Origin of the sequence: Arthrobacter sp. BB-1 (genome assembly GCF_006151685.1) — a bacterium.
Taxonomy (GTDB): Bacteria; Actinomycetota; Actinomycetes; order Actinomycetales; family Micrococcaceae; genus Arthrobacter.
Genome location: NZ_VDEV01000036.1, coordinates 1 through 42606 on the forward strand (window position 1 = coordinate 1; position 42606 = coordinate 42606).

Sequence of the window (42606 nt, forward strand, 5' to 3'; positions counted from 1 at the left end):
GACCGGGCCCCTTCTCTGCGGCGCACGTCCTTGGGCGCCGCCGCTGTAAGCGCTACTTCAGCTTGAAGTTGGCGCTGATGGAGGAGCCGTCCTTTGCTGTCATTGTGAGCTGGTAGCAGCTCCCGGGGCTCGTGGGCGTCTTCCAGTTGTAAATGAACTGACCGGCGAGGGCGTCATACCGGAGGTAGGTGCTGCCCGTGGCCGTCACTTCGATGTCATCGACATGCAGGAGCGAGCACTGGATCGGGGACGCCTTGAGGCTGTCCACGGCACTGACATCCGTCAACTCCCGGTCGCCCGCGAAGATCTCGAACTTGGCCGGTACCGTGCTGCCGCCCTTCACCGTGTTCAGGACACCGTTCATGTCGATCGGCTGGTAGAAGCCCTTCACAGTCCAGCGCTTGACCTCATAGGAGTGGGTGATGGTGGTGGTGTTGCCGGCGAGGTCCGTAGCCGTTGCCGTGAGGTTGTACGTCCCCACTCCCGTGCCGTAACCGGTCACCTCGCACGCTCCACGCACGCCGGACAGTTTGTCCGTAGCTGTGCAGGTCGGCTGCGCCGGCGTCGATCCGTAGTAGCCGTCCGCGATGACAGAATCAAAGGTCACCGTTGGCGCAGTCTTGTCGATCTTGAGCACAGTAGAGGCTTCACCAGCAGCGCGGACGTTACCGGCAAGGTCCTTGAACTCGGGGCTTAGGACAGTCACCGTTTCCCCTTCGCCCGACGACGTCACGCTCTTCGTCGAGTCAGCAGGTCCCGAGACGAGGTCGTCGGCCCCGAAGGTGACCGCAACGTCCGTGTTGTACCAGCCGTCGCCGTTGGCTGCGGGGCTCGTGCCCACGTAGCCGACCGTCGGTGCTGTTTTATCAACCTTGAAGGACTGCGATGTGGCGCCGGCGGGCGTGATGTTGCCGGCGTTGTCTACGAATGCCGGGCTCAGTACCTTAACATCCGCCGCCTCCCCGCTGGAGTACACCGTCTGCGAGGACGTCAGGAGTCCTGACGTCGCATCCGTTGCCGTAAAGCGGGCCCCGACGTCGGTCACGTACCAGTTATTCTCGCCCAAGGTGCCCGAGGCCACTCCGTCGTAGCCAACAGACGGTGCCGTCTTGTCGATCTTGAAGGACTGGGAAGCGGCGCCGGCAGGTGTAGTGTTGCCGGCGTTGTCCGTAAAGGCAGGACTTTCGACCATCACGGCTTCGCCTTCCCCCGACGAGGTAACCGTCTGCGTTGAGCTGAGCGGGCCGGAGGTGAGATCCGTTGCCTTAAAGCTGGCCCGGACATCGGAGACGTACCACCCGCCAAAGCCGAGGGTACCGGCCTCTGTGTCGTAGCTGACGCTCGGCGCCGTCTTGTCGATCTTGAACGACCGGGAAATGGTTCCGTCGGGCACGGTATTGCCCGCGTTGTCGGTGAACGCAGGGCTCAAGACCCTTACGTCGGCACCCTCGCCGCTGGAGGACACCTCCTGGGAAGAAGTGGCCAGCCCCGACGTCTCATCCGTTGCCAGGAAGCGGGCCAAGACATCGGAGGTGTACCAGTTGTCGTTGCCGGCCGTTCCTGTCGCGTCGGCGTAGCTCACCGTCGGCGCCGTGCCATCTTTTTTGACTGGTACGGTGACCGTGCCAGTCGAGCCGCCGCTGCTGCTTGCGGAACATGAGTAGTCAGCAGGCAGCTGGTCCAGCGCCACGGTCACGTCGACGCAGCCGACCTTATCCAGGGTGCTGGAGGAGTCGCCCTCGGTGACAATCCACTTCAGCGTGACGGCTTTCCGGTACCAGCCGTTCAAGCCGTCCGGCTGTGCCGCATCCAGCGTGTAGCTGATGCTGGGCGCAGTGCCGTCAACGATGTTGTATGTGACGGAACTCTCGGCTTTGAGCCCGCCCTTGTCCGTGTAGCTGCAGGACGCTGTCTGAGAACCAATGCCGGTGGCGGCGTCCTTACCTGAAAGTGCCCCGAGCGTGGCCCCGAAGGAACTGTTCCCGTCCTCGGCGTCGGTCACATCACAGGTCGCTGCGGGCACGGTGCCCTTGGTGTAGGAGGCGCCGTTCTCCACGCCACTGACGCTGAGTCGGGGCGCGGTGTTGGACGGCGCAGGGGCTGTGACGTTCACAACAAATGCAGCCATGTCGACGCCAAAGGTGCCCGACGTGTTGTTGGCAGCAACAGAAGCAGTCACGCTGGCCGATCCTGCTTTGAGCGGAACCACTGTCAGCTGGACTCCTGGAGCCCCGCAACTAGTCAGGACAACACTGGCGGGGCTGACGGTGGCAACAAGAGGGTCGCTAGAGGCAAGGGCCACGGTTACGGACGCATCTTTCTTGACGTTGCATCCTGGCTCACCGTCCCCGCCCCTGGGCTGTATCTGCAAGCTCGTGGTGCCGTTGACGCCGACGTTCAGGGGCATGATCTCCGCGATGGCGTCGACGCTGTTGTCCACCGTGTTGTAGACGTCGTCTGCGTAAGCCACGCCGCCTCCTGCCAGCACCAGTCCCGCAGCCGCAACCACCGCGGCGGCCCGGGTACCCGACCGCCTCCGCAGGCTCCTATCCCCAGCCCTAGTTGTCCCACTTGGCGAATTCATCATGTGCGTCTCCCTAAGACCATGTGCCCACCGCGGGCGCAACGTACTTCAACGTACGGGCTGATGCTGGATCAGCACACGCGTAATCGCACACCTGTCTTTGCTCCTTAAGTACTCGTTTTCCGAAGCGTCTATTGACCGGCACTACTTGGTTTCTCACTCCCGGATGGATCCGAATGTGACCGCCCCGGTCCTCGCGTGAACCGTCGTTACGCCCTGTATCCCAGCGTTTCAGCGTCTTTGATTCCCCTCCTCGGGCTGCCGGATAGTTGCTGCAACGAGCACACTCCGATGCATCCGCTACCCACCTCCAAGGAGGAAAAATGGCCATTACCAAGGCGAAACCAGCTGCTGCCGTGGCCCTCACCATCACCGCGCTGCTGGGGCTGGCAGCATGCGCCGATCCGGGCGCGACGGCGGCGACAGCACCGACGTCGAAATCCACCACCACCGCAGCAGGCAAGACCTTTAACCTGTCCCCGCAGCAGGACCGCTTCAAGGTTTCCGTGGACGCCGCTGCCGCTGCGCTGGTCCCCGAGGCCATCAAGGCGGACGGCAAGCTGACCGTGGTGACCACCGGCAACACGGCTCCGCTCAGCCTGTTCGCCACGGACAACAAGACGCTGATCGGCAACGAGGTGGACATCGCCTACGCCGTGGGCGAGACCCTTGGGCTTGAAGTCGAGGTCCTTCCGGTGGCGTGGGCGGACTGGCCGCTGGGGATCGAGTCGGCCAAGTACGAGGCCGTACTCTCGAACGTCACCGTCACCGAGGCGCGCAAGGAAAAGTTCGACTTCGCCACCTACCGGAACGACCTGCTGGGCTTCTATGCGAAGAGCGATTCGGACATTGGCGAAATCCGGGAAGCCAAGGATGTTGCCGGCAAGCGCGTCATCGTCGGCTCCGGCACCAACCAGGAAGCCATCCTGGTGCGCTGGGACGAGGAGAACAAGAAGAACGGCCTGAAGCCGGTCGAGTTCCAGTATTACGACGACGACTCGGCCTCCACGCTGGCCCTTCAGTCCGGCCGCGCGGACCTTACGTTCGGACCCAACGCGGGTGCCGCCTACAAGGCAGCCCAGGACGGCAAGAGCAAGCAGGTAGGCACCCTCAACGGCGGCTGGCCGCTGACGGCCGAGATCGCCTTCACCACCAAGAAGGACAACGGCCTCGCGGCGGCTGCCCAGGCAGCACTGAACGAGCTGATTCAGAACGGCACGTACGTCAAAATCCTGGACCGCTGGGGCCTGGCTTCGGAGGCCATCCAGAAGTCCGAACTGAACCCGGCAGGCCTGCCCAAGAAGTAAGGGACCTGCCGACGAATGAATCCCCGCCCTGCTCACCGCAGGGCGGGGATTCTTCGTTCAGTCCCCCGTGATGCCGGCTGCCGGGGCTCTCACCAGGCAGGCAGTGCCGGCACCGGGCCGTCCGCCTCGATATGTTCGACATCTCCTCGCGCCAGCCACTGGAGAAGCCCTTCGCGGTCGGATACAACCCGGAGGCCGCCGTCGCCGATGGTCCATTCGTCCCGCTCTTCAGTCACGAGCGTCATTCCCGGAGCACCCTGGGCGCGCAATGAACGCACCGCTGCTTCCAGGGCGTCCAACAGCGAGTCCGGATCAGCTTCCTCGATGGTCCAGGCAGTGTCCAGGTCGTGGTGGCGCACCACAACCTCGGCGATGCGGAGGGCCACGATGGACGTCGCCGGCAGCGGGCTGCCGTTCAAGCGAATCTCCGGGGCAGCGAGCGCGCCGGCCAGCCGCTGTGCCTGCTCGGCGAAGTGGTCGGCGGAGGCCCGCAGCTCCGCCAGCAGCTCCTCCCGGGGCAACGCGGCCAGGGCGGCGATGGCCTCGGTGCGGGCTTCGGGCGAGGCGTCCAGCCGGCGTTCCTCACCCGTGACGGCCCAGTCAATGAGCTGCACCAGCGCAGGGGCATTCGCAGCCACGTGTGCAATCACATGGGCCCTGGACCAGCCCCTGCACAGCGACGGGGCAGCCATCTCATGGCCCGACAGGGACGTGGCAGTGGCAAGGAACATGTCTGTTTCGCGGCCCAAGCGGGACAGGTCTGAATGGAGGCGTGCAGGTGTGATCATGCCGCCAGCCTAACGGGGACGCCGATCGGTGTCATCTATATTTACTATTCGGCAATATTCTTCTATTGATAATAAATTTTGACAAAAATACCCCCCGGCGGAACCCCGGGCATTTACCTCATATGTCATGGATCACATTCCTGTCAGGCTGAAAGGAACCCGGAAACGGCCGCTGGCCCAGAGTCGTGCCAGCGCATGCAATCACCCCGAGAGGACCCGGACATGACACAACCACATGCGGTTATCGCTGAAAATCCACAAAAGGAGGCCCGCACCGCCAACTGGGTGGCCTTCATCATCTGCACCGCCCTGCTCTTTGACGGTTACGACCTGGTCATTTACGGCACCGTTCTGCCGGGCCTGCTGGCGGACCCTGGCCAGATTGGGAAGTTCGACATGGCCACCGCCGGCCTCTTGGGCTCCTGGGCCCTCATCGGCGTGCTGGTGGGCTCGCTGATCTGCGGCGCGGTGGGCGATTTCTTCGGCCGTCGCCGGCTGATGCTCCTGGGGATCGCCTGGTTCTCTGTGGGCATGTTCGTTACCGCCCTCACCACCACGGTTCCGGCCTTCGGCGCCATGCGCTTCATTACCGGCCTCGGCCTGGGCGTGGTCATCGCCAGCGCCGGTGCCACCATGGCCGAGTTCGCTCCGGCCGGCCGCCGCCAGTTCTACAACGCCATCGTCTACTCCGGCGTCCCCGCCGGCGGCGTGGTTGCTTCCATCATGGGCATCCTGTTCCACGACAGCCTCGGCTGGCGCGGCCTGTTCATCATCGGCGCGCTGCCGCTGGTAATCCTGCTGCCCATCGCCTGGCGCAAGCTCCCGGAGTCCCCGCGCTGGCTGCTGTCGCGTGGCCGCGAAGAGGAAGCACTGGCCGCCGCACAGCGCACCGGCGTTCCGCTTCTCGAAGAGCGCGTCATTCTGGACGCCGGCGCAGCGCCACAGAAGTCGGGCTTCGCCGCGGTATTCTCCAGGCAGTTCGCACTGGCCTCGGTCCTGCTGGGCCTCATGTCCTTCTGCGGCCTCCTCCTCACGTACGGGCTCAACACCTGGTTGCCCAAGATCATGGAGGGCTACGGTTACGGCCGCACCTACTCCCTGTTCTTCCCCCTGGCCCTGAACCTCGGCGCAGTGGCCGGCGGCCTGGTCGCCTCCCGGCTGGCGGACAAGAGCGGACCGCAGCGCGTCATCGCTTCCACCTTCGCGCTGGCCACAGCGTCCCTGGTCCTGATGACCTTCAACTTCCCGTTGCCCATGCTCTTCACCTTCATCGCCGTGGCCGGCGTGGGAACGCTGGGCACGCAGGTACTGATCTATGGATTCCAGTCCAATTACTTCACCACCAACGCCCGCGCGGCCGGCGTGGCCTGGTGTGCCAGCGTGGGCCGCCTGGGCGGTGTGCTGGGTCCGATCATCGGGGGCTGGCTGGCGGCAGCAGGCATCGGCGGTTCCACTGCCTTCTACATCTACGGCGGTGTTGCGCTCCTGGGTGCCTTGGTCACGGTCCTGGTCCCTCATCAGCGCAAGCTGGAAGCGGCCGAGCACCAGGTCGAGGAAATCGCCGGGCACCGCACCGAAGCTTCCGCGGGGCAGCCCCAGTAGCGGGGCTGCGTCAGCACGCAGCCCGTACCCGGCGGCTCGCTCCGAATGTCATTGAGTCAAAAGAATGCACTAGTAGACCCATTTAGGGTTATTCTTTGAATCAATAGACGTCTAGGGCAGGCCCTTGGCATGGCGCACGGGAAGGCACCCAGTGGACATTCGGCAACTGAACTATTTCATTGCAGTCGCGGAAGAACGGCACTTCGGCAGGGCCGCCAAACGCCTCCACATGGCACAGCCGCCCCTCTCCCAGCAGATCCGCCAGCTTGAGGAACAGCTGGGTGTCCGCCTGCTCAACCGGACCACACGGCGCGTGGACCTCACCGCCGCCGGCGAGCTCCTGCTGGACCGCGGGCGGCAGATCGTCAACGATATGGAAACCTTGAAGGCTGATGTGTACCAGGTGGGCAAGGGCGCGACGGGAGTGCTCCGGGTTGGCTTCTCGGGATCGGCCACGTATGGCGTGATGCCGCAGATCGCGCGGCTGGCAAAACAGATGCTCCCGGGCCTGTCACTGGCATTGAACGGGGAGATGCTCACCCCGTCCATGGAAGCGGGACTGCGGGACGGCACGCTGGACGCCGCACTCCTCCGCCCGCCCGTAGCCTCGCAGGAGGTCGACTACCGCGTGGTGGCCCGGGAGCCGCTCGTCGTCGCGGTTCCCTCGTTCAGCGCGTTGGCCGAGGACAAGCCGGTGGCGATGCACGAACTTCAGGACCAGGACTTCATCACCTACGCGCCCGAATCCGTCCTTTACCGCATCACCTCGGACCTGTGCCGGCAGGCCGGGTTCCAGCCGCGCATCACCCAGGTGGTGGGCGAAACCTCCACCATGCTCGCCTTCGTTGCCGCGGGGGGCGGGGTGGCAGTGATGCCGTCCCGCGTCCGTGCTTTCCAGCTCGACGGCGTCGCGTACCGGGAGATCGAGAACGCACCTCCCATAGAACTCGCCGTGGCTTGGCTCCGCGGCCGCAGTTCGGCCCTGCTGCACAACTTCCTGGATGTCGTCGTGGCAGCCACCGCGCCAGGGCACGACCCGCTCCCCACCCAAGAAAGGCTTTCCGCGTCATGAAAATCGCAGCCATTGAGGCGATTCCCTACTCGATCCCGTACCGTCATCCGCTGCATTTCGCGTCCGGATCCGTCCACGAGGCGGACCACGTGCTGGTCCGCCTCACCACTGACGACGGCGTGGTGGGCATCGCGGACACCCCGCCCCGCCCCTACACCTATGGTGAGACGCAAAAGTCCATCGTCGCGGTGGTGCAGGACGTGTTCGCGCCGCAACTGATCGGCGTCGACATTTTTGACCGTGAAAAGGTGCAGGAGATTCTTTACCGCACCATCCACAACCAGACCGCCAAGGGCGCCGTGGACATCGCCCTGTGGGACGTCATTGGCAAAACCTTGGACCAGCCGGTGACGAAATTGCTGGGCGGCTACACGGACTCGGTGCGGGTCTCCCACATGCTTGGCTTCAAGCCTGCGGAAGAGCTGCTTGCCCTGGCGCTGGAGTTCCGCGAAACCTACGGTATCAGCACGTTCAAGCTCAAGACGGGCCGCCGGCCCCTCCACCTGGATATCGAAGCAGCCCGTGTGCTCCGTGAGGGCCTGGGCGAGGAAGCTGAAATTTACATGGACGCCAACCGGGGCTGGTCCGCCAACGAGGCCGCCCAGGTACTGCGCCGCACCGCCGACCTGGGCCTGCAGTTCCTGGAAGAACCGGACGACGCCCGGGAAATCCTGGGCCGCCGCCGGCTGGTGGCAAACTCCCCCATCCCCATCGCCGCGGACGAATCTGCCCCCAACCTGGGTGAGGCCGCCAAGGAAATCCTCAACGGCGGGGCCAACCTGCTTGCGGTCAAGACGGCGCGCTCCGGCTTTACCGAAGCCGCAAAGATTGTGGGGATGGCCGAAGGCATGGGCATCGACGTCTACATCGGCAACCAGATTGACACCCAGGTGGGCACCGTGGCCTCCGTCGTCTTCGGAGCCGCGTTCGCCCACACCGCCAGGCGTGCCGCGGAGCTGTCCAATTACCTGGACATGACGGACGACCTCCTGGCCGAACCCCTGCAGATCATCGAGGGGCGCATCCGCGTCCCCGAAGGCCCCGGCGTCGGGACCGCAGTGAACGAGGAAAAGCTCGAACGCTACCGCAGCGACCGCTAAGCCATCCCTTCCACGAAAGGAAAACCCGTGAAGTACCTTGTCCACATGGACGTAAACATCCCCGCAGACCTGCCCGCCGCAGAGGTGGCGGAAACCAGGGCCAAGGAGAAGGCCTACTCACAGGAACTGCAGCGCTCCGGCAAATGGCCGGAAATTTGGCGCGTGGTGGGTGAGTACGCCAACTACTCGATCTTCGACGTGGACTCCAACGACGAACTCCATGAGATCCTGCAGAACCTGCCGCTGTTCCCGTATATGGAGATCTCAGTAGTGCCGCTGGCCAAGCACCCTTCCGACGTTAAATAGAAGCCGCGTCCCGGGTCAGTCCTTGGCCCGGAACGCCGCGGCAAGCTCACTGCGGGAGCGAATCCCCATCTTCCGGAACAGCCGGGTGAGGTGGTACTGCACCGTCTTCTCCGCGAGGAACAGGGCACGCGCAGCCTCTTTATTGGTGGCGCCTCCGGCCACGAGCTCGGCCACCGCCTGCTCCTGCGCCGTCAGCTGGATGTGATGGTCGCGGGCGGCAGTCAGCACCGTGTCGGCAGGGTCGGGAAGATTTCCGACGTCGAGGCCGGTTGCCTTGAGCTCCCTGTCGCAGCGCTCCACATAGGTGGCCGCGCCCAGTGAGTCGTAGAGGTCCCGCGCCGCGCGCAGCACCGAGGACGCCAGCCGCCGCTTGCCGGCGCGGCGCATGCTCTGCCCGAAGGCGAAACTGATCCGGGCCCGCAGGTACGGCCGGTTAAGTCCCCGGAGGTGGCCCAGGGCCGCCTCGAAATGCTCCCGCGCCGCGTCAGGATCCCCCTGTGCCGCCAGCAGCCGACCCCGCGCCCACGCCATCCGCGCCATGTCGGACGGAACTTCGCGCTCACGCCGCAGCCCCTCAAAGGACGTCAGGAACTGGTCCGCGGTGTCCAGCTGGTCCGTCATCACCAGGGCGTTGATGTAGGTGTCCTGCCAGGGCCAGAAGGACACCCGGTCCTCGGTCCACGGATCCAGCTCGGTCAGCGGCTGCAGCACGGCAAGGGCGCCCTCATAGTCGGCCCGCGCCTCATGGAAGCGGGCACGCGCCAGGCTGGCCGGCACCTGCATGGCGCGGTACGTTCCCGGCTGGACCGCGGCCTGTGAGACGTAGTAGCGCGCACGGTCCCAGTCACCGCGCATGGACCAGAGCTCGGCGGCGGTCCAGTACAGCAGCGGCCGGATCAGCGGCATTCGGGACGTTTCCAGGCGGACGCTGGAGCGGGCGATGGTGGCCGCCGCGGCATCCCAGTTCCCCAGCACCAGGTGCGTGCGGGCCAGCCACGCTTCGGCCCAGAGGGAGATCCGCAGGGATCCGCCACGGTACTCGGTGGGGGCCGCGGACTCGAAGTTCACCAGCGCCGATTCCACGTTGTCCAGGCGCAGTGCCAACCACCCGGCCCCCATCTGCACCCGCTGCTTCTGCGCATTCTCGGCCGCGTGGCCGAAAGCCCGCTGGTAGGACGCCTCCGCCTCGCCCAGCCGGCCGCGGGCATACAGGCCCAGGCCGTAAATGGCTTCCGATTCGACGTGCGCCGGCGTCCCGGGTTCGGTCAGCGACATGGCGCGTTCAGCCCAGCCGGTGATCATCGGGCCGTCCCAGGACGCCACCCCGTGCAGCACGAACCGCTGCGCCACCTGGGCAGCAGCCTTGGGGTCGCGCTCTGGGTTGCTGGTGCGCCAGGCCATTTCCAGCTGGCTTTGGGCGCTGTCGTTCTGGCCGGACACCGTGGAGAGGTAGCCCAGCACCGAAGAGCGCAGCGGAGAGGGCGGCAGCGCGTCCACGGCGGCGGACCAGGTTTGGGCCTCGGCAATATTCCCGGCCCCCACCAGCGCGTCCACGGCGCGCAGGAGCCGGTCGTTGCGGGCCCGGATGTCCAGGGACAGCCGCGACGCGGAAAACAGGGCCGTCGCAACGTCCTGCCATGCCCCCACCGCGGCCTGGCGGCCCGCGAAATCCTCAAGTTCCTCGACGAGGGCCTGGTCCCCTGCCGGCGTCGCTGAGACCCGGTGCCCGAGTTTTTCGCCCTCCGGCTGCACGGCCTCCGCGGCCAGCCGGTGCAGCGCGATCCGGCGGCTGGGAACGATCTGCTCATAGATCGCCTCCGCCGTTCCGGGTTCGACGAACACGACGGCGGAGCGCGCCTGGTCCACGGACAGCCGCAGGAGGCCGGCGCGGTGGCCTTCGTCCAGGGCATCGAGGACGGACTCCACGCCGCTGACGGCTGCAACTTCATGCAGTCCGGCGCTGCGGCCCAGCACGGACGCAGCTTCGGCCACGGCAACGAGGGCGGGAGACGCGGAGTCCAGGACGCTGTGTACGCGTGCACGCAGCAGGGAGGTGGGCGGCAGCGAGGGGAACCAGCTCAGCCAGGTCTCGGCGGGCAGTTCGCGCAGCAGCTCCATCACGGGCTGCGGCAGGCCCCCGGTGTGCCGGACCAGTCCGTGGGCCGCAGTGACGCTGAGGTCGATGCCGTGTAGGCGCCGGGCCACTTCCTGGACCTGTTGCGGGGTCAGCGGCTCCATGGAAATGCGGACCACCTGGTGCCCGGTGAGGTAGTCCAGGACGCTGGCGGGGATGCGCTGCGCGTCGGCGGGGTTCAGGGTGAGCAGGAACAGGATCTTCTTGCCGTGCAGCCGGCGCATGACGAACGTGAGGATGCGCAGGCTTTCCACATCGAGTTTGTGGACGTCGTCGACGGCGACCACCACGCTTCCGTGCGACTGCAGCCCTTCGAGGTGGGTGCTGAGGGTGGACGCGTAGTTGACCACCTGGTCCGTACTCAGGGAGGCGAGGGGACCCGCAGGAAGGTGCGGGCCGCCGTCGTACGCTTTCGCCGAACGCAGCGGCGAGGTGAGCATCAGCTGCGAATAGCCCGCGAGCGCAAACTGCGCTTCCCACTCGTCGCCCATGGCGGAAAGGACGCGGACGCCGCGGGCCCCCGTGCGGCAGTATTCCAGGAAGGACTCCATCACCGCGGTTTTTCCGGAGCCGGCGGGCCCGGTGAGGACCACGGCAGCCACCTTGCCCTTACGGACTGTGCGGAGGATTTCCGCGAGCTGCGCGAACACCCCATCGCGGCCTACCAGGGCAGAATCCGCTCCGATATCGCCCTGGACGGACCCCGCAGTCATGGCCGCAAGTCTACCGGAGCGTCCTGCCCGCCCGTTCCGGCGGGGGTCCACGCGCTAGCCCAGGTCCCCGCCGGCCACCGGAAGGACGCTTCCGGTGAGATAAGACGCTTCGTCGGAGGCGAGGAACACGATGGGCGCGGCCTGCTCGTCCAAGGTCCCGTAGCGCTTCATGAAGGACGACTCCACGGTCTGGTCGACGATCATCTGGTACCAGGCCTTCTCGGTGGCGGACTCGGCTTCCGGGCCGCGCTTGACCTTCCGTGGCGGCGCCTCCGTGCCGCCGGGCGCAGTGGCGACCACGCGGATGCCGCGGCCGGCCACCTCCATGGCAAGGGCCTGGGTCAGGGCATTGACGCCGCCTTTCGCCGCGGCGTAGGGAACGCGGTGCATGCCGCGGGTGGCCACCGAGGACACGTTGACGATGGTCCCCGATTCCTGTTCGAGCATCGCAGGCAGGACCGCCCGGCAGCTCCAGAGCGTGGGAAAGAGCGAGCGGCGGATCTCCTTCTCGATCTTGTCCTCGTCGTATTCCTCGTAGGGGCGGGCCCAGATGGTACCGCCCACGTTGTTGACCAGGACATCCACCCGTCCATGGGCTGCGAGCGCCGCCTTGACGGCCTGGGTTGCGCCGGCGAACGTCTCGAGGTCTGCGGTGACGGACGTAGCCGAACCGCCGGAACCGGAGGCCTTGGCGGCCTCGCCGATGCCGCGGGCCACGTCGTGCACCAGGTCCGCGCGGTCCACCAGTACCACAGCGCCGCCCTCGGCGCCGATGCGTTCAGCCACCTTTTGGCCGATGCCCTGGGCTGCGCCGGTGACGACGGCGACCTTGCCGCCGAACCTGCCCGGGGTCACGAATTGTCCGGCGTACGGTTCAACCATCAGAGGGCGGCCTTGGCGTCAATGGCACCGGCCATGGTTTCCTTCGCGTCGTGGGCGTGCGCCGTAATGACGGCGCGGAGGCGTTCCTTGTCGCCCCGCTCGAACGCGTCCACGATGTCCACGTGGTCCTGGGTGACGCGGGCGAAGATCGGCGTGCCTGTTTCCAGGGCCGCAGCCATCTGGGCGTGCACGTCCAGGCGGCGGTAGGACTCCAGCAGCATAGGGTTGTCACAGACCATGAAGAGGTACTCGTGGAATTCCTCGTTGGTACGGGCAAACTCCTCGGGGTCGGTGATGCTTCCGCCGTCCACCGAGGCACTGGTGGCTTCGGCGAGGCGGCGGAACTGGCGCAGCTGCTCTTCGCTGAGCCGGCCCAGCAGCAGTTCGCTGACGGCCAGTTCCAGGCCCATGCGGGCGTCCAGCTGGGCGAAGCTGTCCTCCTTGCGGAAATCCAGCCGGCCGGTTTCCAGTGAAGAGACTGCCTCGCCGCGGGTCATGGTGTCGCCTTCGGCCTGGATCTTTTCGGCCGGAGCCGGGGCGCCCGTTTCGGCGTCGCCGCCGGTGGCCTCCTTTGGTGCGAACCGTTCGAAGTAGAAGTTGGCGGGCTGGATGCCTTCGGTGTCCAGCCACTTGGAAACAGCGTTGACCATGGGCGGCGGGCCGCACAGGTAGATGTCCACGTCGCCGTCGTTGAGGTGCTTCGGTTCGATGATCTGGGTGACGTAGCCGGTGTGCGGGGCGGAAGTGCCCGGTTCGGACGCGATGTAGTCCCAGGTGAAGCCGGGGAGCTTCGCTTCGTAGGCGCGGAGCCAGTCCAGGCCTACGATGTCCGCCTCGCGGGTGAGCCCGTAAATAAGGTGTACCGCGGTGGACGGCGGGTTTTCGGCGAGCTTTTCCAGGATGGACAGGAGCGGGGCCAGTCCGGTGCCGCCGGCCAGGAGCAGCAGTGGCCGCTTGGGCTCGCGCAGGAAGAAGGACCCGTAGGGGCCCGTGAATTCGATGGCGTCGCCAACCGCGGCCCGGTCGCGCAGGTACTCGGACATGGCACCCTGGGGAGTCACGCGGACCATGAAGGACGCATCCTCCACCTCGGGGCCGCTGCTGAAGGAGTAGGAGCGTTCAGCGTCGGTGCCCGGGACCTTCAGGTTGACGTACTGTCCGGGCAGGAAGGCCAGCGCATCCCGGTTGTCCACCTGCAGGGTGAAGGACACCGTGGTCTCCGTGTGCCGGTTGAGTTCCTTGATTGTGGAGCTGAAGGTAGCGGCCGCCGTCTTGGCCGACTCGGACGTGGCCGGGATCTGGATGGCCAGGTCGGACTCCGGGACGGCCTGGCACGTGAGCATGTAGCCCTTTTCAAGCTCCTCTTCGGTCATGGCGTCGTCGATGAAGTCGCCCGGGTCGAAGGAGCCGGAATCGCAGAACGCCTTGCAGGTGCCGCACGCACCGTCGCGGCAGTCCGACGGGATGTTGATCCGCGCCTTGTAGGCCGCATCCATGACGGTCTCATAGTCGCCGACCTTGATGACTTTGGTAACGCCGTCTTCGAAGCTGAGGGCTACTTTGTGGCCCATGGGGTCCTCCTGACTGGGCGGGCGCGTCGTCGCGTCCCGGGAAAAAGTTTGGGGCGTGCCCGGCGGGCACGGAGTGGGACCTGCCCTGCGGCGCCCGGGAAGTCCGGGCGCCGGCGCGGGGAAGGTCAGATCATGTAAACGTCCACCACGTGGTGGATGTAGTCGTTCTTCAGGACCACCTTCTTCTTCAGGATCACCGGCTGCGGGCCGGACAGGTCGATCGTGTAGAAGCTGGTGCCGAAATAGGTGTCCGTTGTGTTGTAGCGGAAGTACAGGGTGAACCAGTTGAAGCGCACCTCAACCTTGCCGCCGTCATTCGACAGCACCTCGATGTCTGTGATGTTGTGGCCGGTGCGCGGCTCGGGGAGGGAGGTGGCCGACGACCGGTCGGTCTTGATCCGGAAGACCCGGTCTTCGATGCCGCCGCGGTTGTCGTAATAGATGAGGGAGATTTCGTTCTGGGGGTCCTGCGTCAGCTGGTCGTCGACGTCCCACGCTGGCATCCAGAATTCGGAGTCAGGGTGGTAGCACTCGAGCCACTCGTCGAACTGGCGGTCGTCCAGCAGGCGGGCTTCCCGGTAAAGGAAGGCCCGGACGGTTTCGAGGGTTGCGATCTCCTCCGCGGTCTTCAGGGCCGGGGCGGTTTGGGTCAGGTTGGTCATGGGTTCTGCGCTCTCTGTGGTTCCGGCGGGCTCTCTCAGGCGGTGACGGAAACGGATTCCAAGGCGGAACGCTCCTCTTCCTCCGCCAGGGCCCGGTCCATGACTTCCTTCCAGTACCCGTGCTGGATGGGGTAGAGCCCTTCGTCTTCGGTGCGCACGCCGGAGGCGATCACCCGGGTCATGCCCAGGGCCTGTGCCTGCTCGTCCGGACCGGTGATCTCATGGGTGGAACCGCGCGTCATATCGTTCCAGGGTGCGCTGGTGGCCCAGTAGGTCTTGTTGCAGGACCGGAACTCTTCCAGGTCGTCCGGCGTGGCCATGCCGGTGGCGTTGAAGAAGTCCTCGTACTGCCGGATGCGCTTGGAGCGGTTCTCCTGGGACTCGCCCTTGGGGGCTATGCAGTAGATCGTCACCTCGGTCTGGTCCGCGGAGATTGGCCGGAAGTGGCGGATCTGCGAGGAGAACTGGTCCATGATGTACACGTTCGGGTAAAGGCAAAGGTTGCGCGAGATATTGATCATGAAGTTCGCCATCTCCTCGCCGTACTTCTGCACCAGCTCGTCGCGGCGGTCCCACAGCGGACGGTCCTCGGGGTTGGTCCATTCCTGCCACAGCAGCAGGTGCCCGTGGTCGTAGGAGTAGAAGCCGCCCTTGACCTTGCCCCACTTGCCGGCGTCCATGGCCTTGGTCTTGTTGGCGGAGTCGCCGGCGGTGCGCCGCGCAGTGGTGGCAGCGTAGTTCCAGTGCACGGCCGTGACGTGGTAGCCGTCTGCGCCGTTCTCGGCCTGCACTTTCCAGTTGCCGTCGTAGGTGTAGGTGGAGGATCCCCGCAGAACCTCCAGGCCCTCGGGGGACTGGTCCACAATGGAATCGATCACTTTGGTGGCGTCGCCGAGATGCTGCTCAAGGGGGAGCACGTCCGCCTTCAGCGAGCCAAAAAGGAATCCACGGTAGGACTCAAAGCGGGCAACCTTGGTGAGGTCGTGCGACCCTTCTTTGTTGAACGTTTCCGGGTAACCCGCATTGCGGGAATCCTTGACCTTCAGCAGCTCCCCGGAGTTCTTGAAGGTCCAGCCGTGGAACGGGCAGGTGAAGGTGGTGCGGTTGTCCGTCTTGCGGCGGCACAGCATGGCGCCCCGGTGCGAACAGGCGTTGACGATGCAGTTGAGCTTCTCGTCCTTGTCCCGGGTGATCATCACCGGAGTACGTCCAATGTAGGTGGTGAAGTAGTCCCCCACGTTGGGGATCTGGGACTCGTGGGCGAGGTACACCCAATTGCCTTCGAAGATGTGCTTCATCTCGAGTTCGAAGATTTCCTGGTCGGTGAAGATCTCGCGCTTGGCCCGGATGATGCCGTTCTCGCGGTCATCGATCACGGCGTCGGCAAGGACCTCGCGGGCATGGGTCAGGTTCTCGGTCATGGCGTGCTCCTCCATTGGAGATTGCTGGACGGATGGTCGGGAGGTCCGGGCCGGGCAGCGGTGCCAGCTGGGACGTTAGAGCAATTCTTCCCGCTCGTGACTGCGCTCACATCAGGCAAACACCTAGGGTCGACCAAGGGTGTCTTTATGTACCGATAATGACAGAAAATAGGCATTATCGATATTTGTAGCGTCCTTATCTTCGGACCTACGATGAGACTGACATCACGCGATGCCGCAAGGCCGCAGGATCCCTGCGCCAGCGTCCCGCGGCGGGTGCAGGAAACCTTCCTGGCCCCAATTCAAAGACGAAGGTGGAGACCGCCATGACTGAGACCCAAGTGGATACCCGGAACGAGAACGAAGGCACCGCCGTTGAAGCCGGCTCGAAGGCCACCGAACGCTTCGCCGCCTCCGGCAAGCTCTCGGAGCTGCACGTGCCCAAGGAGCGCGTGAGCCTCCTGGCCGGTGCGCTGATCAAGGCCGCCAACGACATCGTGGTTGAGCACCAGGTCACCTACGAGGAGTACAACACCCTGAAGGCCTGGCTCATCAAGGTAGGAACCGACGGCGAGTGGCCCCTGTTCCTCGACGTGTGGCTTGAGCACACGGTGGAGGACGTCAACTCCCAGGAGCGCCCCGGCACCAAGGGCACCATCGAGGGACCCTACTACGTGCCCGGTTCGCCCGAGCTTCCCACACCGGCCACCGTCGAGATGCGCGACGGCGAAGAGGGCACCCCGCTGCGCTTCACCGGCCAGTTCACGGACACCAACGGCAACGCGCTCCAGGGCGCCCAGGTGGAGATCTGGCACGCGGACGCCGCCGGCTTCTACTCGCAGTACGCACCGGGCCTGCCCGAGTGGCTCTTCCGCGCCACGGTCAAGGCTGACGACGAGGGCCGCTTCGAGATCAACACCATGCGCCCCGCGCCGTACCAGATCCCCACGGACGGTGCCTGTGGACAGCTCATCGAGGCTGCAGGATGGCACGCTTGGCGTCCTGCCCACATCCACATCAAGGTCTCGGCTCCCGGCTACCAGCCCGTCACCCAGCAACTCTACTTCCCGGGCGACCCGCACAACGCCGACGACATCGCATCGGCCGTCAAGCCGGAACTCATGCTGGACCCCCGGCCCCGCACGGACGGCGGCGCCGGCGAGGAAGTTGTCTACAACTACATCCTCGCCAAGGAAGGCCAGACCAAGTAGGAATTCCTGCTGACAGCCGGCGCCGGGTGTTGCCCGGCACCGGAGGCGCCCCGGGATGCACGCGCTCCCGGGGCGCCTGTATTTTGGGCACCCGCTTTTCGTGACCGTTTGCCTTTCATGACCGTTTGCCGCCCTCTGCCGATGCCGCCAGGAGCCAGGATGACCCCTCGTCAAGACCCGATCGACACCGAGGCCGCCACTGCCGCGCTACCCGCCCCGCAGCCCCTGCTGGAACGCCCCGGAACCAGGCCCGCCGGACCGCGCCGGTTTCTGCGCGACGTAGCCCCGCCCTATCTGTCGAACGGCGCCATCGGGCTGGTGTTCACCGCGTCCGGACCCATCGCCGTCACCCTGGCCGTGGGCGCAGCCGGCGGGCTGACCCAGGAACAGCTCGCGTCCTGGGTTTTTGGCATCCTGTTTTCCGGAGGCGCTGCCACGCTGGCCATGTCGCTGCTGTACCGGCAGCCGCTGGGTTTTGCCTGGTCCATTCCAGGCACCGTGCTGCTGGGGCCCTCGCTGCAGCACCTGTCCTTCCCGGAAGTGGTGGGCACGTTCTTCACAGCAGGCCTGCTTATCCTGGCGCTGGGAGCCACTGGTGTGATCCGGCGGATCATGGCCATGATTCCCATGCCGATCGTCATGGCAATGGTTGCAGCTGTATTCCTCCGGTTCGGCACCGACATCGTCTCCTCAACCCAGGCCAATCCGGCGGTTGCCGCCCCGATGGTGGGCGCGTTCCTGCTCCTCACCGCCGTGCCCGCGCTGGGAAAGTTCCTTCCGCCGGTCCTCGGCACCCTGTTGGCCGGCTGCCTGGCCGTAGCGGCGAGCGGGCAGTTCGTTGCCGGCATGCCCGGGCCGTTGCTGGCCGGCCCCGTCTTCACCCCGCCGGAGTTCACCTGGGCTTCACAGCTGGAGTTGGTGGTGCCGCTGGCGCTGACGGTGCTGTTCGTCCAGAACGGCCAGGGCATCGCCGTGCTCCGCACCGCGGGGCACCGGCCGCCCGTGAATGTTTTTGCGATGGCGTCCGGGGCGTTCTCCATGCTGAACGCCTGCTTCGGCGCCGTTTCCGCTTGCGTGACGGGGCCCACGAATGCCCTGTTGACGTCGTCGGGCGTTAAGGAACGCCAGTACACCGCAGCGGTGACCTATGGCTGCCTGGCGCTGGCCTGCGCTGCGCTGGCACCCACCCTGACGCGGCTGATGCTGTCCACGCCCAGGGAATTCGTCCTGGTCCTGGGCGGAATCGCCATGCTGCGTGCGCTGCAGCAGGCGTTCGTGACCGCCTTCTCCACCACTTTCACGATGGGCGCGCTGGTGACCTTCGTGGTCACCATCTCCGGCCTGGACCTGTTCAACATCCACGCAGCCTTCTGGGGCCTCGTCATTGGCTACGCAGTGTCGCGGCTGCTGGAGCCGGCCCACCACGCGAGGCTATGAAGCGATAGGGGCAGTGACGTGCCGCCGGGCCGCCAAAGTGCACTCCCCCGGGTTTGGCAATAGTCTGGCCAGATGGGGACAAATACCGTGAACAATGGCGAACAGGTCGACAGGCAGTCCCGCATTCTCGAAGCAGCGCTCGATCTGCTGTCCCGCCACGGTATCTCAGGGGTGAGCATGCGCGCAGTGGCGCGCGAGGCCGGCGTCGCGCTGGGCCTGGTGAACTACTACTACGACGACAAGACGAGCCTGATCCGCGCCGCCCTGCGCCGGGTGGACGAGCACGATCTCCTGCTGGTTGCTCCGGATCCGTCGTCGACCCCGGATGAGCAGTTGCGCAAAGCCCTGCGGCGGGTGGCGGGCGCCGACCTGCTGACCACACGGTACCTGTCCCTGCGCCTGCACCTCTGGGCCCTCGCCCAGGCCGACGAGGACTATGCGCAGATCAATGCTGCCGCCTTTGACCGGTATATCGACGGGCTAGCGGCGCTAGTCTCCAACGCCCAGCCGGACCTGTCCTGGGAGGAATGCCGGGCCCGGGGCTCCGACATCGTGGTCATCCAGAACGGCATGTGGCTGACCTCGCTGCTGGGTGTGGACAAGGCTGCCATAGAGCGAAGCATCACGCGGACTGAAGAGATCGCGTTCGCCCCGGCCGAGTCGCGGAGCAGCGGTGACGCCGCCAGCCCTGGCACCGTTCGGGAGCACTAAAACCGCGGCATTCCCTCCGGTACGGCCACCTGAGTAACATTGAACGACTGTTCAATTTTCTATTGAACAGTCGTTCAACTTCCGTTACTGTCCTCCGTATGACATACGCCACACCGTCTACCGACGTGACAGCATCCACCCTCTTCATCAACGGCTCGTGGGAGCCGGCCGCGTCAGGCGCAGTGCGCCACATCCACAATCCGGCCGACGGCGAACTGGCCGCCACGGTCTCCGAGGCCGGCAGGGAGGACGCGGAGCGAGCCATTGCAGCAGCGCGGGCGGCCTTCGATTCCGGCATCTGGTCAAGCGTCCCGGCGCCCGAGCGCGGCGCCTTCCTGCTGAAGGTCGCGGCGGAACTGCGCGAACGGCGGGAAAAGTTCGCCCGCGCCGAATCGCTGGACACCGGGAAGCGGATCGCCGAAAGCCGCATCGACATGGACGATATTGCCGCCTGCTTCGAATACTTCGGCAGGCTTGCCGGGCAGCAGGCGGGCCGCGTGGTGGACGCCGGGGACCCCGCCGTCGTAAGCAGGATCGTCTACGAACCCGTGGGTGTCTGCGGCCTCATCACGCCCTGGAACTACCCGCTGCTTCAGGCCGCGTGGAAGATCGCCCCGGCCCTCGCTGCCGGCTGCACCTTCGTCCTCAAGCCCTCCGAGCTCACCCCGTCCACCAGCATCCTGGCCATGCAGCTGCTGCAGGATCTCGGCCTGCCGGACGGCGTCGCCAACCTCGTGACCGGCCCCGGCGCGCAGGCTGGCGCACCGCTCTCGGAACATCCCGCCGTCGACCTCGTTTCCTTCACCGGCGGCTTGGAAACCGGCAAGCGCATCGCGGCGGCCGCGGCCGGCACCGTCAAGAAGGTGGCGCTGGAGCTGGGCGGCAAGAACCCCAACGTGGTGTTCGCGGACGCGGACTTTGATGCCGCCGTCGACAACGCCCTGAACGGCGCCTTTGTCCACTCCGGCCAGGTCTGCTCGGCCGGGGCGCGGCTGGTGGTGGAGGAATCCATCGCCGAACGCTTCGTGGACGAGCTGGTCCGCCGCGCGCAGGGAATCCGCCTGGGCGGCCCCTTTGACGAGGCCGCCGAAACCGGTCCGCTGATTTCCGCGGCCCACCGCGAGAAGGTCAACGCCTACGTCCAGCGCGGTATCGAGGAAGGCGCGCGGCTGCGGTGCGGTGGTTCGGCACCTGCTGGGGAGAAGTACGACGCCGGCTTCTACTACCAGCCGACCGTCCTGGACCGCGTTGAGAGGGGCATGTCCGTGGTCACCGACGAGGCCTTCGGCCCCGTAGTGACCGTCGAAACCTTCCGCACCGAGGACGAGGCCGTGGCCACCGCCAACGACACGATCTACGGGCTTGCCGGCGCCGTCTGGAGCCAGGACGCCGGCAAGGCGCAGCGCGTGGCATCCCGGCTGCGGCACGGCACGGTCTGGATCAACGACTACCACCCATACCTCCCCCAGGCCGAGTGGGGCGGCTTTGGCCAGTCCGGCGTCGGCCGCGAGCTCGGCCCCACAGGGCTGGCCGAGTACCAGGAGGCCAAGCACATCTACCAGAACACCAGCCCCCAGGTGACCGGCTGGTTCGCTGACCACGGCAAGGAGAACTAGATGCACTTCGACAACATCGAGGACCTCAGCGAGCGCGGGTTCGACTACATCGTGATCGGCGGCGGATCCGCCGGGGCTGCAGTGGCGGCGCGCCTGAGCGAGGACCCGGACGTGACCGTGGCCCTGGTGGAGGCCGGCCCGGATGACCGGAACATCCCCGAAATCCTGCAGCTGGACCGCTGGATGGAACTGCTGGAGTCCGGCTACGACTGGGACTACCCGGTGGAACCGCAGGAAAACGGCAACTCCTTCATGCGCCACGCCCGCGCCAAAGTGATGGGCGGGTGCTCCAGCCACAACTCCTGCATCGCCTTTTGGGCTCCGCGCGAGGACCTGGACGAGTGGGAGGCCAAGTACGGGGCCTCCGGCTGGAACGCCGACGCCGCCTGGCCCCTCTACAAGCGGCTGGAAACCAACGAGGACGCCGGCCCCGACGCGCCCCACCACGGGGACTCGGGCCCCGTGCACCTGATGAACGTGCCCCCGGCGGATCCTGCCGGCGTCGCCCTTTTGGATGCCTGCGAACAGGCCGGAATCCCGCGCGCGAAATTCAACACCGGGGCCACCGTGGTCAACGGCGCCAACTTCTTCCAGATCAACCGTCGCGCGGACGGCACCCGGTCCTCCAGTTCCGTCTCCTACATCCACCCCATCATCGAACGGGACAACTTCACCCTGCTGACCGGCCTCCGCGCCCGCCAGCTGGTGTTCGATGCGGACAAGCGCTGCACCGGCGTGGACGTGGTGGACTCGGCGTTCGGCCGGACCCACCGGCTCTCCGCGCGGCAGGAGGTCATCCTGTCCACCGGCGCCATCGACTCGCCCAAGCTCCTGATGCTCTCCGGCATCGGCCCGGCCGCGCACCTCGCCCAGCACGGCATCGAGGTCCTGGTGGACTCCCCCGGCGTGGGCGAAAACCTGCAGGACCACCCGGAAGGCGTGGTGCAGTTCGAAGCGAAGCAGCCCATGGTGCAGACGTCCACCCAGTGGTGGGAGATCGGCATCTTCACGCCCACCGAGGACGGCCTGGACCGCCCGGACCTGATGATGCACTACGGCTCCGTCCCGTTCGATATGAACACCCTGCGGCACGGCTACCCCACCACGGAGAACGGCTTCAGCCTCACCCCGAACGTCACGCACGCCCGTTCCCGCGGCACCGTCCGCCTGCGCAGCCGCGACTTCCGCGACAAGCCCATGGTGGACCCGCGCTACTTCACGGACCCGGACGGCCATGACATGCGGGTGATGGTGGCCGGCATCCGCAAGGCCCGCGAAATCGCCGGTCAGCCCGCCATGGCTGAATGGACCGGGCGTGAACTGTCGCCCGGCGCCGAGGCGCAGACCGACGAGGAACTGCGGGACTACATCCGCAAGACCCACAACACCGTCTACCACCCGGTGGGCACCGTCCGGATGGGCGCGTACGACGACGATATGTCGCCGCTTGACCCCGAACTGCGGGTCAAAGGCGTTACCGGCCTCCGGGTCGCCGATGCGTCCGTCATGCCGGAGCATGTCACCGTCAATCCCAACATCACCGTCATGATGATCGGCGAACGCTGCGCCGACTTGGTCCGGGCGGACGTGGTCCGCGGCGGCCGCACCGGCCACACCGGCGAATCCATGACCCTGGAAGAAATGGAGCTCACCGCGTCCCTCGCCTGAGCGGCGGGGTCCCGGCGGCAGGGCATCGACCTTCCATGCGCCACGGCCGGCCGGTCATCACTATCGTGCTTTTCTGATTTAGGAGTCCACATGGCGGAACCCAGCAAGAGTATTGATTCAAGCGGCATGGACGAGTTTGGTTACACGCAGACCCTGGACCGGAGCATCGGCAAGTTTGCCAGCTTCGCGGCGGGCGTCAGCTACATCTCCATCCTCACCGGTGTTTTTCAACTGTTCTACTTTGGTTTTTCCATGGCCGGCCCTGCATACGCGTGGTCCTGGCCCCTCGTTTTCGCCGGCCAGCTGATGGTGGCGTTGTGTTTTGCTGAACTGGCGGGCCGCTACCCGGTGGCCGGATCGGTCTACAACTGGGCCAAGCGGCTCTCGTCCGGGACGTGGTCCTGGCTGGCGGGGTGGCTGCTGCTCATCTCGTCCATCGTGGCGCTTGGCGCCGTGGCCCTGGCGCTGCAGCTCACCCTGCCGCAGCTCTGGTCCGGATTCCAGTTCATCGGCGACGGGACGGGCACGTACGACTTCGCCCTGAACGGCGTGCTGCTGGCGAGCATCATGATCGGCATTTCCACCATGATCAACGCCTTCGGCGTGAAGCTGATGACCAGGATCAACAGCATCGGCGTCTTTGTGGAGCTGATCGCTGCCGTGCTGCTGATCCTCGCCCTCGGCTGGCACGTGGTGCGGGGGCCTGAGGTCTTCTTTGACACCGCCGGCTTCGGGGAAGGCCACGATTTGGGCTTCTTCGGTGTTTTCCTGATCGGTGCCATGGCCTCCGGCTACGTGATGTACGGCTTCGACACCGCCAGCTCCCTGGGCGAGGAAACCAAGGACCCCAAACGCACGGCACCCAAGGCCATCCTGCGCGCCATCACGGCATCCTTCGTGCTGGGCGGGCTGATCCTGCTCTTTGGCATCCTCGCCGCTCCAGACCTGGCCGACCCCAAGCTCGGGGCGGCCGACGGCGGGCTGCAGTACCTGGTGCTCTCCGTCCTCGGAGGCCCCTTCGGAAAGGCCTTCCTCGCCTGCATCGTGGTGGCCGTGGTGGTCTGCACCCTGGCAGTACACGCTGCCGCCATCCGCATGATGTTCGCCATGGCGCGGGACAACAACCTGCCGTTCAGCCGGCAGCTCGGCAAGGTGTGCCCGGTCCGCAGGACCCCCACCGCGGCGGCCATCGTGATCGGCGTCATGGCCGTCATCCCGCTGCTGGTCAACGTGATGCAGCCGGCAATCTTCACCATCATGTCCAGCATCAGCATCGTCCTGATTTACCTGTCCTACCTCCTGGTCACCGTTCCGCTGCTGCGCAACCGGCTACTGAAGAAGTGGCCGGTCGCCAACGACGGCTCCGAGCCGGGCTTCAGGCTGGGCAAGTGGGGGCTCCCCGTGAACATCCTCGCGGTCCTGTGGGGCGCCGCCATGACCCTGAACCTGGTGTGGCCGCGCCAGGAGATCTACAACTCGGTGCCGCCGTTCGAGTGGTACCTGCAGTGGGGCGGGGTGATCTTCGTGGCTGCTGTTTCCGGCGGCGGGGCCCTGCTGTACCGGCTGAAGATCCGGCACCAGACCGGCGTCCTGGCCGAGCACGCGGCCGCGGTTGCGGCGCATCCGTCGTCGGGCCCGGCGCTTCCGGCCGTTCCGGCTGAAGATCCGCTGCTGGCGGCAAAGGTTCCCTCGGCACCTTAAGTCCCCCGCTCCAGCTCCCGCAACAAAAGAACGGCCGACGGCGGCACTCACCTGAGTGCCGGCGTCGGCCCTTCTGCGTAACCAGGCAGGTCCCTTTACTGTGAGGACGGCTGGTGGTCGTCCGCCGGAGTCCAGCCCAGGGCGGGGCCAAGTTTGCCTGCAATGTCCTTGAGGATCTGGACGTAGTCCTCGTGGTCGAAGCTGAAGGGCAGTGCGAACGCCACTTCATCCACCTCCTGGAATCCTGCGTGTGCGTACAGCTGCTCCGCGATCTCCTCGCTGCTGCCGATGAGGTCGCGGGCGAACATCATGCCACGCGGCCCCTGTGGCGCCGTGGTGCGCGGCGTGCGTTCCTCGACGTAGCGCTGGTACTTCTCCCGCTGGCCTGCTGACGCCGAATCGGTGGGGATCACCACCAGGCCCTGCGAAACCCGCGCCGGAGCATGCGAGTGTACTGATGTGGCGGCGGCTTCACGGAAAGCACGAATCTGTGCCTGCTGGACACGGGCGAAGTCCGGTTCCTGGTCCTTGCCAGGGAAGATCACGCTGCTGGACAGCAGATTGAACCCGTTGGCCCCGGCCCAGACCGCTGATTTCGTACTGCCGGCGCCGTACCAAAGGCGCCCACGCAACCCGGCGGAATGTGGCTCCACGCGATTCGAGAACTCCTCCACCACCCCTTGCTTGCCGGAAAATTCGCGTACACGCTCCCCTGCAACCAGGCGGGCAAACCGTTCCACCCGGCCGTAACTGAAGTCCTCCAACTCCGCGGAATCCGGATACAGCTCATGCTTCACGGTGTCGTAGTGCATCGGCTCGCCCACACTGACGCCAGGATTGATGCGCCCTCCGGCAAGCAGGTCCACGGTTGCCAGGTCCTCAGCCAATCGCAGGGGTTTTCCCACCCGAGCGGGGTCACGGCCGTACCAAGCTCGATGCGCGAGGTGCGCTGGCTGGCGGCGGCCATCACTGCAACGGGTGAGGAAATTCCAAACTGCAGATGCCGGTGGCGCAGCCAGGCGCTGTCGAATCCCAGCCGCTCGCCCAATTCGATAATGCGCAAGGTGGATTCGTGACCGGCTGCGGGGTCCGTCGGATCGAACAGCCCGATAGTGAGGAATCCAAGCTTGCGCAAAGGGCGTGTGGGGAGGGGCATCGGCTTCCTTGTGGATCGGGACGCGGGTTATCTCAGAGTACGCGCTGGGAACCTGGCTGTTCTCCTACAGCCGCTGCTCCCACACCGTCAGTTGCAGCGTGACGATCCCCCGCGAAGCAGCCCCAACGGAAAGGTCGACGACGGCACTCGCGTCGCCGCCGTCGTCGGCCTTTCCAGCCGTAGCAGCCTCGTACATCAGGTCCTTACCGCCTCGGCAGTCTCATCAGCAGAACGCACCGGCGTCTCCAGCCCAAGGTTCTCACGCAACGTGCTGCCCGCATATCCGGTGGGGTACACGCCGCGTTCGTGCAGCTCAGGCACCAGGTGGTTCACGATGTCGTCCAGGCCGGTGGGGATCAGCCACGGCGAAATGTTGAACCCGTCCACCGCACCCACCCGCGCGTACTCCGCCAAGTGGTCCGCCACCGCGGTGTAGGACCCGGTGAACGTTGCGTCCACCCGTGCCGTGCGGGACGTGACGAACTGCCGGATGGAGAGGCCCTTGTCCTTGGCCTCCGCCCGCCACTGGTCCGCAAGCTGCCGCGCCTTGGCACCGTGGAAACCACTGCCACGGGTCTCGGAGGTCTCCTCCACCACCGGATCGATCTCCGGCAGCGGCCCGTCCGGATCGTACCCGGACAGCTCCCGGCCCCAGAACTGCTCCAGGTACGCAATCGCCTGCTGCGGCCCGATCTGCAGGCTGCGGACCCACGCCTTCTTCTCCAGGGCTTCCGCAGTGGTGGGCGCGAGGATGAACTCACTGGCCGGCATGATCTGCACGGCATTGGCGCCGCGGCCCGCGGCCAGCGAGCGCTCCACCAGGTCCTTGCGGAACTCCACGGCGTCGTCGAACTTCGGGTGGGCCGAGAAGATGACGTCCGCCTGGCGGGCGGCAAAGTTGCGTCCTTCCGGGGAGTCGCCGGCCTGGAACAGCACGGGCCGGTACTGGGCGCTGCGCGGCAGCCGCGGCGTCACGTCCACGGTGTAGTGCTGGCCCTCGTGCAGCACACGGCGGGCGGGCCCCTCCGCGGTTTCCCACGAGTCCCAGATCCGCTTGGCGGTTTCCACGAACGCCTCGGCGTGCTTGTACCGGTCGGCATGCTCCAGGTAACCGCCGCGGCGGAAGTTGGCGCCGGTCCAGGCGTTGTCCGTGGTCACGATGTTCCACGCCGCACGGCCGCCGGAGATCAGGTCCAGCGAGGCGAGCCGGTGCGCCAGGTCCGCGGGGTCGTTGTACGTGGTGTTCTGGGTGGCCACCAGCCCGATGTGCCTGGTCACCGACGCCAGCGCCGCCAGCATGGTCTGCGCATCCGGCCGGCCCACCACGTCCAGCGCATGCGGGCGGCCCAGGTGTTCCCGCAGACGGAGCCCTTCGCCCAGGAAGAAGGCGGCGAACAGCCCGCGCTCGGCAGTCTGCGCGATCCGGCGGAACGACTCAAAGTCGGTCTGCGAGCCGGATTCCGGCGCCTTCCAGATGGTGCCCGAGTTGACGCCCTGGAAGAAGACACCAAACTGGATCTTGCCCGACGGCGTGAAAACGTTGTTTTTAGCACGGGTGTGCTGTGTCATGGTTTTCCCCTTAGTTTCCGGCGGTGGCAGATGCGTAGCGGCTTGCCGGGCGCTCCAGGCCAAGCAGGTCGCGGAAGGTGCCGTCCTGCACAGGCGGCCGGAGCGCGCCGCGGCGTCGAAGCTCCGGCAGCACCAGCCGCCCCAGTTCCTCCACGTCAATAAAGAGCGACGCCGGGTGGAGGCGCACGCCGTCTGCCTCCTTAAGGAGGCCCTCCAGGAAGTCCGCGAGACCGGCTGCAGAACCGGCGTACTCCGCCCGCCCTCCGTCGACCCCGGCACGGTCCAACCCGGCCGAACGCTCGGCCGCAGCCTGCCCGCGGGAGTCCAGGACGACGTCGAGCTCGGCAATCACTGCCACGGAACCACCAAGCCGGGCTCGCACATCGCGCACCTCCGGGGCGAGCAGCTGAGCCGTCGGGGCAGAGACCAGCACCGCATCCACAGCGTCCGCCCCAACCAGCCCCTCCCCCACCAGGGACGCCGCGGCAAGCACAGGCAGCTGGCCCTGCAGCGGCCTCGGAATGATGGACGGGCCCTTCACGGTATACCCAGGCCCGGCAAGACCGGCGGGTGCCTCAAGGCCGGCCGTCGTATCAAAATCGATGTAGTGCAGTTTGTCCACGTCGATGTACCGGCCCGTGGCCACATCGCGGATCACGGCGTCGTCCTCCCACGAGTCCCACAGCCGGCGGGAAACCTCGATGGACGCGGCGGCTTCCTGCGCCAAAGCAGGACCGGAAACGGAAGAACGTCCGACGGCGGCAGCCGCCTCGGGCGATTCCGCCGCGGTGGCGATCCACCCCGCCCGCCCACCGGAGACATAGTCCAGGCTGCCCAGCTGGGTGGAGACGTGGAACGGCTCGGTGTAGACGGTGTCCACTTCCGGCACCAAGGCGATGCTGCGTGTCACAGGCCCGGCGAAGGCAGCGCGCTGCAGCGCATTTGCTCGGCCCGGAACCGGTGCGTCGGTGAACGTGGCGGCGTGGAACCCCGCCGACTCGGCGGCAAGCACCGCCCGGGTGATGTCCGCGCCGAGCCAGCCGGCGTCGTCGAGCTCGAGGGCAAGGAAGCCCGAGGAGATACTCACTGCTGGTCCTGACGTTCGTAGGGAATCTTTTCGCCAGCTTCGATGGCCACGGGCAGCCTGTTTTCGGCCGGCGGAAGGGGGCAGGTGGCGAGGTCCGTGTAGGCGCATGGCAGGTTCACGGCCCGGTTGAAGTCCAGCTCCACGGACCCGTCTTCAGCCGGCACCACGGTCAGCGAGCGGTTGGCCGCATAGGTGGTTTTGCCCGAGGTCTGGTCCGTGAACAGCACGGACAGCGAGCCCGGGGCGTGGCCGTTGAACGCGGTCAGCGCGAGTTCCTGGCCGGCCAGCTTGAAGCGGATCTCACCCGGTGCCTCGTACACGTGCTGGATGCCTTCGACGGCGGCACCCACCGTAGTAGGCCGCGGCGCCTCGAACGGCACGTACGTACCGCGGACGGCGTAGGCTGCGTCCGGCGAATACGCGGGCGTGCCCTGGTATTCGCGCAACAAGCTGTTCTCCGGGTTCCGCGGCCGCACAATGTACTCGCCGCCGCGTTTGGCCAGCTCAATGACAGAATCGCCGGACACCAGGGTGATGCCGCCGCGCTCCTCGATGGGACCGAATTCCAGCGCTGCCCCGGCGGCGGTGTTCAGCTCCTGCCCGTCCCGTTGGAGACTTTCGCCCGGCTCCAAAACGACGCGGACGACGTCAGCCTCCGCCCTCCAGGCGCCCGGGGCACCTTCCAGCCGGGCGGCCTCGCTGCCCAGCCAGTGCAGGTGGGTCACCGCCAGGAAACCGTGAGGGTGCGCCCGCTGCTGCTCGTGCGCCGCGCGCCATTGCTGCCAATCGGCGTCGAAGGATTCAAGGGCGGTTTCAGTGGACGTGCTCATTTCGCAGCTCCAAACGTTTCCTGGGTGATGGTCTTGGATTCCGGCAGCGCTTCCTCGGACAAGCCCCAGCGCTCCAGCACTTTGGCGTAGGAACCGTCGTCGATCGCGGAGTTCAGTGCTTCGGTGATCACGGGAGCCAGGCCGTTGCCCCGCAGCGACGTGGCGGCCACCAGTGTTTCGGACGGCCAGCCGGCGTTGACCTTGCCCACCACTTTCAGGTCGTCGCGGGTGTTTTCGCGGTACACGGTGGACGGGTAGGGCGCGATGTTCAGGTCGGTCCGGCCGGAGGACAGGGCCAGGATGGTGTCGGCGTCGGAGGAGTAGTACTGGAGGGTGGCCGGCGCCGTGCCCTTCGCTTCGAGCTCCTTGTTCCATGCGAGCAGGATCTTTTCCTGGTTGGTGCCGGACCCCACGGACACCTTCAGGCCGGAGATGTCGTCTGCCCCCTTGATGTCATAGGTGGCTGACTTCCTGGCCTCGAATCCCATGAACGCCGCCCGGTAGCTGGCGAAGTCGAACAGCTTCACCCGGTCCTTGTTGACGCCCACGTTGGAGAACACGGCTTCGAAGTCGCCGGACTGGGTCTTCAGCGGCCAGTTCTCCCACGAGGTCACCTGCACGTCCAGCTCCAGGCCCAGTTTGTCCGCCACCAGCTGCGCGATGTCCAGCTCGGAACCAATGGGCGTCTTGTCATCCGTGGCGTGGAAGGACAGCGGGATGGACCCCGCCGTGGTGGCCACGGTCAGCTTGCCGTCCCTGCCGATCAGCTCGGGAACCTTGGCGGCGAGCGCCGCATCCTTCTCGGCCCGGATGCGCTGCTGGTCCGGCGAGGCGTTGTAGACGACGCCGTTGCGTGCCGCCGTCGTCTCCGCCCCTCCGGTGGAGGTGCCCGCGGCGGTTGCGCCGGGATCAGCGCAGCCTGCGAGTGCGGCCGTAGTAAAGAATGCAGTGCCGAGGAGTACGACGGCGGGCAGCACCGCGAGCGGGCGGCGGCGTGGGCGGCGTGGGCGGCGGGTAAGGCCGGTGGGAAGTGCCATGGGGAATCCTTTAGATGTTGAAGGCCGGTTCGAGCACCTTGGAGAAGAAGCTCCGGGTGCGAGGTTCCTGCGGGTTGGTGAAAATCTGTTCCGGGCTGCCCTGTTCCACAATCTGCCCCTGGTCCATAAACACCACGGTGTCCGCCACGTCGCGGGCGAAGCCCATCTCGTGGGTGACGATGATCAGCGTGGTGCCGGATTTCGCGAGTTCGCGGATGACGTCCAGCACTTCGTTGACCAGCTCGGGGTCCAGGGCCGAGGTGGGCTCGTCGAACAGCAGGATCTTGGGGTCCAGGGCCAGTGCGCGGGCGATGGCAACCCGCTGCTGCTGGCCGCCGGAGAGCTGGCGCGGGTAGGCGCCGGCACGGTCCTTCAGGCCCACCCGGTCCAGCAGTTCCAGGCCGCGGCGCCGGGCTTCCTCCCTGGACTTTCCCTGGGCGACGACGGGCGCTTCGGCCACGTTTTCCAGAGCGGTCAGGTGCGGGAACAGGTTGAAGCTCTGGAACACCATGCCGATTTCGGTGCGCTGCCTGAGGATCTCCTTCTCGCGCAGCTCGTGCAGCCGCTGGCCCCGGACCTCATAGCCCACCAGGCTGCCGTCAATGGAAATGAAGCCCCCGTCCACCTTTTCCAGGTGGTTGATGGTGCGCAGCATGGTGGACTTCCCGGAACCGGAGGGTCCCACGATGACGGCCACCCCGCCCGGCTCGACCGTGAGGCTCACCCCCTTGAGGACCTCCGTGGCGCCGAAGGACTTGCGGACCCTGGTGATCTCCACCAGGCCGCGGGTGGTTGGCACGGTGTCCGGGGCGATGGCAGTTGCAGTGGTGGTGCTCATCGGGCGTTCCTTCCGGTGCTGGCCACAGCGTGGGTGGCGAAGAATTTGCGGGCCTTCTGCAGGGGCGTCAGCGGCAGGTTCCGCACCGCGCCCTTGGCGTAGTGCCGTTCGATGTAGTACTGGAAGACGCTGAGCACGGACGTGATGGCCACGTACCAGAGGGTGGCCACCAGCAGCAGCGGCAGGACCTGCTGGGTGCGGTTGTAGATGACCTGCACCGTGTAGAACAGCTCGGAGTAGGCAAGGACGTACACAATGGACGTGCCCTTCACCAGGCCGATGATCTCGTTGAAAGCCGTGGGCAGGATGGCCCGCATGGCCTGCGGCAGGACAATCCGGGTGGAGCGGCGCCAGGCCGGGATCCCCAGCGCGGCCGCGGCTTCAAGCTGGCCCTGGTCCACAGAGAGGATGCCGCCGCGGATGATCTCCGCGGAGTAGGCGGCCTGGTTCAAGGTCAGGCCCAGCACTGCTGCCGCAAACTGGCTGATCAGTGTGGTGGTCTGCACCTCGAAGAACCGGACGTCCGTGAACGGGACACCTAAGCTGATTTTTTCGTACAGGTAGCCCAGGTTGTACCAAAGCAGCAGCTGGACCAGCAGCGGTGTGGACCGGAAAATCCAGGAGAACGTCCAGGACACCGAGACCAGCAACGGGGAGGCGGACAGCCGCATCAGAGCCAGGATGAAGCCCAGCACAAAGCCCAGGATTCCCGAGATCGCGGTCAGCTTCAGGGTTTCCAGCAACCCGGTGATGACGGACTGGGCGGTGAACCACTGCGCCACCACGCCCCACTCCCACCGCGGGTTGGTGGCCAGGGACCACGCCACCGCAAGCACGCCCAGGGCCACCACACCGGTGCCCACCCAGCGCCAGGGATGCTTCGCGGCCACCACCCTGTAGGCGGAGTAATCCGCGGCCACCCGGGCCGGCACCCCTTCGGGAGGCAGGCTGGCGCTGGCAGCCTGCTGTGCTGACGTTGTTGACTGCGCCGCCGTAGCTGCTGCTGAACCCACGCGCCACCTCGCTTCTCTCTTAATCGGATTGTTGAGGCCGGAGCTTGTTGCCCCGGCTGCTGGCTGCAAATCTAGGACCGGCCGGAACGGGCCAGCAAGGCGGCAAGTTGCATACGTTCACCGGAGTTCGCACGGCGTCATGAGTCGGGTTTTTTGCGTCCCTTGACGGGATATGACGCGGAGTTAACGCCCGTGACCAGGCGCTCGACCGCCGTCGAAACCGCTGCCTAGCATGAGGCTCTCAACCAAGCCCCCGCCGTCAGGAGCGCCCATGCCAGCGAACATCCCGGCCGTCGTATTCGTCGGCGGCGGACCCCGCACGGCCGGTGTGCTTGAGCGGCTCGCCGCGAACCGTCCGGAACTCTTCAGCGGGCCGCTGGAACTCCACGTCGTCGAGCCGCACGTTCCCGGTTCCGGCCGCATCTGGCGCTACGACCAGCATCCCGGCCTCCTGCTCAACTCCATGGCGGCGGACATCACCATGTTTACCGACGCCTCGGTGGCCTGCGAGGGCCCGGCCCGCCCGGGTCCCAACCTGGCCGGATGGGCCGCCGGCGTGCTGGACGGGTCCATCACGGACGTGCCGGACTTCCCGCACACCCTGCGGGAGCAGCTGCGCTCGCTCACCGGCTCCACGTTCCCCACCCGCCAGCTGCAGAGCCAGTACCTGGAGTGGTTCTACCGTCGCGCGGCGAAGTCCCTTGGCCGCAGCATCACCGTCCACCGGACCGTGGCCGTGGACGTCTCCGCGCTTGATGCCGGTGGCCATGCTGTGGCGTTGGCCAACGGCCGGACCCTGCACGCGGACATCCTGGTCACGGCCCTGGGCCACACCGACTCCCGTCCGGATGCCGCCTCCGAAGCCTGGGCCAACTTCGCCGCACGTCACGGCGGCTACCACGCGGCACCCGGCTACACCACCGACGTCGACTACTCACCCATCGCCCCCGGGCAGGACGTCATCGTGGCGGGCATGGGGCTGGCCTTCGTTGACCTCCTGGTCCTCCTGATGGAGGGACGCGGCGGACGGTTCGAGGAGGCGTCCGACGGCGGGCTGCGCTACCTTCCCTCGGGCCGGGAACCACGGCTGTGGGCGGGGTCGCGGCGGGGAGTGCCGTACCACTCCAAGATCTCCTCAACACTCCGGGGCGAGGCTCCCGGACCCTTGCGGTTCCTGACCTCCGCCGCAGTGGAGGCGCTGCTGGAGCGGCACGGGGAACTGGATTTCCGGCGGGACCTGTGGCCGCTGATCGCCAAGGAAGCCGGGTACGGCTACTACCGGGAGATCCTGACCGGCCGCCCTGCGCTGGCCGCCATGGGCTGGGATGAATTTGCCGCCCGGTACGCTGCCTTGGACTGGTACAGCGCAGCCCGTGAAGAACTCGTGGCCGCTGCCGTACCCGACGCCGGCCTGCACCTTGACCTGGAGCGACTGGACCGGCCCTTCGCCGGCCGCAGCTTTGCGGGCCACCAGGACGCGCAGGACGCGGTGGCCCGGTACATCGAGCACGACCTTGCCCTGCGGGACAGCCCGGACCACCCCGAAACGCTGGCACTCTTCCTCGCCCTGCTGCACGTGTACATGGAGGTGGGCCGGGTTGTCCCCCAGGAACGGCTCAACGCCCGGTCCCAGCAGACGGTCCACGGCTGGTGGCATGGCTTCTTCAGCTTCGCGGACTCCGGGCCGCCGCCGCATAGGCTCCGGCAGATGCTGGCACTGCACCGGGCCAGGCTGCTGAACTTCCTGGGGCCGGGCCTTGAGATCTCCACCGATGAGGCCGCCGGCACGTTCCTGGCCAGTTCCCCGCAGTCCCCGGTTACTGTGACAGCGAAGGCTTTCATCGAAGCGCGGCTCCCTGCCACGTCCGTGGCGCGCTCGCTCAACCCGTTTCTCGAGTCCCTGCACCGGAACGGCCTGGGCACGGAGCAGCGGCAGCTCACGGCGGACGGCATCCACACCACCGGGAAGCTGCTGGTCACGTCACGGAACCAATTGGTGGACGCGCAAGGACAGCCCCGCACCTCGGTCTTCGGCATAGGTCCGGGGACGTCCGGCTGGGGTGCCGGCGCCTTCGCCCGGCCAGGCACCAATGCCGCACCCTTCCGCGAGAACGATGCCTTGGCCCGGATCATCCTGTCCGTTGCGCATGGACTCGCCGCGGAAGCCTCCGCCACACCGTCCACAGAACCTGCCGCCGTCGGAAAGAACTGAACCGTGACTGCTGAACCTGAACTCAGGCAACTGTCCGTGGCCACCGAACCCATCGGGGCAAGGCCCTCGGACCATGGACCCCGGCCGCTTGATCCGGCCTCGCTGACGGTCCTGAACCTCCCCATGCACGATCCGCGGGTCCGGCCGCTGCTGGATGAACTCGCCGTCGAGTACGACACCCGCTACGGCGACCTCTTTGGCCGGAAAGCTGCGGCCGATGAACTGAACCGCTACCCGGCGGACGAATTCGAGGGACCAGGCGGTGCCCTGCTGCTGGTCCAGGAGCAGGGGGAAGCCGTGGCCGGCGGCGCCTTCCGCCGCTATGACGCCAGGACTGCGGAACTGAAGCGGATCTGGACACACTCGGGGCATCGCCGTCGCGGTTTGGGGAGGCTGGTGCTGGCGGAACTGGAAGCCCTCGCCGCTGCGCGCGGGTACGCGCGGCTATACCTCACCACCGGCCCCCGGCAGCCTGAGGCCAAGCACCTTTACCTCAGTGCCGGCTACTGGCCGCAGTTCGACCTGGCCGCCGATCCTGGGACGCTGAAGTTCCTGGCATTCACGAAGGACCTGCCTCAAATTGCGCCCGCGTCCGCGCCGAACTGACGGCGGACCCGGCGCGGGGTTGCGGCCGCCGCTAAGCTAGCGCCATGGCCAACAAAACCACAGCAGAGAAGCTTGCCACCCTCCAGAAGGGCTACACACTGGAAGGGGCCACCATCGAGCTGGGAGCCGCGATTGTGGACGGCGAGGTCCACAAGGACGCGCCGGTGCGCTTGCCGCTTTCCATGATGAACCGGCACGGCCTGGTGGCGGGCGCCACCGGCACGGGCAAGACCGTCACGCTGCACATGATGGCCGAGCAGCTCTCCACCGCCGGCGTGCCGGTCTTCCTGGCCGATATCAAGGGCGACCTCTCCGGGCTGGCCACCGCCGCCGTCGGAAGTGAAAAGCTCACCGCCCGCACGGAGGGCATCGGGCAGCCGTGGCAGGGGAAGACGTTCCCGGTGGAGTTCCTGGCGCTGGGCGGCGACGGCAACGGCGTCCCCGTGCGGGCCACGGTGTCCTCCTTTGGGCCCATCCTGCTCTCCCGGATCATGGAGCTGAACGACACGCAGGAATCGAGCCTGCAGCTGGTCTTCTATTTCGCGGACAAGAACGGCCTGGAGCTTATCGACCTGAAGGACCTCCGGGCGGTGATCCAGTTCCTGACCTCGGCCGAGGGCAAGGACCAGCTGGAGGAGCTCGGCGGGCTGTCCAAGGCGACCGCCGGGGTGATCCTGCGCGAGCTTGTGAGCCTTGAGGCGCAGGGACTGGAAAGGTTCTTTGGCGAACCCGAGTTTGATACCGCGGAGCTGCTGCGGACTTCCCCGGACGGCCGCGGTGTGATCACCTGCCTGGAGCTGCCCACGCTGCAGACCAAGCCCATGCTGTTCTCCACCTTCCTGATGTGGCTGCTGGCGGATCTCTTCGAGGACCTCCCCGAAGCGGGGGACCTGGACAAACCCAAGCTGGTGTTCTTCCTGGACGAAGCGCACCTCCTGTTCAACGACGCATCCAAGGCATTCCTGGAGGCCATCACCACCACTGTCCGGCTTATCCGGTCCAAGGGCGTGGGAATCTTCTTTGTCACCCAGACCCCCAAGGACGTTCCCGCGGATGTCCTTGGCCAGCTCGCCAACCGCGTGCAGCATGCCCTCCGCGCGTTCACCCCGGAGGACGCCAAGGCTTTGAAGGCCACGGTGTCCACGTTCCCGCTCAGCGACTACGACCTCGAGGAAACACTGACGTCCGCCGGCATCGGTGAGGCCGTGATCACTGTCATGAATGAGAAGGGCGCCCCCACTCCCGTGGCGCTGACCCGCCTGCGGGCCCCGGAGTCGGTGATGGGTCCGAGCGACGAGGCCCTGGTCCGCAGCACCGTGGCGGCTTCAGCCCTGCTGGCCAAGTACGGAACGGCGGTGGACAACCTGTCGGCCTTCGAAAAGCTTTCCGGGAAGGCTGCCGCTCCCACAGGGCCGGCTGCCCAGGGCGGAGTGGCGGCACCGGGCACCACTGTTCAGGGCGGCGGGGTTCAGGGCGGCGGGGTTCAGGGCGGCGGGGGCGGCAGCCTGGACGTTGACGCCGAGGCGCGCCGGATCGAGGAAGAAATCCTCGGCCGGCCCAGCAGCCGTCCGGCAGCTTCCGGGGACGGCGGACGCCGCACCCGCGCCGAAGAGCCGCGGGAACCACGGCCCGAGACGCGCGACTCGATGATGGGGGACCTGGGCGGCGCGCTGGGCGGGGCCCTGGGGGGCGGCCTGAAGAGCATGGCCAGGTCCATCGGCACGCAGCTCGGGCGGGAGCTGCTGCGCGGGGTGTTCGGCACGTCGTCCCGGCGCCGCCGCCGCTGACAAGGTACCGCTTCCGCCGGCTCGACTGCCGCCGTCCGCCGCATGACAGGTAACGTATTGTCAGTGCAGATGAGTCAAGCGTTGGTGAGGATCGCAGCCGGATGGCTGCTGGGACTCATGCTTGCCGTCGCCGGAGCCGTGGTTGCGGTGAACCTGGTGAACAACACTGTGGCCAGCCCGCAGCAGCCTGTCCGTGAGTATCTGGAGGCGCTGCAGGGCGGTGATGGCGGCAGGGCACTGGGGCTCCTCGGTGCCACGGTGCCGCCCAGCAACGCTGCCATGCTGGACGGCCCGGCACTGCAGACCGCTGCCTCGCGCATCGCCAACGTGGACATCGGCGACGCCCAGGAACGCCCGGACAACCAGGTCATGGTGCCGATGGAATACACCATTGACGGCAGCCGGCTCCGCACCGAATTCCTGCTGCGGAAAACCGGAACCGAGTGGATCTTCTTCAACACGTGGGGCTTTGTCCCGTCAAGGCTCCCCACCATTGACGTCACCGTGGTAAATGCCAGCGAAGCCACCGTCAACGGCGTGCCCGTTAACATGCCGAACGGCCGGAACTCCTTTGCGGTGTTCTATCCCGGCGAGTACGAGGCAGCCGTGAACGGCCAGTACTTTTCGGCGTCGCCCACCCGTGCCACCGTGACCGCGCGCGACGCCCCCGTAGCGCCGCTCAACCTCCTCACCCAGGCCACGGACAACCTGAAGAAGGACGTCTCGGCGAAGGTGAAGGAATTCCTGGACAGCTGTGCCGCCGTCGCGGCCAAGGAGCAGAAGCTCCAGCCCGACTGCCCGTTCTACTACGCCAGCAACAACAGGGTTCAGGACGGCAGCATCAAGTGGACCGTGACAGAGTACCCCAATGTGTCCATCGAGCCGTTCGACGGACGCTGGGTGGTGGCTCCGCTGGACGGCAAGGCCAAAGTTGAAGCCCTCCAGCAGAACCTGTTCACCGGCGCCTGGTACCCCCTCAGCGAGGAAGTGGACTTCAGCTTCACCACCCGGCTGGACGTCACGGGAGACACGGTCAAGGTCACGCCGGTGCTGAGCTTCTAGCCCCCGCGCCGGCCGGTGCACCGGCTGCCTGCGTCACGCAGGGCCCCACGCCAAAAGGCTGCCGCCCGTGACGCGTCAGCCATGGGCGGCAGCCTTTCAGCAAAATTACGACGGCGGCGGGTCAGTCCATCCCGCGGAGGTCCAGGACCAGCTCGGTGTCGCCGTCACCCTGTAGCACCACGGGAATGCCCCAGTCCTGCTGGTAGAGGTGGCAGGCGGCGTGGTCGGGGATCTCGCCGTCCTCAGTCTCCGGGCCGTCACAGGCAGCAGCCCGGGCAGTGATGTGCAGGACCCCCTCGGCTACATCCGGCGAAAGCTCCAGCGTCCGCTGCAGCCCAACGGAGGTTCCGCCGCCGGCCGCCAGGAGCTCCGGCGGGGTGGAGGAGATCTTCAGCTGTGTGGGATCGCCCCAGCGGTCATCGAGCTTCTGCCCGGTGGGGGCTGTGAAGCGGACAGTCAGCTCGAGGGGGCCGAGGGCGACCGGGCTCTTGGGCCGGTGGGTCTGGACCGCTCCCTCGTCCACCTGCTGGGCTTCCTTGGGGATGGGAACGAACACCACCTGGTGCTTGTTGGCCTCCACCACCACCAGCAGCGGCTCGGAACCGGCCGAGTGCGTGTGGTCCACGATCACGTCGGACGGCTCCAGGAGGCCTCGCGCGAGGGTTGACACCGTGCCGGAGGCGGGATCGTAGCGGCGGACGGCACCGTTGTAGGTGTCCGCGATCGCCACGGATCCGTCCGGCAGGACCGTAACCCCCAGCGGGTGCTGCAGCCGGGCTTCCGCAGCCGGGCCGTCGCGGAAGCCGAAGTCGAACAGTCCCTTGCCGATGGCGGACTCCACGGCGACGCGGCCGTCGTCGTCAATCACCAGCTTGCGGAGGGCGGACGTCTCGGAGTCGGCCACCCAGATATTCCCGTCCGCGTCCTCGGCCAGACCGGAGGGCTGGGCGAACCAGGCCTCGTGCGGGGCACCGTCCAGCAGGCCCTCCAGTCCGTTGCCGGCCACGATGGCCACAGAGCCGGTGAGCGGATCGAAGCTGAAGATCTGGTGCGTCCCGGCCATGGCGATCACCACGGCGCTGAGCTTGCGCGACCAGACAACGTCCCACGGCGAGCTCAGGGCAACATCAAGCGGGTGCCCGCCGAGCTGGCCTGTGAAGCCCGCAGCGTCCTCGTCCACGCGCGCGGGCCCCGCCTCCAGCAGCCGCTGGACACCGCTGCCTGCCAGGGTGGATGCCTTGCCGTCCGCGAGGGACAGCCCGCGGAGCCGGTGGTTGACGGAGTCGGCAATAACGACGTCGTAACCTGCCTTGGCTGCCACGTCTTCCGGAAGCAGGACCAGGCCTTGGGGTTCGTTGAATTGGGCCACGGCAGCGTCCCCGGCAGCCGGACCGTCGGAGTGGCCACGGGTGCCGGAGCCGAAGGTGCCCAGGACGGTGTGGAAGTCGGTGCCCAGCTCCACCAGCCGGTGGTGGCCGGTATCGGTGACCAGCCACGAGCCCTTGCTTGCTGCGGAACCGGCGGCCGCGGCACCCGCCGCAGTACCGCCGTCGGGCATTCCCTCTGAAGCCGAACCGCGGCCCGGCGGAAGGAAAAGCGCCTTGCCGGGGAAGCGCAGGGTGCCGGACGTCGGCTCCGGCGCCACGTACGGGCCGGAACCGCGGTGCAGGGTCCCCTTGGCCTCGTGCTGGGCGATGAGCTCGGGAATCAGCACCGCGAGGCCGTCCGCGTGGCCTTCGCCGGAGAGGTGCGCCACGATGTAGCCCTCGGGATCGATGACCACAAGCGTGGGCCAGGCGCGGGCGGTGTAGGCCTTCCAGGTCTCCAGCTCGGGATCGTCCAGGACCGGGTGGTGGATCTCGTAGCGTTCCACGGCGGCGGCCAGCGCCACCGGATCGGCCTCGTGCTCGAACTTGGGCGAGTGGACGCCCACAGTCACCAGGACGTCGGAGTACTGCTCCTCGAGCGGGCGCAGCTCGTCCAGGACGTGCAGGCAGTTGATGCAGCAGAAGGTCCAGAAGTCCAGCAACACGATCTTGCCGCGGAGGGCTTCAAGGTCCAGTGACTTGCCGCCGGTGTTCAACCAGTTACGGCCCACCAGTTCGGAGGCTCGGACCCGGAGGTGGGTGCGTACGGTTTCGCTCATCAGCGTCCTTCCAGCTTGTTTCGTTCAGCCAGCTTGGCATCGCGTTCAGCCAACTTGGCAAACATATCGTTGTAAGCGGTGAGATCGGCGTCGTTATTCCTGTCCGCCGCCCGGTCCACCCGTTTGGTCTCCCGCTGGTCGGACCGGGACCACATGATGGCGACGCCGATCGCCACCAGCAGCGTGGGCACCTCGCCGATGCCCCAGGCCACTGCGCCGCCCTTCTGCTGGTCGGCCAGCGCGGAGTCACCCCACGCCCGGCCCAGGTTCCCGAAGTAGTCCGCGGCCAGGAGGTTGTCCCCGCCCATGATGGCCACACCGAAGAAGGCGTGGAAGCCCATGGTGGCCAGGAGCAGGAGGAGCCGCATGGGGTACGGTGCCCTGAGCGGCAGCGGGTCGGTGCCGATCATGCTCAGGATAAAGATGTATCCGGTCAGCAGGAAGTGCACAATCATCAGCTCGTGGCCCACGTGCTCGCGCATGGCGAAGCCGAACAGGTCAGAGTAGTAGAACAGCACAATCGAGCCGGCAAAGTTGGCGGCGGCGAAGATCGGGTGGGTGACCAGCTGCGAGAACTTCGAGTGGACGAACACCAGCAGCCACTCACGCGCCCCGCGGGAACCGTCCCTGCGGGGAGTCAATGCTTTGAGGGCCAGCGTCACCGGCGCGCCCAGCACTAGGAAGATCGGCGCCACCATGGTCAGCGCCATGTGGTCCACCATGTGCGCCGAGAACAGTACGCGCCCATAGACCGACGGCGGCCCTGACGTGATGTAGGTGAGCACCAGCAGGCCAATGACCCAGTTCACGGCCCGGAACCACTGCCACTTGTCGCCGCGCCGGTGGATCTTGGCAACGCCGAGGAAGTAGGACACGAGGCCGAACAGCGCCACGGCGATCCAGAGCCAGTCCAGGCGCCACTCGGTCAGCCAGCGCTCGGGCGTCAGTTCCGGGGGAAGCTCGTACCCGGTGAGGATGAAGGCGGGCGTGGCATCGGGCGCGAAGGTGGTGGGCTCCGGCGGGGCGGACCTGCCGAGCGCGACGGCCACACCGGACGTTGCTCCCATCACCAGGAACTCCGCAAGGACCAGCTGCCAGAGGACCCGCCGGGAAGACATGGTGGAGCCCTTTCGGCTCAGCTGCGGGATCACCCACTGCCGGTGCATGAACCCGATCCCGCCCAGGACCAGGGTGGCCATCGCTTTGGCCAGGATGAGCTGGCCGTAAGGGGACCCGAAGAGGTCGGCCCAGTTGGTCACCCGGATGCTGGCGTTGATGATGCCGGACGCGAGCACCAGCACGAAAGCAAAACCGGCCAGCGAGGAGAACCGGCGCAGCGTCGGTTCAGTGATGTCGGTGGCGGTTGCGGCTTTGGGGCCGGTGAGGATGCCGGACAGCAGGGCCAGCATGATGATGCCGCCCACCCAGGTGCTGACCCCCACCAGGTGCAGGCCCAGCGAGTTGATGGCGCCTTCATGGTCCGACGAGCTTGAGGAGTGGCCGATCAGGGCGGTGGGTACCAGGCCCACCAGCGCGAGGACCAGCGTCAGGGCCAGGCCGCCGAGTGCCCTCACCCCAAACAGGGCAGTTGTCACGACCGCGGCGATGATGGTGACAGCCAGCCAGGCCCGGCCCGTCTCGATGTCCGTCATGAAGTAGACCAGCGCCTGGGTGAACTGCGCGTCGCCGGAAAGGCCCTGTCCGGCAACATCGGAGTAGGTGAGTACCAGGACCGCGATGGCGGACAACGTCCACGCTGCACCAGCGGCGGAGGCTACGGCCAGGGCACGGCTGAAGGCTGGGTGTTCGGGCACCTCGGTGCCCTCTTTGCCCCGGCTGCGGGGCCCCGCGTTCCTGGGCAGGATGCCGACGGCGAAGACCAGGCCGCCAATGACTGTGGCCAGCGATACGTTGTGGATTGCCTTGCTGATGGGGAGGCCCCAGCGCACAAGGGTGCCGGGATCGGAGACGGCCCTGGCGTCCGCCGCTCCGGAAAAGATAAGCGCCGCTGCCAGGCCCAGGAACAGGGCTACCAGCCCGGCCAGTTGCCAGGCCCGGGAGATCCCCAGTGCACCGCCGTCCCTCGCTGGCGCACCGTTTCCCCGCGCTCCCTTGCCGGGCACGGATGGGGGCTGGGTGGAACGGGGTTTTGCGGCAGAAGACACCATTCCATTGTCCGCTACGCCTGCCCGGGCCGCGAATCGGCTTAACGGCAAAAGGAGCGGCAACCAACCGGTTGCCGCTCCTTTTCCGCGCCGGCCACGTGCCGGCGGAAGAAGCTTACTTCTTGTTGGAGACTGCAGCCTTCAGCTTGGAGCCCGCGGTCAGCTTGACGCTGTGGCCTGCTGCGATCTGAATGGTCTCACCCGTCTGCGGGTTGCGGCCGGTGCGAGCTGCACGGTCGGTGCGCTCGACGGCGAGCCAGCCCGGGATGGTGATCTTCTCGCCCGCGGCGACAGAAGTCTCGAAAACCTCGAACAGTGCGTCGAGGACGGAGTTGACGGCTGCCTGGCTGGTGCCGGCCTTGCCCGCTACCTCTGCAACAAGTTCACTACGGTTCTTAGCCATTTATGTCCTCCTGGACGGTCATGATTCTGGAGCCTGCACGCGGCATGCGTACAAGCCACTGTTCGAAAACTTACCAGCTTGGGCCCGTGCGTTCCGCAAATTCCGCGTGTTTCCGCGACTTTTTGAGGTTAATCACCGGATTTCCCGGGTTTTTCGCCCCGGATTCAGCCGCTAGCGGACGCTCTCTCACTTGATGTCGGGTTTCCGCG

32 protein-coding genes and 1 pseudogene are annotated in these 42606 nt (G+C 66.6%); 15 read left to right on the plus strand and 18 right to left on the minus strand.

All coding sequences use genetic code 11. The features are described from left to right. Window positions 1–52: 52 nt before the first annotated feature. A complete protein-coding gene (locus FHJ30_RS19090) occupies window positions 53–2470 on the minus strand; it encodes a PxKF domain-containing protein (RefSeq protein ID WP_139030839.1) in 2418 nt (805 codons plus the stop codon). Between the two features lie 437 nt (window positions 2471–2907). On the opposite strand from FHJ30_RS19090, the gene FHJ30_RS19095 reads away from it, so the two are divergent. After that, window positions 2908–3891, plus strand: a complete 984-nt coding sequence (locus FHJ30_RS19095) for an ABC transporter substrate-binding protein (protein WP_139030840.1) — start codon at window positions 2908–2910, stop codon at window positions 3889–3891. 89 nt (window positions 3892–3980) lie between these two features. Here FHJ30_RS19095 and FHJ30_RS19100 read toward each other — a convergent pair whose 3' ends face one another. Further along, window positions 3981–4679, minus strand: a complete 699-nt coding sequence (locus FHJ30_RS19100; RefSeq protein WP_139030841.1) for a maleylpyruvate isomerase family mycothiol-dependent enzyme — start codon at window positions 4677–4679, stop codon at window positions 3981–3983. 222 nt (window positions 4680–4901) lie between these two features. Between FHJ30_RS19100 and FHJ30_RS19105 the strand changes: the two genes are divergently transcribed. The 4 genes from FHJ30_RS19105 (at window position 4902) to catC (ending at window position 8759) form a co-directional block, all read left to right on the plus strand. After that, the gene (locus FHJ30_RS19105) at window positions 4902–6281 is read left to right on the plus strand and encodes an aromatic acid/H+ symport family MFS transporter (RefSeq protein WP_139030842.1); all 1380 of its coding nucleotides are present in this window, start codon (window positions 4902–4904) and stop codon (window positions 6279–6281) included. A 151-nt stretch (window positions 6282–6432) separates the two neighbouring features. Next, window positions 6433–7353, plus strand: a complete 921-nt coding sequence (locus FHJ30_RS19110) for a LysR substrate-binding domain-containing protein (protein ID WP_139030843.1) — start codon at window positions 6433–6435, stop codon at window positions 7351–7353. Then, window positions 7350–8453, plus strand: coding sequence for a mandelate racemase/muconate lactonizing enzyme family protein (locus FHJ30_RS19115; protein ID WP_139030844.1), 1104 nt, complete (start codon window positions 7350–7352; stop codon window positions 8451–8453). The genes FHJ30_RS19110 and FHJ30_RS19115 overlap by 4 nt, the downstream gene beginning before the upstream one ends. 27 nt (window positions 8454–8480) lie before the next feature. After that, window positions 8481–8759 carry a muconolactone Delta-isomerase gene (catC, locus tag FHJ30_RS19120; RefSeq protein WP_139030845.1) on the plus strand — a complete coding sequence of 93 codons (279 nt, stop codon included), beginning with the start codon at window positions 8481–8483 and terminating at the stop codon, window positions 8757–8759. 15 nt (window positions 8760–8774) lie between these two features. On the opposite strand, the gene FHJ30_RS19125 is transcribed toward catC, so the two are convergent. From FHJ30_RS19125 to benA, 5 genes are all read right to left on the minus strand, one after another. After that, a complete protein-coding gene (locus FHJ30_RS19125; RefSeq protein ID WP_139030846.1) occupies window positions 8775–11606 on the minus strand; it encodes an AAA family ATPase in 2832 nt (943 codons plus the stop codon). Between the two features lie 54 nt (window positions 11607–11660). Beyond that, window positions 11661–12488, minus strand: a complete 828-nt coding sequence (locus tag FHJ30_RS19130) for a 1,6-dihydroxycyclohexa-2,4-diene-1-carboxylate dehydrogenase (protein WP_139030847.1) — start codon at window positions 12486–12488, stop codon at window positions 11661–11663. Beyond that, a complete protein-coding gene (gene benC / locus FHJ30_RS19135; protein ID WP_139030848.1) occupies window positions 12488–14059 on the minus strand; it encodes a benzoate 1,2-dioxygenase electron transfer component BenC in 1572 nt (523 codons plus the stop codon). Before benC ends, FHJ30_RS19130 begins: the two co-directional genes overlap by 1 nt. 125 nt (window positions 14060–14184) lie before the next feature. Then, window positions 14185–14721, minus strand: a complete 537-nt coding sequence (benB, locus tag FHJ30_RS19140) for a benzoate 1,2-dioxygenase small subunit (RefSeq protein ID WP_139030849.1) — start codon at window positions 14719–14721, stop codon at window positions 14185–14187. Between the two features lie 35 nt (window positions 14722–14756). Next, window positions 14757–16142: a benzoate 1,2-dioxygenase large subunit gene (gene benA / locus FHJ30_RS19145; protein ID WP_139030850.1), complete on the minus strand. Its 1386-nt coding sequence runs from the start codon at window positions 16140–16142 to the stop codon at window positions 14757–14759. A gap of 326 nt (window positions 16143–16468) precedes the next feature. Between benA and catA the strand changes: the two genes are divergently transcribed. The 6 genes from catA to FHJ30_RS19175 all read left to right on the plus strand — a co-directional run bounded on the left by catA (window position 16469) and on the right by FHJ30_RS19175 (window position 24486). Continuing rightward, complete coding sequence (gene catA, locus FHJ30_RS19150; RefSeq protein WP_171059138.1) at window positions 16469–17353, plus strand: catechol 1,2-dioxygenase; 885 nt, start codon at window positions 16469–16471, stop codon at window positions 17351–17353. Window positions 17354–17512: 159 nt separating this feature from the next. Continuing rightward, complete coding sequence (locus tag FHJ30_RS19155; protein WP_139030852.1) at window positions 17513–18790, plus strand: benzoate/H(+) symporter BenE family transporter; 1278 nt, start codon at window positions 17513–17515, stop codon at window positions 18788–18790. Between the two features lie 72 nt (window positions 18791–18862). Continuing rightward, entirely contained in the window at window positions 18863–19501 is a 639-nt protein-coding gene (locus FHJ30_RS19160) for a TetR/AcrR family transcriptional regulator (RefSeq protein WP_139030853.1), read from the plus strand. Window positions 19502–19599: 98 nt separating this feature from the next. Next, the gene (locus tag FHJ30_RS19165; RefSeq protein ID WP_139030854.1) at window positions 19600–21117 is read left to right on the plus strand and encodes an aldehyde dehydrogenase family protein; all 1518 of its coding nucleotides are present in this window, start codon (window positions 19600–19602) and stop codon (window positions 21115–21117) included. Then, on the plus strand, window positions 21118–22785 hold the full coding sequence (locus tag FHJ30_RS19170; protein WP_240793765.1) for a GMC family oxidoreductase: 1668 nt from the start codon (window positions 21118–21120) through the stop codon (window positions 22783–22785). Window positions 22786–22875: 90 nt separating this feature from the next. Continuing rightward, the gene (locus tag FHJ30_RS19175; protein WP_139030855.1) at window positions 22876–24486 is read left to right on the plus strand and encodes an APC family permease; all 1611 of its coding nucleotides are present in this window, start codon (window positions 22876–22878) and stop codon (window positions 24484–24486) included. Between the two features lie 95 nt (window positions 24487–24581). On the opposite strand, the pseudogene FHJ30_RS19180 reads toward FHJ30_RS19175, so the two are convergent. From FHJ30_RS19180 to FHJ30_RS19210, 8 genes and pseudogenes are all read right to left on the minus strand, one after another. Further along, window positions 24582–25642 (minus strand): annotated as a pseudogene (locus FHJ30_RS19180) (LLM class flavin-dependent oxidoreductase). Between the two features lie 64 nt (window positions 25643–25706). Next, window positions 25707–25838, minus strand: coding sequence for a hypothetical protein (locus tag FHJ30_RS21895; protein WP_257223722.1), 132 nt, complete (start codon window positions 25836–25838; stop codon window positions 25707–25709). Next, window positions 25838–27211, minus strand: a complete 1374-nt coding sequence (locus tag FHJ30_RS19185; RefSeq protein ID WP_139030856.1) for an NtaA/DmoA family FMN-dependent monooxygenase — start codon at window positions 27209–27211, stop codon at window positions 25838–25840. Before FHJ30_RS19185 ends, FHJ30_RS21895 begins: the two co-directional genes overlap by 1 nt. Window positions 27212–27221: 10 nt before the next feature. Beyond that, on the minus strand, window positions 27222–28298 hold the full coding sequence (locus FHJ30_RS19190) for an LLM class flavin-dependent oxidoreductase (RefSeq protein ID WP_240793766.1): 1077 nt from the start codon (window positions 28296–28298) through the stop codon (window positions 27222–27224). Continuing rightward, window positions 28295–29128, minus strand: a complete 834-nt coding sequence (locus FHJ30_RS19195; RefSeq protein WP_139030858.1) for a DUF1684 domain-containing protein — start codon at window positions 29126–29128, stop codon at window positions 28295–28297. The genes FHJ30_RS19190 and FHJ30_RS19195 overlap by 4 nt, the downstream gene beginning before the upstream one ends. Then, the gene (locus tag FHJ30_RS19200) at window positions 29125–30165 is read right to left on the minus strand and encodes a transporter substrate-binding domain-containing protein (protein WP_139030859.1); all 1041 of its coding nucleotides are present in this window, start codon (window positions 30163–30165) and stop codon (window positions 29125–29127) included. Before FHJ30_RS19200 ends, FHJ30_RS19195 begins: the two co-directional genes overlap by 4 nt. A 10-nt stretch (window positions 30166–30175) precedes the next feature. Next, window positions 30176–31003 (minus strand): amino acid ABC transporter ATP-binding protein, encoded by an 828-nt coding sequence (locus FHJ30_RS19205; protein WP_139030860.1) that lies wholly within the window; start codon window positions 31001–31003, stop codon window positions 30176–30178. Further along, window positions 31000–32016, minus strand: a complete 1017-nt coding sequence (locus tag FHJ30_RS19210; RefSeq protein WP_373683159.1) for an amino acid ABC transporter permease — start codon at window positions 32014–32016, stop codon at window positions 31000–31002. The genes FHJ30_RS19205 and FHJ30_RS19210 overlap by 4 nt, the downstream gene beginning before the upstream one ends. Window positions 32017–32287: 271 nt before the next feature. Between FHJ30_RS19210 and FHJ30_RS19215 the strand changes: the two genes are divergently transcribed. From FHJ30_RS19215 to FHJ30_RS19230, 4 genes are all read left to right on the plus strand, one after another. After that, complete coding sequence (locus FHJ30_RS19215; protein ID WP_139030861.1) at window positions 32288–34228, plus strand: FAD/NAD(P)-binding protein; 1941 nt, start codon at window positions 32288–32290, stop codon at window positions 34226–34228. Window positions 34229–34231: 3 nt separating this feature from the next. Further along, window positions 34232–34834 (plus strand): GNAT family N-acetyltransferase, encoded by a 603-nt coding sequence (locus tag FHJ30_RS19220; RefSeq protein WP_373683160.1) that lies wholly within the window; start codon window positions 34232–34234, stop codon window positions 34832–34834. 44 nt (window positions 34835–34878) lie between these two features. Then, window positions 34879–36621 (plus strand): helicase HerA-like domain-containing protein, encoded by a 1743-nt coding sequence (locus tag FHJ30_RS19225; protein ID WP_139030862.1) that lies wholly within the window; start codon window positions 34879–34881, stop codon window positions 36619–36621. A 69-nt stretch (window positions 36622–36690) separates the two neighbouring features. Beyond that, entirely contained in the window at window positions 36691–37683 is a 993-nt protein-coding gene (locus FHJ30_RS19230; RefSeq protein WP_171059139.1) for a hypothetical protein, read from the plus strand. A gap of 121 nt (window positions 37684–37804) precedes the next feature. Here the strand turns inward: FHJ30_RS19230 and FHJ30_RS19235 are convergent, their stop codons facing one another. The 3 genes from FHJ30_RS19235 to FHJ30_RS19245 all read right to left on the minus strand — a co-directional run bounded on the left by FHJ30_RS19235 (window position 37805) and on the right by FHJ30_RS19245 (window position 42397). Then, window positions 37805–39829 carry an NHL domain-containing thioredoxin family protein gene (locus FHJ30_RS19235; protein WP_139030863.1) on the minus strand — a complete coding sequence of 675 codons (2025 nt, stop codon included), beginning with the start codon at window positions 39827–39829 and terminating at the stop codon, window positions 37805–37807. Continuing rightward, window positions 39829–41997 carry a cytochrome c oxidase assembly protein gene (locus tag FHJ30_RS19240; RefSeq protein WP_139030864.1) on the minus strand — a complete coding sequence of 723 codons (2169 nt, stop codon included), beginning with the start codon at window positions 41995–41997 and terminating at the stop codon, window positions 39829–39831. Before FHJ30_RS19240 ends, FHJ30_RS19235 begins: the two co-directional genes overlap by 1 nt. A gap of 112 nt (window positions 41998–42109) precedes the next feature. After that, entirely contained in the window at window positions 42110–42397 is a 288-nt protein-coding gene (locus FHJ30_RS19245; protein WP_009358243.1) for an HU family DNA-binding protein, read from the minus strand. Between the last annotated feature and the right edge of the window lie 209 nt (window positions 42398–42606).

Bases quoted from the DNA above. Each gene is read 5' to 3' on its own strand.
- FHJ30_RS19095 (WP_139030840.1), top strand. From the start codon at position 2,908: ATGGCCATTACCAAGGCGAAACCAGCTGCTGCCGTGGCCCTCACCATC.
- FHJ30_RS19100 (WP_139030841.1), bottom strand. From the start codon at position 4,679: ATGATCACACCTGCACGCCTCCATTCAGACCTGTCCCGCTTGGGCCGC.
- FHJ30_RS19105 (WP_139030842.1), top strand. From the start codon at position 4,902: ATGACACAACCACATGCGGTTATCGCTGAAAATCCACAAAAGGAGGCC.
- FHJ30_RS19115 (WP_139030844.1), top strand. From the start codon at position 7,350: ATGAAAATCGCAGCCATTGAGGCGATTCCCTACTCGATCCCGTACCGT.
- FHJ30_RS19125 (WP_139030846.1), bottom strand. From the start codon at position 11,606: ATGACTGCGGGGTCCGTCCAGGGCGATATCGGAGCGGATTCTGCCCTG.
- FHJ30_RS19130 (WP_139030847.1), bottom strand. From the start codon at position 12,488: ATGGTTGAACCGTACGCCGGACAATTCGTGACCCCGGGCAGGTTCGGC.
- benC (WP_139030848.1), bottom strand. From the start codon at position 14,059: ATGGGCCACAAAGTAGCCCTCAGCTTCGAAGACGGCGTTACCAAAGTC.
- benB (WP_139030849.1), bottom strand. From the start codon at position 14,721: ATGACCAACCTGACCCAAACCGCCCCGGCCCTGAAGACCGCGGAGGAG.
- benA (WP_139030850.1), bottom strand. From the start codon at position 16,142: ATGACCGAGAACCTGACCCATGCCCGCGAGGTCCTTGCCGACGCCGTG.
- catA (WP_171059138.1), top strand. From the start codon at position 16,469: ATGACTGAGACCCAAGTGGATACCCGGAACGAGAACGAAGGCACCGCC.
- FHJ30_RS19155 (WP_139030852.1), top strand. From the start codon at position 17,513: ATGACCCCTCGTCAAGACCCGATCGACACCGAGGCCGCCACTGCCGCG.
- FHJ30_RS19160 (WP_139030853.1), top strand. From the start codon at position 18,863: ATGGGGACAAATACCGTGAACAATGGCGAACAGGTCGACAGGCAGTCC.
- FHJ30_RS19165 (WP_139030854.1), top strand. From the start codon at position 19,600: ATGACATACGCCACACCGTCTACCGACGTGACAGCATCCACCCTCTTC.
- FHJ30_RS19170 (WP_240793765.1), top strand. From the start codon at position 21,118: ATGCACTTCGACAACATCGAGGACCTCAGCGAGCGCGGGTTCGACTAC.
- FHJ30_RS19175 (WP_139030855.1), top strand. From the start codon at position 22,876: ATGGCGGAACCCAGCAAGAGTATTGATTCAAGCGGCATGGACGAGTTT.
- FHJ30_RS21895 (WP_257223722.1), bottom strand. From the start codon at position 25,838: ATGTACGAGGCTGCTACGGCTGGAAAGGCCGACGACGGCGGCGACGCG.
- FHJ30_RS19185 (WP_139030856.1), bottom strand. From the start codon at position 27,211: ATGACACAGCACACCCGTGCTAAAAACAACGTTTTCACGCCGTCGGGC.
- FHJ30_RS19195 (WP_139030858.1), bottom strand. From the start codon at position 29,128: ATGAGCACGTCCACTGAAACCGCCCTTGAATCCTTCGACGCCGATTGG.
- FHJ30_RS19200 (WP_139030859.1), bottom strand. From the start codon at position 30,165: ATGGCACTTCCCACCGGCCTTACCCGCCGCCCACGCCGCCCACGCCGC.
- FHJ30_RS19205 (WP_139030860.1), bottom strand. From the start codon at position 31,003: ATGAGCACCACCACTGCAACTGCCATCGCCCCGGACACCGTGCCAACC.
- FHJ30_RS19215 (WP_139030861.1), top strand. From the start codon at position 32,288: ATGCCAGCGAACATCCCGGCCGTCGTATTCGTCGGCGGCGGACCCCGC.
- FHJ30_RS19225 (WP_139030862.1), top strand. From the start codon at position 34,879: ATGGCCAACAAAACCACAGCAGAGAAGCTTGCCACCCTCCAGAAGGGC.
- FHJ30_RS19230 (WP_171059139.1), top strand. From the start codon at position 36,691: ATGAGTCAAGCGTTGGTGAGGATCGCAGCCGGATGGCTGCTGGGACTC.
- FHJ30_RS19235 (WP_139030863.1), bottom strand. From the start codon at position 39,829: ATGAGCGAAACCGTACGCACCCACCTCCGGGTCCGAGCCTCCGAACTG.
- FHJ30_RS19240 (WP_139030864.1), bottom strand. From the start codon at position 41,997: ATGGTGTCTTCTGCCGCAAAACCCCGTTCCACCCAGCCCCCATCCGTG.
- FHJ30_RS19245 (WP_009358243.1), bottom strand. From the start codon at position 42,397: ATGGCTAAGAACCGTAGTGAACTTGTTGCAGAGGTAGCGGGCAAGGCC.